At 70.0% G+C, this 56,437-nt stretch carries 54 protein-coding genes and 1 tRNA gene (2 of these 55 cut by a window edge); 40 read left to right on the plus strand and 15 right to left on the minus strand.

Going from position 1 to position 56,437, the window contains the following annotated elements; translation table 11 throughout:
- The 4 genes from galT to AB0M02_RS12540 all read left to right on the plus strand — a co-directional run.
- Positions 1-3,218 carry the 3' portion of a galactose-1-phosphate uridylyltransferase gene (gene galT / locus AB0M02_RS12525; RefSeq protein WP_364225172.1) on the plus strand. 163 nt of this gene lie to the left of the window's left edge, so only the last 3,218 of its 3,381 coding nucleotides appear in the window; the start codon falls outside the window, past its left edge; it ends in the stop codon at positions 3,216-3,218.
- Positions 3,219-3,337: 119 nt separating this feature from the next.
- Positions 3,338-5,386: a TRAP transporter fused permease subunit gene (locus AB0M02_RS12530; RefSeq protein WP_364225175.1), complete on the plus strand. Its 2,049-nt coding sequence runs from the start codon at positions 3,338-3,340 to the stop codon at positions 5,384-5,386.
- Positions 5,383-6,384, plus strand: a complete 1,002-nt coding sequence (locus tag AB0M02_RS12535) for a TAXI family TRAP transporter solute-binding subunit (RefSeq protein WP_364225178.1) — start codon at positions 5,383-5,385, stop codon at positions 6,382-6,384. The genes AB0M02_RS12530 and AB0M02_RS12535 overlap by 4 nt, the downstream gene beginning before the upstream one ends.
- A gap of 98 nt (positions 6,385-6,482) precedes the next feature.
- Positions 6,483-6,566: transfer RNA gene (locus AB0M02_RS12540), tRNA-Tyr, on the plus strand.
- Between the two features lie 2 nt (positions 6,567-6,568).
- Here AB0M02_RS12540 and AB0M02_RS12545 read toward each other — a convergent pair.
- Positions 6,569-7,726, minus strand: coding sequence for a WD40 repeat domain-containing protein (locus AB0M02_RS12545; RefSeq protein WP_364225181.1), 1,158 nt, complete (start codon positions 7,724-7,726; stop codon positions 6,569-6,571).
- A gap of 268 nt (positions 7,727-7,994) precedes the next feature.
- Between AB0M02_RS12545 and AB0M02_RS12550 the strand changes: the two genes are divergently transcribed.
- A complete protein-coding gene (locus AB0M02_RS12550) occupies positions 7,995-9,236 on the plus strand; it encodes a ferredoxin reductase family protein (protein ID WP_364225183.1) in 1,242 nt (413 codons plus the stop codon).
- 176 nt (positions 9,237-9,412) lie between these two features.
- Here the strand turns inward: AB0M02_RS12550 and AB0M02_RS12555 are convergent, their stop codons facing one another.
- The 4 genes from AB0M02_RS12555 to AB0M02_RS12570 are packed head-to-tail and all read right to left on the minus strand — an operon-like array spanning position 9,413 to position 12,222.
- Positions 9,413-9,697, minus strand: coding sequence for a hypothetical protein (locus AB0M02_RS12555; RefSeq protein WP_364225186.1), 285 nt, complete (start codon positions 9,695-9,697; stop codon positions 9,413-9,415).
- A gap of 4 nt (positions 9,698-9,701) precedes the next feature.
- Positions 9,702-10,442 carry an ABC transporter permease gene (locus AB0M02_RS12560; RefSeq protein WP_364225189.1) on the minus strand — a complete coding sequence of 247 codons (741 nt, stop codon included), beginning with the start codon at positions 10,440-10,442 and terminating at the stop codon, positions 9,702-9,704.
- Complete coding sequence (locus tag AB0M02_RS12565) at positions 10,439-11,431, minus strand: aliphatic sulfonate ABC transporter substrate-binding protein (protein WP_364225192.1); 993 nt, start codon at positions 11,429-11,431, stop codon at positions 10,439-10,441. Before AB0M02_RS12565 ends, AB0M02_RS12560 begins: the two co-directional genes overlap by 4 nt.
- A complete protein-coding gene (locus AB0M02_RS12570) occupies positions 11,428-12,222 on the minus strand; it encodes an ABC transporter ATP-binding protein (RefSeq protein WP_364225195.1) in 795 nt (264 codons plus the stop codon). The genes AB0M02_RS12565 and AB0M02_RS12570 overlap by 4 nt, the downstream gene beginning before the upstream one ends.
- An 89-nt stretch (positions 12,223-12,311) precedes the next feature.
- On the opposite strand from AB0M02_RS12570, the gene AB0M02_RS12575 reads away from it, so the two are divergent.
- The 3 genes from AB0M02_RS12575 (at position 12,312) to AB0M02_RS12585 (ending at position 14,153) form a co-directional block, all read left to right on the plus strand.
- Positions 12,312-13,079: a TIGR02452 family protein gene (locus AB0M02_RS12575; RefSeq protein WP_364225198.1), complete on the plus strand. Its 768-nt coding sequence runs from the start codon at positions 12,312-12,314 to the stop codon at positions 13,077-13,079.
- Between the two features lie 30 nt (positions 13,080-13,109).
- Positions 13,110-13,520 (plus strand): hypothetical protein, encoded by a 411-nt coding sequence (locus AB0M02_RS12580; RefSeq protein ID WP_364225201.1) that lies wholly within the window; start codon positions 13,110-13,112, stop codon positions 13,518-13,520.
- A gap of 120 nt (positions 13,521-13,640) precedes the next feature.
- On the plus strand, positions 13,641-14,153 hold the full coding sequence (locus tag AB0M02_RS12585; protein WP_364225203.1) for a GAF domain-containing protein: 513 nt from the start codon (positions 13,641-13,643) through the stop codon (positions 14,151-14,153).
- On the opposite strand, the gene AB0M02_RS12590 is transcribed toward AB0M02_RS12585, so the two are convergent.
- Complete coding sequence (locus tag AB0M02_RS12590; protein WP_364225205.1) at positions 14,141-14,770, minus strand: maleylpyruvate isomerase N-terminal domain-containing protein; 630 nt, start codon at positions 14,768-14,770, stop codon at positions 14,141-14,143. The genes AB0M02_RS12585 and AB0M02_RS12590 overlap by 13 nt on opposite strands.
- A 38-nt stretch (positions 14,771-14,808) precedes the next feature.
- On the opposite strand from AB0M02_RS12590, the gene AB0M02_RS12595 reads away from it, so the two are divergent.
- Genes AB0M02_RS12595 through AB0M02_RS12610 form a run of 4 tightly spaced genes read left to right on the plus strand, consistent with a single transcriptional unit; the run spans position 14,809 to position 18,040 of the window.
- A complete protein-coding gene (locus AB0M02_RS12595) occupies positions 14,809-15,198 on the plus strand; it encodes a hypothetical protein (RefSeq protein ID WP_364225208.1) in 390 nt (129 codons plus the stop codon).
- A 43-nt stretch (positions 15,199-15,241) separates the two neighbouring features.
- Complete coding sequence (locus AB0M02_RS12600; RefSeq protein ID WP_364225211.1) at positions 15,242-16,309, plus strand: PfkB family carbohydrate kinase; 1,068 nt, start codon at positions 15,242-15,244, stop codon at positions 16,307-16,309.
- Between the two features lie 16 nt (positions 16,310-16,325).
- Positions 16,326-17,663: a 6-phospho-beta-glucosidase gene (locus AB0M02_RS12605; protein WP_364225214.1), complete on the plus strand. Its 1,338-nt coding sequence runs from the start codon at positions 16,326-16,328 to the stop codon at positions 17,661-17,663.
- A gap of 56 nt (positions 17,664-17,719) precedes the next feature.
- The gene (locus tag AB0M02_RS12610) at positions 17,720-18,040 is read left to right on the plus strand and encodes a putative quinol monooxygenase (RefSeq protein WP_364225216.1); all 321 of its coding nucleotides are present in this window, start codon (positions 17,720-17,722) and stop codon (positions 18,038-18,040) included.
- 17 nt (positions 18,041-18,057) lie between these two features.
- Here AB0M02_RS12610 and AB0M02_RS12615 read toward each other — a convergent pair whose 3' ends face one another.
- On the minus strand, positions 18,058-19,245 hold the full coding sequence (locus tag AB0M02_RS12615; RefSeq protein WP_364225219.1) for a helix-turn-helix domain-containing protein: 1,188 nt from the start codon (positions 19,243-19,245) through the stop codon (positions 18,058-18,060).
- A 75-nt stretch (positions 19,246-19,320) separates the two neighbouring features.
- Here AB0M02_RS12615 and AB0M02_RS12620 point away from each other — a divergent pair, with 75 nt between their 5' ends.
- The 8 genes from AB0M02_RS12620 (at position 19,321) to AB0M02_RS12655 (ending at position 26,961) form a co-directional block, all read left to right on the plus strand.
- Entirely contained in the window at positions 19,321-20,433 is a 1,113-nt protein-coding gene (locus AB0M02_RS12620) for a ferredoxin reductase (RefSeq protein ID WP_364225222.1), read from the plus strand.
- 42 nt (positions 20,434-20,475) lie between these two features.
- Complete coding sequence (locus AB0M02_RS12625) at positions 20,476-21,657, plus strand: acyl-CoA desaturase (RefSeq protein WP_364225225.1); 1,182 nt, start codon at positions 20,476-20,478, stop codon at positions 21,655-21,657.
- Between the two features lie 147 nt (positions 21,658-21,804).
- Positions 21,805-22,500, plus strand: a complete 696-nt coding sequence (locus AB0M02_RS12630; protein ID WP_364225228.1) for a hypothetical protein — start codon at positions 21,805-21,807, stop codon at positions 22,498-22,500.
- Entirely contained in the window at positions 22,497-23,645 is a 1,149-nt protein-coding gene (locus AB0M02_RS12635) for a histidine kinase (RefSeq protein WP_364225231.1), read from the plus strand. Before AB0M02_RS12630 ends, AB0M02_RS12635 begins: the two co-directional genes overlap by 4 nt.
- Positions 23,633-24,307 carry a response regulator transcription factor gene (locus tag AB0M02_RS12640; RefSeq protein ID WP_364225233.1) on the plus strand — a complete coding sequence of 225 codons (675 nt, stop codon included), beginning with the start codon at positions 23,633-23,635 and terminating at the stop codon, positions 24,305-24,307. Before AB0M02_RS12635 ends, AB0M02_RS12640 begins: the two co-directional genes overlap by 13 nt.
- A 131-nt stretch (positions 24,308-24,438) precedes the next feature.
- The gene (locus AB0M02_RS12645; protein WP_364225236.1) at positions 24,439-25,422 is read left to right on the plus strand and encodes an ATP-binding cassette domain-containing protein; all 984 of its coding nucleotides are present in this window, start codon (positions 24,439-24,441) and stop codon (positions 25,420-25,422) included.
- Positions 25,419-26,075 carry a methionine ABC transporter permease gene (locus AB0M02_RS12650; RefSeq protein ID WP_364225238.1) on the plus strand — a complete coding sequence of 219 codons (657 nt, stop codon included), beginning with the start codon at positions 25,419-25,421 and terminating at the stop codon, positions 26,073-26,075. Before AB0M02_RS12645 ends, AB0M02_RS12650 begins: the two co-directional genes overlap by 4 nt.
- Before the next feature lie 70 nt (positions 26,076-26,145).
- Complete coding sequence (locus AB0M02_RS12655; protein ID WP_364225241.1) at positions 26,146-26,961, plus strand: MetQ/NlpA family ABC transporter substrate-binding protein; 816 nt, start codon at positions 26,146-26,148, stop codon at positions 26,959-26,961.
- Positions 26,962-27,004: 43 nt separating this feature from the next.
- Here AB0M02_RS12655 and AB0M02_RS12660 read toward each other — a convergent pair whose 3' ends face one another.
- Positions 27,005-27,739, minus strand: a complete 735-nt coding sequence (locus AB0M02_RS12660) for a lytic polysaccharide monooxygenase (RefSeq protein WP_364225243.1) — start codon at positions 27,737-27,739, stop codon at positions 27,005-27,007.
- A gap of 220 nt (positions 27,740-27,959) precedes the next feature.
- Here AB0M02_RS12660 and AB0M02_RS12665 point away from each other — a divergent pair, with 220 nt between their 5' ends.
- Together AB0M02_RS12665 and AB0M02_RS12670 are read left to right on the plus strand one after the other, a co-directional pair.
- On the plus strand, positions 27,960-29,519 hold the full coding sequence (locus AB0M02_RS12665) for a beta-1,3-glucanase family protein (protein WP_364226062.1): 1,560 nt from the start codon (positions 27,960-27,962) through the stop codon (positions 29,517-29,519).
- Between the two features lie 57 nt (positions 29,520-29,576).
- Entirely contained in the window at positions 29,577-29,741 is a 165-nt protein-coding gene (locus AB0M02_RS12670; RefSeq protein ID WP_364225246.1) for a hypothetical protein, read from the plus strand.
- 76 nt (positions 29,742-29,817) lie between these two features.
- On the opposite strand, the gene ald is transcribed toward AB0M02_RS12670, so the two are convergent.
- A complete protein-coding gene (gene ald / locus AB0M02_RS12675; protein WP_364225248.1) occupies positions 29,818-30,933 on the minus strand; it encodes an alanine dehydrogenase in 1,116 nt (371 codons plus the stop codon).
- Positions 30,934-31,065: 132 nt separating this feature from the next.
- Here ald and AB0M02_RS12680 point away from each other — a divergent pair, with 132 nt between their 5' ends.
- Positions 31,066-31,533: an Lrp/AsnC family transcriptional regulator gene (locus tag AB0M02_RS12680; protein WP_364225249.1), complete on the plus strand. Its 468-nt coding sequence runs from the start codon at positions 31,066-31,068 to the stop codon at positions 31,531-31,533.
- 74 nt (positions 31,534-31,607) lie between these two features.
- Positions 31,608-32,843 carry an endonuclease/exonuclease/phosphatase family protein gene (locus AB0M02_RS12685; protein ID WP_364225252.1) on the plus strand — a complete coding sequence of 412 codons (1,236 nt, stop codon included), beginning with the start codon at positions 31,608-31,610 and terminating at the stop codon, positions 32,841-32,843.
- A gap of 395 nt (positions 32,844-33,238) precedes the next feature.
- Here AB0M02_RS12685 and AB0M02_RS12690 read toward each other — a convergent pair whose 3' ends face one another.
- The 5 genes from AB0M02_RS12690 to AB0M02_RS12710 are packed head-to-tail and all read right to left on the minus strand — an operon-like array spanning position 33,239 to position 38,025.
- Positions 33,239-33,856, minus strand: a complete 618-nt coding sequence (locus tag AB0M02_RS12690; RefSeq protein ID WP_364225254.1) for a hypothetical protein — start codon at positions 33,854-33,856, stop codon at positions 33,239-33,241.
- A 2-nt stretch (positions 33,857-33,858) separates the two neighbouring features.
- A complete protein-coding gene (locus AB0M02_RS12695) occupies positions 33,859-34,695 on the minus strand; it encodes a carbohydrate ABC transporter permease (RefSeq protein ID WP_364225257.1) in 837 nt (278 codons plus the stop codon).
- Positions 34,695-35,675: a sugar ABC transporter permease gene (locus tag AB0M02_RS12700; RefSeq protein ID WP_364225259.1), complete on the minus strand. Its 981-nt coding sequence runs from the start codon at positions 35,673-35,675 to the stop codon at positions 34,695-34,697. Before AB0M02_RS12700 ends, AB0M02_RS12695 begins: the two co-directional genes overlap by 1 nt.
- A gap of 5 nt (positions 35,676-35,680) precedes the next feature.
- Positions 35,681-36,991: an ABC transporter substrate-binding protein gene (locus tag AB0M02_RS12705; protein ID WP_364225261.1), complete on the minus strand. Its 1,311-nt coding sequence runs from the start codon at positions 36,989-36,991 to the stop codon at positions 35,681-35,683.
- Positions 36,992-36,999: 8 nt separating this feature from the next.
- On the minus strand, positions 37,000-38,025 hold the full coding sequence (locus AB0M02_RS12710; protein WP_364225264.1) for a LacI family DNA-binding transcriptional regulator: 1,026 nt from the start codon (positions 38,023-38,025) through the stop codon (positions 37,000-37,002).
- A gap of 215 nt (positions 38,026-38,240) precedes the next feature.
- On the opposite strand from AB0M02_RS12710, the gene AB0M02_RS12715 reads away from it, so the two are divergent.
- The 15 genes from AB0M02_RS12715 (at position 38,241) to pruA (ending at position 55,438) form a co-directional block, all read left to right on the plus strand.
- The gene (locus AB0M02_RS12715) at positions 38,241-39,575 is read left to right on the plus strand and encodes a Gfo/Idh/MocA family oxidoreductase (RefSeq protein WP_364225267.1); all 1,335 of its coding nucleotides are present in this window, start codon (positions 38,241-38,243) and stop codon (positions 39,573-39,575) included.
- 8 nt (positions 39,576-39,583) lie between these two features.
- A complete protein-coding gene (gene uxaC, locus AB0M02_RS12720; protein ID WP_364225270.1) occupies positions 39,584-41,008 on the plus strand; it encodes a glucuronate isomerase in 1,425 nt (474 codons plus the stop codon).
- On the plus strand, positions 41,005-42,294 hold the full coding sequence (locus AB0M02_RS12725; RefSeq protein ID WP_364225273.1) for an enolase C-terminal domain-like protein: 1,290 nt from the start codon (positions 41,005-41,007) through the stop codon (positions 42,292-42,294). The genes uxaC and AB0M02_RS12725 overlap by 4 nt, the downstream gene beginning before the upstream one ends.
- Positions 42,285-43,745: a mannitol dehydrogenase family protein gene (locus AB0M02_RS12730; protein ID WP_364225276.1), complete on the plus strand. Its 1,461-nt coding sequence runs from the start codon at positions 42,285-42,287 to the stop codon at positions 43,743-43,745. Before AB0M02_RS12725 ends, AB0M02_RS12730 begins: the two co-directional genes overlap by 10 nt.
- A complete protein-coding gene (locus AB0M02_RS12735; RefSeq protein ID WP_364225279.1) occupies positions 43,742-44,905 on the plus strand; it encodes a Gfo/Idh/MocA family oxidoreductase in 1,164 nt (387 codons plus the stop codon). The genes AB0M02_RS12730 and AB0M02_RS12735 overlap by 4 nt, the downstream gene beginning before the upstream one ends.
- Positions 44,893-45,231 (plus strand): cupin domain-containing protein, encoded by a 339-nt coding sequence (locus tag AB0M02_RS12740; protein WP_364225282.1) that lies wholly within the window; start codon positions 44,893-44,895, stop codon positions 45,229-45,231. Before AB0M02_RS12735 ends, AB0M02_RS12740 begins: the two co-directional genes overlap by 13 nt.
- Positions 45,232-45,235: 4 nt before the next feature.
- A complete protein-coding gene (locus AB0M02_RS12745) occupies positions 45,236-46,555 on the plus strand; it encodes a polysaccharide lyase family 1 protein (protein WP_364225284.1) in 1,320 nt (439 codons plus the stop codon).
- A 308-nt stretch (positions 46,556-46,863) separates the two neighbouring features.
- A complete protein-coding gene (locus tag AB0M02_RS12750) occupies positions 46,864-48,006 on the plus strand; it encodes a hypothetical protein (protein WP_364225287.1) in 1,143 nt (380 codons plus the stop codon).
- A 74-nt stretch (positions 48,007-48,080) separates the two neighbouring features.
- Positions 48,081-48,734: a GntR family transcriptional regulator gene (locus AB0M02_RS12755; RefSeq protein WP_364225290.1), complete on the plus strand. Its 654-nt coding sequence runs from the start codon at positions 48,081-48,083 to the stop codon at positions 48,732-48,734.
- Between the two features lie 157 nt (positions 48,735-48,891).
- A complete protein-coding gene (locus tag AB0M02_RS12760) occupies positions 48,892-50,061 on the plus strand; it encodes an ABC transporter substrate-binding protein (protein WP_364225293.1) in 1,170 nt (389 codons plus the stop codon).
- On the plus strand, positions 50,058-51,335 hold the full coding sequence (locus AB0M02_RS12765) for a branched-chain amino acid ABC transporter permease (protein ID WP_364225296.1): 1,278 nt from the start codon (positions 50,058-50,060) through the stop codon (positions 51,333-51,335). Before AB0M02_RS12760 ends, AB0M02_RS12765 begins: the two co-directional genes overlap by 4 nt.
- 3 nt (positions 51,336-51,338) lie before the next feature.
- Positions 51,339-52,310, plus strand: coding sequence for a branched-chain amino acid ABC transporter permease (locus tag AB0M02_RS12770; protein WP_364225299.1), 972 nt, complete (start codon positions 51,339-51,341; stop codon positions 52,308-52,310).
- Complete coding sequence (locus AB0M02_RS12775; protein ID WP_364225302.1) at positions 52,300-53,106, plus strand: ABC transporter ATP-binding protein; 807 nt, start codon at positions 52,300-52,302, stop codon at positions 53,104-53,106. Before AB0M02_RS12770 ends, AB0M02_RS12775 begins: the two co-directional genes overlap by 11 nt.
- Complete coding sequence (locus tag AB0M02_RS12780; protein WP_364225305.1) at positions 53,103-53,828, plus strand: ABC transporter ATP-binding protein; 726 nt, start codon at positions 53,103-53,105, stop codon at positions 53,826-53,828. Before AB0M02_RS12775 ends, AB0M02_RS12780 begins: the two co-directional genes overlap by 4 nt.
- Before the next feature lie 5 nt (positions 53,829-53,833).
- A complete protein-coding gene (pruA, locus tag AB0M02_RS12785; protein ID WP_364225308.1) occupies positions 53,834-55,438 on the plus strand; it encodes an L-glutamate gamma-semialdehyde dehydrogenase in 1,605 nt (534 codons plus the stop codon).
- An 11-nt stretch (positions 55,439-55,449) separates the two neighbouring features.
- Here pruA and AB0M02_RS12790 read toward each other — a convergent pair whose 3' ends face one another.
- Positions 55,450-56,067: a hypothetical protein gene (locus AB0M02_RS12790; protein WP_364225310.1), complete on the minus strand. Its 618-nt coding sequence runs from the start codon at positions 56,065-56,067 to the stop codon at positions 55,450-55,452.
- Positions 56,068-56,270: 203 nt separating this feature from the next.
- On the opposite strand from AB0M02_RS12790, the gene AB0M02_RS12795 reads away from it, so the two are divergent.
- Positions 56,271-56,437, plus strand: partial view of a hypothetical protein gene (locus tag AB0M02_RS12795; RefSeq protein ID WP_364225313.1) — the 5' portion only. 226 nt of this gene lie beyond the right edge of the window; the window shows 167 of its 393 coding nt (coding positions 1-167); its start codon is at positions 56,271-56,273; its stop codon lies off the right edge, out of view.

Raw genomic sequence — 56,437 nt, forward strand, 5'->3', positions numbered from 1 at the left:
TGCCTCGGCACCGGTGGGCGGAGCGCCTGCGGCAGATGAAGGCGGGCGGCGTCACGGTGGTGGCCAGCTACATCTTCTGGCTGCACCACTCGCCGCGCCGGGGCGAGGTGCGCTTCGACGGCAACCTGGACGTGGCCGCGTTCGTCGACCTGGCGGTCGAGACCGGACTCGACGTCGTGCTCCGGATCGGCCCGTGGTGTCACGGGGAGTCCCGCAACGGCGGCTTCCCCGACTGGGTCCAGCAGGCAGAAGTCCGTCACCGCACCGACGACCCGGCGTATCTCGGCCTCGTCGCGGAGTGGTTCCGGCAAATCGGACAAGAGCTGCACAACGTCGACAAGGTCATCGGCATCCAGCTGGAGAACGAACTCTACGACCAGCCCCAGCACCTGGTCACCCTCAAGAAGCTGGCTCGCGAGGCGGGGCTGAATGCACCCCTCTGGACCGCCACCGCCTGGGGCGGCGCCGACCTCCCCGAGGACGAGGTGCTGCCCCTCTACGGCGGTTACGGCGACGGCTTCTGGGTCGACGCCGACGCCCCGTGGGACCCGACCTTCCGCGACCACTACTTCTTCTCGCACGTCTGGGACGACGCGGGCATCGGCGCCGACGTGCGGCGCGCCCAGGCCATCGAGGCGGCGACCGGCGGCCCGCGCACCCCGTCCGAGCTGTTCCCGCCGGCGACGTGCGAGCTGGGCGGGGGCATGGCCACGGCGTACCACCGCCGGCCCCGGCCCGAGGCCCTCGACGTCGCCGCCATCGCCCACTGCAAGATCGGCAACGGGTCGGCCTGGCAGGGCTACTACATGTACACCGGCGGCACCAACCCCGGCCCGGACATGCAGGAGTCACACGCCACCGGCTATCCCAACGACATGCCGCGCCTCGGCTACGACTTCCACGCCCCGATCGGCGAGGCCGGGACCCTGGCGGCGAGTCACGCCGCGCTGCGCCGCCAGCACGCGTTCCTCGCCGCGTTCGGCGACCGGCTCGCCCGGATGCCGTCCAGCCTGCCCGACGTGCGCCCCAGCGGCGTCGAGGACGACACGACCCTTCGGTGGGCGCTGCGCAGCGACGGGGAGAGCGGTTTCGTCTTCCTCTCCTGGCACCAGCCGCATTTCCCGCTCCCGGTCTACCGCGGCGCCCGCTTCCGGGTCACCCTCGGCGACACCGAGATCGAGTTCCCGTCGAAGCCCGTCGACATCCCGCCCGGCACCCTCGCGCGCTGGCCGGTCAACCTCACCGCCGGCGGCGTCCGGATCGCCTGGGCCACCGCCACCGCGCTGACCCTGCTGCCGGGTGCGGTGCCCACGGTGGTGCTGGTCGCCGACGCGGGCATCGCGCCCGAGCTGGCGGTGGTCATCGACGGCGAGATCCAGGCGCAGGAGATCACTCCCGGTCTGACGCCGATCCGGCTGGGCACCGACACGGGCGTCGTCGACGTGCTCGTCCTCCCGGCCGAGGCGGCCGGTTCGGCCTGGGTCGCGGAGGACGGCGGCCGCCGGCTTCTGATCAGCGAGCACGAGCTTCAGTGGGACGCTTCCGGCCAGGTGACGGTCAAGGCCGTTTCAGATGCGAGCGTACGGGCATACGACATCTCCACCAGGTCTTTCCACCCGCTGGCCGTGGCGCCCACGGCTCAGCCGGGGACCGTGACCGTACCCGCCACGCCGGTACGCCCGGCGGCGGTCACGGTCCCCGTCACCTACGGCAAGCACGACGGCCGCCCGTCCGCCCCCGTGCCCGACCTCTTCGACGAACTGGCCGCGGTCTACCGGCTCGACCTGCCCGCCGACGCCGCCGACCCGGACCGCGACCCGCTGCTGCGGATCTTCTGGGCCGGTGACGCCGGCGAGCTGCGCATCGACGGCACCACCGTCACCGACCGGTTCTGGGACGGTTCACGCTGGACGGTCAACCTGATCGACGCGGGCTACCGCCCCGGCGCCGAGGTCACCCTGCACCTGCTGCCGCTGGCCGCGGGCTCCCCGGTCCACCTGCCCCCGGAGGCGCACGAGCGCCTGGCCGCGGTCGACAACCAGCTGCTCGCCGTCGACCGCGTCGAACTGGTGTACCGCGCGATCGCCACCGAACCGCCCCCCGAACACCGGGTCCGCAAGACCGTCCGCACCATGGCCGACGGACGGGAGATCATCTACTTCGACGACACGGAGCCCTACGTCTCCCGCGACGCCGTCGACACCCGCCCCCTCCCGCCCGCCGAGGACGTGCTGCGCGGCGGCGCCCAGGTCCGCTACGACCCGCTGACCGGCGAGTGGATCGCCATGGCCTCGCACCGCAACGACCGCACCTTCCTGCCACCCGCCGACCAGGACCCGCTCGCACCCACCACACCGGGCGGGTTCCCCACCGAGATCGCCGAGGCCGACTACGACGTGGTCGTCTTCGAGAACCGCTTCCCCGCCTTCTCCCCACGCAACGGCGGCGCTGACTCCCTGGTCGACGACGACCCTCTGTGGCCGGCGCGACCCGCCACCGGGCGTACCGAAGTGGTCTGCTTCTCCTCGGCCCCGCAGGGGTCCTTCGGCAGCCTGACCCCCCACCGCGCCCGCACCGTCATCGAAGCCTGGGCCGACCGCACAGCCGAACTGGGCAGACAACCCGGCGTCGAACACGTCTTCATCTTCGAGAACCGGGGCCGCGAGATCGGCGTGACCCTGCCCCACCCGCACGGCCAGATCTACGCCTTCCCGTTCATCCCCCCGAAGACCGCCCGCATGCTGGAGATGGCCCGCCACCACCGGGAGACCACCGGCCGCAACCTGTTCCGCGACATCCTCGAAGCCGAACGCCGAGCCACCACCCGCGTGGTCACCTCCTCCGCACACTGGACCGCCTACGTCCCGGCCGCGGCCCGCTGGCCGGTCGAGGTCCACCTCGCCCCGCACCGCGACGTGGCCGACCTGGCCGAACTGACCGCCCCGGAACGAGACGACCTGGCCCGCGTCTACCTCGACGTCCTGGGCCGCCTGGACCGCTTCTTCCCGGGCCCCGACCCCCTGCCCTACATCGCCGGCGTCCACCAGGCCCCGGTCCACTCCGGCCGCGACCTGTTCCGCCTGCACCTGCAGGTCTTCTCGGTGCTGCGAGCCCCCGGCAAGCTGAAATATCTGGCCGGCGTCGAATCCGCGATGGCCGCCTGGATCAGCGACACCACCCCGGAGAAGACCGCCGCCCGCCTGCGCGACGTCGGCTGAACCCCGTGTGTGGATTTAGGGTGCGCAGCGCACCCCAAATCCACACGCGGGGGTTGGGGCCGTCATCCCTCGGGGCGATGATCGTTAACAGGACGGGGGTGGCATAGTACGGTCGTTTCATGGGTGATGATCGATCTCCTGATGTCGACGACCCACCTCGGGCGTCCACGTTGGATGTGCCTGAGGCGGTGCATTACGACGAGGAGGAGAGGCCTGCTCGGGAGCTTGCCGGGTGGGTCGGGACGTTCGTCGCCGTGGTGGCGTTCGGGGTGGCGCTGCTGGTGTTGTGGCAGGTGTTCCGGCCGCTGGCGCAGGGCAGCCAGTATTACCTGATCATTTTTCTGGCGGGGACACTGCCGCTGTGCTTTCTCGCGTACAAATCAGGGTTTGGGAAAGGCCGGGAAGCGCCTGGCGTGACCGACTGGATCCTGGCCGGTGTCGCTCTGCTGGTTTGCCTGTACCCGGTGAATCCGTTTGCCGGCGGCTACAACGCGTTCCTGGACCGGCAGGGGTTGCTCGAACCGGTTGATGTGGTGTTCGGTGCGGTGCTGCTGGTGCTGGTGATCGAGGCCTGCCGGCGGACGACGGGGTGGGCGCTGCCGGTCGTGTGCCTGCTGTTCCTGGGATATGGCTACTACGGTGGACTGCTGCCGCAGCACTGGCCGGTGGCGCACTCGGGGCTCGACTTCGCGCAGATCGTGGACGCGCTCTACAACTCGGGGAGCGGGTTCTACGGGACGCCGCTGGATGTGGCGGCTACGTACATCGTGCTGTTCACGATCTACGGTGCGGTGCTGGATCTGTCGGGGGCGAGCCGGTTCTTCGTCGACCTCTCGGTCGCCGCGTTTCGCAGGTCGCGGAGTGCGGCGGGGCGCACCGCTGTCGCCGCCGGCTTTCTGCTGGGCACGGTTTCCGGATCGGGTACGGCTACCGCGGTCAGCGTCGGCGCGGTGACGTGGCCGATGCTCAAGAAGGCCGGGTATCCGCGGGAGCAGGCCGGTGGCATGCTGGCCGCGGCCGGTGTCGGCGCGATCCTCTCGCCGCCGACGCTGGGTGCGGCCGCGTTCATCGTCGCGGAGTACCTGAACGTCTCCTACCTGACCGTGCTCGGCTGGGCGATGATTCCGACCGTCCTCTACTACCTGGGCATCCTGCTCGCCGTGGAGATCGACGTCCGGCGGTTCGGGGTACGCGCGATCGAGGCGCCGGCGACCAGCGCGTGGCGGCTGCTGGGCCGGTTCGGGTACCACTTCTCGTCGCTCGTGGTCATCGTCGTGCTGCTGGCGCTGGGGGAGTCGGCCACCCGTTCGGTGGTGTACGCGACGATCCTGGCCGGGGCGCTGTCGTTCCTGGACCGGCGGTCGTGGCTCACCCCGCCGAGGATCTTCGCGGCGCTGTCGGCGGGGGTGCGCGGCGTGCTGCCGGTGGTCGCCGTCTGTACCGCGGCGGGCATCATCACCGCCACCACGACCAAGACGGGCCTCGGCGCGCAGCTCGCGTCGCTGCTGGTCAGCGGGGCACAGGCGATCACCGACAACCCACAGGCGGTGCTGGCGCTGACCGTGGTGCTGGCGGCGTTCGCGCTCGCCCTGCTGGGTCTCGCGGTGCCGGTCACGGCCAGCTTCATCATCGGCTGGGTGATCATCGGGCCGGCACTGCTGACGCTCGGTGTGCCGGCGCCGGCGGCCGCGATGTTCGTCTTCTACTACTCGGTGCTCTCCGAGGTCACGCCGCCGACGGCACTGGCGGCCGTCGGCGCCAGCGCGATCACCGGCGGGCGGGCCATCGCGACGATGTGGCAGGCACTGAAGTACGCGCTGCCGGCGTTCCTGGCACCGATCGCGTTCGTGCTGACCAGCAACGGGGAGTACCTGCTGGCCCGCGGCCCGTTCCTGGACGTCGTGTGGACCACCGCGGTCGCTGCCCTGGCCGTGCTGGGCCTGGCCGTCGCGACCGGGGCGTGGTTCCCGGGTGTCGGCCCGGCCGGTGTCCCGAGCCGGGTGCTCGCCGGCCTGGCCGGGCTGTTGCTGCTCTACCTGGAGCTGCCGGCCGTGATCGCCGGTGTGATCGCCCTCGTCGTGGCCGCCGTGCTGGCGAGGGTCCAACCAAATCGTCCACGGGCTCGTTCGCGGTTTCGTTCACGGTTTCGTTCACGGGAGGAAGCATGAGACGCATACTGGGCATCACCCTGGCCGGTGCGCTGGCGGTGGCCGGCGCGGGCTGCGGCGGCAAACAGGACAGCGCCGCGCAGGACACCGGCGGCGACGTCACCTGCGAGGTCGGTCAGTCGACCCGGATCGGCATCGCGACCGGGAACGCGACCGGTGTGTACTTCGCGCTGGGGAACGCGTACGCCGAGCAGATCAACGCGGTGGGCGGCAACCTGCAGGCCACCGCGTCGGAGACGGGCGCCTCGGTGCAGAACATCCAGCAGCTGGTGGCCGGCACGTACGACGTGGCGTTCTCCCTCGCCGACACCGCGGCCGACGCGGTCAACGGCACCGGCAGCTTCACCGGCAAGCAGCCGGTCGCGGCGCTGGCCCGGATCCACACGAACTACACGCAGGTGATCGTCCGCAAGGCCGCCGGGATCAAGGACGTCGCCGGGATGAAGGGCAAGCGCGTCTCCACCGGCTCGCCGAAGTCCGGCACCGAGGTGATCGCCAACCGGATCCTGACGGCGGCCGGGCTCAAGCCGGAGAGTGACGTCCAGGCGCAGAAGCTGGACCTCACGAAGACCGTCGACGGCATGAAGGACGGCACGATCGACGCGCTGTTCTGGTCCGGCGGCCTGCCCACGCCGGGCATCACCGACCTGCTCACCACGCAGAAGGACCAGGTCGAGTTCCTCGACATCACCCCGCTCCTGCCGGAGATGCAGAAGATCAACGAGGTCTACCAGGAGGGCACGGTCCCGGCCGCGGCGTACGGCACGGCGGCGGACGTGAAGACCATCATCGTACCGAACTTCCTGCTCGTCCGCGACAACCTGGACGCGAACGTGGCGTGCGCGCTGACCAAGACGCTGTTCGACCGCAAGGCGCAGCTGGAGCAGGCGAACGCGGCGGCCAAGGAGATCAGCACGGAGACCGCCCGCAAGACGTCCCCGGTGACCGTGCACCGGGGCGCGGCGAAGGCCCTGGACGACCTGGGGGCGCCACAGTAAATCCGTTGCCGGTCCGGGGTGGGCGGCACTAGTTTTTGCTGCGTAACCCACCGATTCCAACCCGCCCGTCCCCGCTCGGGGACGGGCGGCCGTTGCTTGCGGGCGCGCCGACGACGGAGAGTCGGACCCGGCTGTAAACCGGTTGCCTCAGCGCTGAGCAGGTTCGAATCCTGCCGCCCGCACGTCACTCCGGGGTCCAGACGCGGACCACATGGTCGCTGCAGCCGGCGATGATGGTGTCGCCGGGGCCGAACTCGAGGGCGTCCAGATTGACGTCGCCCAGGTCGAGGGTGTCGAGGACGTGGCCGGACGGCAGGTCCCACACCACGATGCTGTCCTCGCTCTCGACCGCGACGAGGTTCGTGTGCGCGGAGAAGGCAATCTCGCCCTGGGACGCGGGCTGGCCGTCGAGCCGGACCACCTCACCGGTTCGGGTGTCGCGGATGCGCGGGGAGTCCGAGCCGTAACCGCTGATGCCGAAGTACCGCCGATCGGGCGAGGCATGGATCTCCCGGACCACGCCTGTTCCACTGAACAACGTCCTGGTGTACTGCTCGGCGTCGACGTCCCACAGCCGGACCGAACGCAGGTCGGCGACGAGGAGCGTCTCCTCACTGTCGATGAAGGTCATCGACTTCAGTTTTTCGACGTCCTCGACGGTGTCGTACACCGCCCGCGGGCCAACATCGATGATCTTGATCTCGTCGCCGCTGAGAGCGGCGATCGAGTCGCCGTTGCCGGAGTACGTGATCTCCTTCACCGTGGTGCGGAACTCGCTGATGGCTCCCGCCGTCGACCAGTCAGCTGTCGTGTAGAGCCTGATCTTCTTGTCCCAGCCGGCGGCCGCCAGCGTCGTGCCGTCCGGCGTGAAGGTCACGTCCTCGATGTAGTCGGAGTCGGCTCTTATTTCCCGGACGAGGTCGGCGGTGCGCAGGTCGTAGACCCAGACGAAACCGCCGCTGTCGCCGGCCGCCACCAGGCGGCCGTTGGGGGAGAGCGCGAGAGCCGATATCTCGTCAGCCGCGTTCGTCCACAGTTCCGGTGGGTTCCAGCGGAGTTGCCGGGGAGGGGCCGGTGATATGCCGGCGCTTGAGGGCGTTGACTGCGGTCCCGTTTTGTCGGGTGCGGGATCGGCTGCCCAGACCCGGGGGACCACCATGATCGGCGCGGCGACCGCGATGACCGCGAGCAGGACGAACGCCAGGGCGCCGAGCGCGGTGCGCAAGCGCGACGCCGGCTCGTCCTGCGTACCCTTCCGGAGGCCGAACGCGAGGGTCGCACCCAGGGCGGCCATGGAGACTGCGGCGGCGACGATGCTGCTGAGGCGGTCGGCCTCGTCCATGCCCCGGTTGAAGGCGACGGTGATTGCCGTGCTGACGAACGCGATCGGCGTGACCGTTCGGCACGGGTCGGCGGTCTGTCCTTGCGGAGGGTGTGTGTGGTGAACCGGAGCGTGACAATTGTGGTACACCCTGTACACCGTTGCTCAGGCAGGGGAGATCGGGATGACCGCCGTAACCCACCCGCAGGCAATCACCGTCCGACGATCCGCTCAGTTCGTGCGTGTGGCGCTCTGGGCTTTTCTTCTTGTGAACGTTGCTGTTGTACAGGTGTTGTTTCAGCTGGCGGGGCCGCCGGCGCACAACCTGCTCGGGTCGATCGGGCGGATGCTGGGGCTCTATCTCGCCTTCACGATGGTGGTGCAGCTGCTGCTGATCGCCCGGCTGCCGTTGCTCGACCGGGCGTTCGGCATGGATCGGCTGACCAGCTGGCACCGGTGGACCGGGTTCACCGTGTTCTGGCTGGCGGTACTCCACCCGTCGTTTGTGATCACCGGGTTCGCGCAGTACGACGGGGTGCCGGTGCTGAAGACGGCGGTGACGCTGTCGAAGCAGGTTCCGGTGCTGCTCGGGATGATCGCGGTGGGGCTGATCGTGCTGGTGGTGGCGCTCTCCGTACGCATCGCGCGCCGCCGCCTGTCCTACGAGGCCTGGCACGCGGTGCACTTCCTGCTCTACGCCGTCGTGGTCCTCGGTGTGATCCACCAGGTGTACGAGGGAACCGCCTTCGCCATCAACCTCGGCACCAAGATCTATTGGTGGGGTCTCTGGGCGTTCGCCCTGGGTGCGCTGCTCACCGGGCGGGTGATCGTGCCGCTGGTCCGCAACGCGCGGCACCGGTTCCGGGTGGCGGCGGTGGTGCCGGAGTCCGACGACGTGGTCTCGGTGCATGTCACGGGGCGCGATCTGCATCGCCTGCCGGCTCGGGCCGGGCAGTTCTTCCTGTGGCGGTTCCCGGGGCACAACCGGTGGTGGCAGGTGAATCCGTTCTCGCTGTCGGCGGCGCCGAACGGGCGGTCGCTGCGGCTCACCGCCAAGGGGATCGGCACCACCAGCAGAGGGCTGCGAGATCTCAGCGTCGGGTCGCGGGTGTTCGCCGAGGGGCCGTACGGTGCCTTCACCCTGGACCAGCGTTCGCGGGCAGCGACGCTGCTGATCGCGGGGGGTATCGGGATCACGCCGATCCGGTCGCTGCTGGAGGATCCGGAGATCGGCGGGGACGTGGTCGTGCTCTACCGGGTTCGCAACGCCGACGACGCGGTGCTGCTCGGTGAGCTGCGCAACCTGGCCCGGGGCAGGGGCGCGCGGCTGCACGTGATCACCGGGCCGACGGGGCCGTCCAACCAGCCGTTCCGGCCGGAGAACCTGCAGGCGCTGGTGCCGGACGTCGCCGAGCGGGACGTCTTCATCTGCGGGCCGGCGGCGCTGACCGACACCGTGGTGGAGAGCCTGCGGCGACTGCGGGTCCCGTCCCGGCAGGTGCACGCGGAACGGTTCCGCCTGGCCGCGTGAAAGAAGCCGCGTGAAAGAAGACCGGCCGCGTGACAGAGGTCTGATAGCGAATCGAGAGCGGCCGGGAGCAGCATGGGCTGAGCCGGGCGGGGCCTCACGCCCCAAGCAGCAGGTTCCGTCCGGCCCCTGGTTCGGATCGTGGATGGATCGCCGCCCCTACGGGATCGGGACGGCGGCTAGATGTCGCGGACCTCGAGGACCCGAGTGGTGGGTGCGGCTTCGCCCAGAGCGGAGCGCAGCGCCTGCCGCTCCGGGTCCGCCATGAAGGTGCCGAGGCCGGCGCGGCCGGCGAAGCGGATCACGTGGACCTCGGTGCCGCTGTCCTCGCGCAGGCGCCGTTCGAGCTTGCCGCCGTGCCGGCCCAGCAGAGCCAGCACGGCGTCCTCGTAACGGCGGCCGGCCTCGACGTGGCCGTCGGCCATCTCCACCACGGCGACCAGCAGCAGTTCCTCGTGTTCCACAGGGTCAGACCCTAGACCAGGACGCCAGCAGCCGGTGCTCGCCGAGGCCGAGGGCGGTGTCGCTGAGCTTGCCGAGCACCGCCAGCAGGATGATCGCCAGCAGCATGACGTCGGTGCGGCCGGTGTTCTGACTGTCGATCAGCAGGAAGCCCAGGCCCATCGACGAGGCGATCAGCTCCGCCGCGACCAGGAACAGCCAGCCCTGGGCCAGCCCCAGCCGCAGACCGGACAGGATCGCCGGTGTCGCGGCCGGGAACAGGATCGACGCGAGCAGGTGGATGCCGGATCGGCCGTACGCGCGGCCGACCTCCACCAGGTGCGGGTCGATGTGGGACAGCGCAGCCGAGACCGTGGTGTAGACGGGGAAGAACGCCCCGATCGCCACCAGCACGATCTTCGGGGTCTCGCCGATGCCCAGCCAGAGCAGGAGCAGCGGCACCCAGGCGAGCGACGGGACGGCCCGGATCGCCTGGACGGTGGGTGACAGGGCGGCGCTTGCGGTACGCGAGAGCCCCACCAGCCCGCCGAGCGCCAGCCCGAGGGCCGACCCGGCGGCGAAGCCGATCAGCACCCGTTGCGTGCTGATCGCCAGGTGGTGCCAGAGTTCGCCGCGCCGGCCGAGCTCACCGAGGGCCGCGATCACCTCGCTCGGCGGTGGCAGCTGGGCCGAGGCCGACAACTGCCATCCGGCGAGGAGCACCAGCGGCAGGATCAGACCCACCGCCGGCAACCTGCGAAGGGTCACGAAGCGCTCCGCGCGGTCGCGTACCTCGGCTCGAAAAGCGTGTCGATCGCGGCCCTGGCGTCCGCCTCGCTCTTCACGTTGGCGTCGGCGACCAGCACCGGCAGGATCTTCTCGAAGACGGCACGCTGCGCGGCGCCGGGGACCGGGTCGACATCCAGGCGCGTACGCTCGGTGAGCACCGTCTTCGCCACGGCCTCGGTGATCTTGGCCTCCCGCGCATACAGCTTCACCGCCTCGTCCGGGTTGTCCTTGATCCACTGACGGGCGCGCTCGTACGCGTCGACCACGGCCTGGGCCAGGTCCGCGTGCTCGGTCAGGAAGGCCTCACGGGCGTTGAGCACGCCGTACGAGTTGAACGCCACGTTGCGGTAGATCAGCTTGGAGCCGGCGTCCACCTCGGACGTCGCCATCAGTGGGTCGAGCCCGGCCCAGGCGTCGACGTCACCGCGTTCCAGGGCGGTCTTTCCGTCGGCGTGCTGCAGGTTCGTCACCGTGACGTCGCTCGGCTTCAGCCCCGCCTCGTCCAGGGCCTGGAGAAGGAAGAAGTACGGGTCGGTGCCCTTGGTGGCGGCGATCCGCTTGCCCTTGAGCCCGGCCACGTTCGTGATCGCCGAGTCCTTCGGCACCACGATCGCGGCCCACTCCGGCTGGCTGAACACGTCGATCGTCTTGATCGGCGAGCCGTTCGCCCGGGCCACCAGGGCCGCCACTCCGGCCGTGGAGCCGACATCGATCGCCGAGGCGCGCAGGGCCTCGTTCGCCTTGTTGCTGCCGGCCGAGAGCTGCCAGGTGACCGTCACGTTCCGCGCGGCCAGGCCGGTCTCCAGCCACTTCTGCTCGCGGAGCACCAGGCTGGCCGGGTTGTAGTACGCGTAGTCGAGCCGCAGGGTGGCACCGGCCTTCTCGGCGGGCTCGTCCTCCCCCTGGACGCAACCGGTCAGCAGGGCCGCCGAGGCCGCAGCCGCCAGCACCGCGCGCATGATCCTCATATCCGGGTGGTTCCTTCCAGTTCGCGAACGGGATGCACTCCGAGTTCAGAGAGCAGCGAGACCTTGTGGGCGGCCAGCCCGGCGTCGCCCCGGTCGCGCGGCCGCTCGCCGGGGACGTCGAGGGTCAGCCTGATTCCGGCCGGCCCGCCCGGCTCGGTGGCGCCGAGCAGCACGACCCGGTCGGCCAGGTGCAGCGCCTCGTCCACGTCGTGGGTCACCAGCAGCACGGTCGTTCCGGCTTCGCGCTGCACCTCGACCAGCAGGTCCTGCATGCGCAGCCGGGTCAGCGCGTCCAGCGCCGCGAACGGCTCGTCCAGCAGCAGCACGCCGGGCCGCCGGGCGAGAGCGCGGGCCAGGGCGGCCCGCTGCGCCATGCCACCGGAAACCTGGCGGGGGCGGTGCTTGGCGAAGTCGGCGAGCCCGACGACGTCGAGCCAGTGCGCGACCTCGGCCCGGCCCTGCCGGCCCGTGGTGCCGCGCGGGAGTCCGAAGGCGACGTTGCGCTCCAGCGTCCGCCACGGGAGCAGGCGAGGTTCCTGGAACACCACAGCGCACCGGGAGTCGATCCCCGTGACTTCGGTGCCGTTTACGCGTACCTCTCCCGTGGTTGGCTTTTCCAGCCCACCCGCAAGCCGCAGCAATGTCGACTTGCCGCACCCCGACGGACCCAACAGGGCCACAACCTCGCCGGCGGCGACCGAAAGGTCGACGCCGGCGAGCACACCGCGCCGGCGCCCACTCGTGGTGAAGTCCTTGCCGACGCCGGAAAGATCAAGGGGTACGGCGGTCATGGCGCGCAGCTTACCTACATATCCTACATGTTTACTAGGGTGTTCCAAATCGCTGGAACCGCGCGGGCCGATCGCCGATGATCGTGCACATGAGGGAGAGGTTGCGCGAGATCGCCGCGGAGACGATCTCCATCGTGGAACGCGGTGGTTATGACGGTGCCGACATCGCCGAGGCGGTGGCGGCATCGGTTGCCGGGACGCGCCTCTACCAGCCGGCGGACCCGCTGCCCGCGTTCCCGGGCCCGGCGACGGCGATCGTCGAGGTCACCGGGGAGTCCACCCTGGCCGCGGCACGCCGGCTCGGTCCCGGCGCCGCCTCCCTGAACTTCGCCTCCGCCCGCAAGCCCGGCGGCGGCTTCCGCAACGGCGCCCAGGCGCAGGAGGAGAGCCTCGCCCGCAGCTCGGCGCTGTATCCGTCGCTGCTCGCAGCCGGTGACTTCTACGCACATCAGCGCAGCCTGCTGTACACGGACCGGGTCATCTACTCGCCTGGTGTCCCGATCATCCGGGACGACAGCGGGACGCTGCTCCCGGAGCCCTACCTCACCTCGTTCCTCACCGCGGCGGCGCCCAACCGGGCGATGATCGCTCGCAACGAGCCGGCGGCGCTGCCGGAGGTGCCGGCCGTGCTGACCCGCCGCGCGACCCGGGTCCTGGCCGTGGCAGCCGCGCACGGGCATCGCGATCTCGTCCTGGGCGCGTGGGGCTGCGGGGTGTTCGGCAACGACCCGGCGGAGGTGGCGGAGGCGTTCGCCGTGGCACTCCGGGCCGTCCCGCACTTCGACCTGGTGGTCTTCGCGATTTTCGACCGGCGCGATGAGATGCGGGCGGCATTCCGGGCGCGTTTTCGCGGGTAGGCTGAGGCTTTCCCTCGTTGGGAGATTCTCATGACGACGGGCGACGACCTCGTGGTCCGCTTCGGGCGATGGGCCCTGGCGAAAGTCTGGTTCGGCGTCGTCCTGTCCGGCGGTTACGCGCTCGGCCGGCACTTCCACTGGCCGCAGGCGTTCCTCGTCGGGGCCGCGGTGCTGGGTGCGGTGGCGCTGGCGCTCGCCTCGTCGTTCCTGCCGGTCTGGACCCGGGAGCGCCCGAGCGGCATCCCGGTGGCGGACATCGGGTTGCGGGTCATGGTGTGGAGCGGCCTGGCGGGCTCGGTGGTCGCGATGCTGATCGGGATGCCGGCGGTCGGGATGGTCGCGCTGGCGCTGCTGCTGAACACGGCCGCCCGGACGTTCGGGGATCCGTTCCTCCCGTTCCTGCGGCGGCTCCGGATCACTCCGGTGTCCCGGCGCCTCTGATCAGTCGGCGGATTCGCGCTCTTTGTCCCGTTGTCGGATGATGCCTCAGCAGCGCCCATGCCGTGCCGACGGGAGTAGTGCGGGATGCCGGGAGCAAGTCCACCTCGCGGAGGAGCCGACGTGAACACCGATCTGTTCGACCAGCTCGGCGATCCGGCACGCATGCGGGCGGTCGCCGAGTACGACCTGGACAACGCCGATCTGCGTACCAGCCTGGACGCGGTGGCACAGCGCAGCGCCACCCTGCTCGACGCGCCGGTCGCGCTGGTCTCGGTGCTCCTGGACAGCGTTCAGCTGATCCTCGGTTCGTACGGCACGATGGCACTGCAGTGGGTGGCCGAGTCGCGGGGCACGCCTGCGGAGTGGTCGATGTGCGCCCACACGGTGCTGGCCGGTGAGCCGTACTGCGTGACCGACGGCCGGTCGGACCCGCGCCACTCGGGCAACCCGTTCCTGCAGTCGTCGGGGCTGCGGAGCTATCTCGGGGTGCCGCTTCTCGGCCGGGGCGGGGTGACGCTGGGCGCGCACTGCGTGATCGACACCCGTCCCCGGATCTTCACCGATGTGGACCTGGCGGTGCTGGCCGACGGGGCCGAGAAGTCGGCGCGGCTGCTGGCGGCCTATCGGTTCTGAACGCGGGGTTCGCCGTGCCAGCGCCAGGAGGTCAGCCGCGCGTGCCCGGGCAGGTCGCCGCGGCCGGTCGCCCAGAGCAGGGTGGCCCACCGGTCCGTGCCCGCCGGCGCGTGCGGGAACAGTCTCCGCAGGACCCGGTCGCAGAGATCCTCGGGCGGCGTCCAGGGCAGCCTCAGACCGGTGGCGACGTCGTGCGTGTGCGCCAGGACCTCGACGATGCCCATCGCGGCGAAGCCCTCCGGGTCGGAGACGCCCATCGGGTGGTAGGCGCGGCGCTGCGGCGGGCGGATCTCCACGAGGGCGGCGAGCAGGCCACCGGAGGCGTCCAGCACCTGCAGAAGTCCGGCTGCGCCGTCCTTCGGGTCAGCCCGGACGGTCAGTGCCGGGCCGTCGGGGCGCCGGGTCCAGAGAAAGGGGACGTACGCCGAAAGCGGCTCCCTCTCCGGCGAGAGCTGTCCCGCGTACGCGAAAAGGTCGTCGGCCATGTGGTCGACGGTCTCCCGGACTGTCCAGCTCAGGGTGCCCGCGGGCTGCTCCCAGTCGAGCTCGGCGCCCTTCTCCAGGGTGTCCAGTGCGAGGGCGACCGAGGTGCGGATGTCTGCGGCGGTGATCGTCATCTCGTAAAAGTGTCATACCCCGGCGGCATCATCGCGGCATGGGAGAACCAGCAGCGCCGATCCGCCGCCGCATCGAGCTCTCGGTCGCCGAGGCCCGCCTGCGGTTCCAGCAACTCGTCCGGGTGACCGGGCTCACCGGTCAGGTGACGGTCGTGGTCGACGGCGGGCGCCCGATCGCCGCGATCGTGCCGGTCCCCGGCGAGGGTCCCGCGCCGCCCGCGCCGTCCGGGCCTTCCGCTGACGGGTGGATGCGCCGGATCGAGAAAGTGCGGGAGGACGTGCGCCGCCAGCACGCCGGCCGCATCCGTGAGCTGTCGGTGGCCCTCGACGAGGCGTGGCGCCTGATCGATGAGATCCGGCCGCCCGGCACCGACCGGGCCGCCGACACCCTGCGTGCGGCACACGCCGACCTGCGTCACACTCGGTGATCAATCGCTACCTGACCTATGGGGACGGGGGTAAGATCGGCCAATGGCTGGACAGCTCGACCTGTTCGTGCCGGGGGTGGTGTATCTCGACGTCATCTTCACCGGCCTCCGTGAGCTGCCCGAGCCCGGCACCGAGGTGTGGGCGGCGGGGATGGGCTCCTGCCCCGGCGGCGTCGCCAACCTGGCCGTCGCCGCGAGCCGGCTCGGCCTGCACACCGGGCTCGGCACCGCCCTCAGCTCAGACGCCTATGGAGAGTTCTGCCACCGCGTCCTGAGCCGCCAGGAGGGCATCGACCTGTCCGCCTCGCGGCGCGTCGACGACTGGCACTCGCCCGTCACCGTCTCGTTGGCGTACGACCGGGACCGCAGCATGATCACGCACGGGCACCCGCTGCCGACCGACGAGGACGGTCTGGTCAACGGCCTGCCGGCGGCCCGCAGCGCGGCGGTGAGCCTGGCCGGGACCGGCACGGGCTGGGTGCACCGGGCGCGGGCCGAGGGCACACTCGTCTTCGCCGACGTCGGCTGGGACGAGACCGACCAGTGGTCCTGCGACGTGCTCAGCGCCCTGGAGGACTGCCACGCGTTCCTGCCCAACGCGGTCGAGGCGATGCGCTACACCCGGACCGACTCGCCGCAACAGGCACTCGACAAGCTGTCCGGCCTGGTGCCGGTCGTCGTGGTGACGAACGGGCACGACGGCGCGCTCGCGATCGACTCGGGCACGGGTGAGGTGGCGACCGCGCCCGGCGTGCCCGTTGAGGCTCTTGACCCGACCGGCGCCGGCGACGTCTTCACCGCCGGCTTCATCACCGGCACCCTGGGCGGCTGGCCCCTCGCCGACCGGGTCGCGTTCGCCAACCTCGTCGCCTCCCTCTCCGTCCAGCACTTCGGAGGCTCGCTCTCCGCCCCCGGCTGGGGCGACATCGCCGACTGGTGGCAGGCCGTCCGCCAGACCGCCGCCCGCCATCACAGCGAGTCCACCGAAGCCGAGCTGGCCCGCCGCTACGCGTTCCTCGACGACGTCATCCCGCCGGGCCGCCGCAACGCCGTCCACCGGGCCACCGCCACCATCGCCCGCCTGTCCGACGCCCAAGCCGTCGACGTGTGACCCGGAGTGGGATGAGATGCGCCTGACGATCCTCGGCGGCGGCGGTTTCCGGGTGCCGCTGGTCTATCGCGCCCTGCTCGCCGACCGCCGCCGCACCGGCATCACCGAGGTCATGCTCCACGACGTCGACCCCGGCCGCCTCGACGCCATCGGCCGCGTCCTGGCCGCTCAGGCCCGTGATGTGCCCGACGCGCCCGCCGTCGGCACCACCACCGACCTCGACACCGCGGTGACCGGCGCCGCCTTCGTCTTCTGTGCCGTCCGCGTCGGCGGTCTCCGCGGCCGGGTCACCGACGAACGGGTCGCGCTCTCGCTGGGCGTCCTCGGTCAGGAGACCGTGGGGGCGGGCGGCATCTCCTACGGTCTGCGTACTGTGCCGGTCGCCCGCCACATCGCCGCACGCGTCGCCCACCTGGCCCCCGAGGCCTGGACCATCAACTTCACCAACCCGGCCGGCCTGGTCACCGAAGCCATGGCCACCCACCTCGGCGACCGCGTCATCGGCATCTGCGACTCCCCGGCCGGCCTCGTGGACCGCGCCCTCGGAGCACTCGGTGCCGACCGCGCGAGCGTGCACATCGACTATGCGGGGCTCAACCACCTCGGCTGGCTCTACGGGATGCGCCAGCTGTCGGGGCCGGACCTGCTTCCCGGGCTGCTCGCCGACAAGGCGCTCCTGGAGACCCTGGAAGAGGGACGGCTCTTCGGCGCCGCCCACCTCCGCGACCTCGGTGCGATCCCGAATGAGTACCTGCACTATTACTACGACTCGGCCGGCACCCTCGCCGCCGTCCGCGATGCCCCGCAGACTCGTGGCGCCTTCCTTCTCGAGCAGCAGCACCGCTGCTATGCCGAGATCAGCGCCGGCGATCCCCTGGAGGCGTGGCTGGCCGCGTGGCGCGAACGCGAAGCCACCTACATGGCCGAGAACCGCGAACTGGCCGGTGCCGGCGAGCGCGACCACGACGAGTCCCGCCCGGCGGGCTATGAGGGAGTGGCGCTGGCGGTGATGCGCGCGCTCGCCCACGACGAGCCGGCGACGCTGATCCTCAACGTCCGCAACCGGGGCACTCTCGGGATTCTGGACGACGACGCTGTCGTCGAGGTGCCGTGCACGGTGGACGCCCGCGGCGCGGCCCCGCACCGGGTGGCCCCGCTTCCCGGTCACGGTGTGTCCCTGGTCAGAGCCGTCAAGTCAGCCGAACGGGCCGTCCTGGAGGCGGTGGCCACCGGCTCCCGGTCCGCGGCCGTCCGTGCGATGGCCGCTCACCCCCTGATCGCCTCCGAGCCGGTGGCCCGCCGCCTGATCGACGCCTATCGTGCCGAGCTTCCGGGCCTCGCCTACCTCCGTTGACCCGAAAAAGTCGTATCCCTCTGAGAGGGTGAAGCCCTGAACGGGCGCGACGGAGGGTGAGCGTTGTGTATGGATATCTCGGCTCGATGAAGGCCAGGTCCGGGCACCGCGACGAGGTCGTGGAGATCCTGACCGGCGGTGCTGACGGGTTACGGGCCGCGGGCTGCCATCTCTATGTCGTCGGCGTCTCGGAGAGCGACGACCAGACGATCTGGGTCAGCGAGGTGTGGGACAGCAAGGAGCACCACGACGCCTCACTCCAGCTTCCGGAGACCCGAGCGGCGATCGCCAGGGCCATGCCGATGCTGACCGGCGAGTTCGACAGCCACGAGATCGCCGTGGTCGGCGGCCTGGGCGTCCCGGTCGCGAACGACTGAGGGCCCCGGGCCGGTTTTCAGGAATCGGGGAGGGCCAGGGCGATGGTCAGGGCCAGCACCCACTCCGGGTCGCGGAGCCTGTCGCCGTAAAGCTCGCGCAGGCGGGTCATGCGGTAACGGACGGTTTGGGGGTGGACGAAGAGCTCGGTGGCGATGTCCTCGCGGCGGCCGTGGTTGAGCAGCCAGCTGCGGAGGGTTTCGATGAGCTTGGCGGCGGCTGCGCCTCGCTCGCCGGACAGGGGAGCCAGGGCTCGGGCCCGGAGGTCGGCGAGGGCTGACGGGTCGGCGGAGACGACCACGCCGGCCAGGTGGTCCTCGGTGTCCACCACCGTGCCTGACGACGGGGGGCAGAGTTCGTGGACGCGGATGACGCGGTCCACCGAGCTCTTCGCCTCCAGCCAGGGGCGGGCCGGGCCGATCGTGGCGCTGTGGCCGGAGAGGAGCCGGACGAGGTGCGGGCGGCTGGCGCCCTGCGGGTCGGGGACCAGCAGCATCGTCATGCCGGGGAGGTCGGGGACGGCGTCGGCCAGGACGAGCGTGCGCGGGTCCAGGAGGTCGATCACCCAGCGGGCGGAGCGTTCGGGGAGCATCACGGCGGTGAGGGTCTGCGGGGGTGCCCAGTCGGCCTGTTCGGCGGCGGCCGTCACGATGTGCGCGGGTTCGCCGGCGACCAGGACCTGGGCGAGTTCCTGCAGGTGGCGCAGGCGGATGCGGCCGGAGGCGGCGAGTTCGTCGGCGTGTCCTGCGACGCTGGCGGCGGAGAGTTCGTCGATGTAGGCGAAGACGAGTTCGGCGAAGTCGGCGATCGTGGCGGCGGGCTGTCCGGTGCCGACGCTGATCGCGGCGAGTTCGCGCCAGGCGACGCGGGCGCCGACACGGTAGGCGGCGAGCAGGGCGTCCAGGCTGCGGCCCGAGCGGGCCTCGCCCCTGCCCAGGGCGTACGCGGCCTCCAGCGCTGAGGCCAGGGGAGTGCCGGGATCGGCTCCCGGGCGGGACACCAGGTTCAGGAACGTGCCGAGGGCGGCGCGTACCGCTTTCTCGATCTTGTGCCCGAGTTCGCCGGCGAACGCCTCCGCGTAGGCGGGCACCTCCATGGTGATGGCGGCGATGGTCTGTACCGAAACTTCGGGCAGTCCGTGCCGAAGAGGACTGACGACTTCCGCGGGGAGACGGTAGGACCGCACATCGCGGAGGGCTGGTTTCACGCGTACTCCTCATCTTTGGTCCGATTGTTGTCCCCGCCGAACAATTATGCCCGCGCCGATTCACTTCCGCTGGTCATGCTTTCTCCCTTGCGAACCAGCAGGCTTGGTCATGTGCCTGTTACACAGACATTGCGCAACGGAGCCTGGCGCGTCGTCGAGTTGATCACGACGCCGGTGGTTCCTGCCGACTACCTCGACGTGATCGCGCCGCTGCGCAATCCGACCGTGCTGCGCGCCCGGATCGAGGCGGTTCGCGAGGAGACGCCGAACGCCGTGACCCTCGAGCTGCGGCCCGGGCGCAACTGGCAGCCCCACCAGCCGGGGCAGTACGTCCGGCTCGGCGTGGACGTCGACGGGGTGCGGCTGTGGCGGGCCTACTCGGTGTCGAGCGCGGCCGGCCGGTCCGACGGGCGCTTCACGGTCACCGTGAACGCGGTCACGGACGGCGTGGTCAGCGGCTACCTGCGGCGGCACGCGCGGCGCGGCATGATCGTGAACCTGGACCTGCCGGCCGGTGACTTCCTGCTGCCGGCGACCCCTCCGGCGAAGGCGCTGTTCGTGACCGCGGGCAGCGGGATCACGCCGGTCATGGGCATGCTGCGCAGCTCGCTGGACTCGCTGGCGGACGTCGTGGTGGTGCACTCGGCGCGCACCCCCGAGGACGCCGTCTTCGGCGCCGACCTGCGTGCCCTCGCCGCCGACGGCCGGATCCGGCTGATCGAGCGGCACACCGGCGCCGACGGGCGCCTGAAGCCGGACGAGCTGAGCTCGCTGGTGCCCGACCTGTTCGAGCGTGAGACCTGGGCGTGCGGGCCCGGCACGATGCTCGACGACCTGACCGTGCACTGGACCGATGCCGGTTTCGATGACCGGCTGCACGTCGAGCGGTTCCGGCCGACGGTGCTGGTCGCGGGGGAGGGTGGCACTGTCACCTTCGAGCGGACCGGGACGGTTGCCGACGCGCCCGGCGGGACGTCGATCCTGGAGGCAGGGGAGGCCGCCGGGCAGCTCATGGCGTCCGGCTGCCGGATGGGCATCTGCTACAAGTGCGTGCTTCCGATGCGTGAGGGCATTGTGCGCGACCTGCGTGACGGCACGATCACCGCGGTCTCCGAGGTGGACGGCGACAAGGTCCTGATCCAAACCTGCATCAACGCGGCGGCCGCCCCCTGCCGCTTCGACGCCTGACTCTTCCCCTTTTTGCTGATTTATCGCAGATTCGAGGTAACTGTGACGACGCTGCAGCGCAAGGATGTCAACCCGATCGCCCACCTCACGCCCGAGGACATCGAGCAGATCGGGCGCGAACTCGACGCGATCCGCGACGAGTTCCTCGCCGTACGCGGTGAGAAGGACGCCAAGTACATCCGCAAGATGATCGCCGTTCAGCGCCGGATCGAACTGGGCAGCCGCGCCCTGCTGCTCTTCTCGCTCTTCCCGCCGGCCTGGATCCTCGGCACCGCCGGCCTGTCCATCTCCAAGATTCTCGAGAACATGGAGATCGGCCACAACATCCTGCACGGCCAGTACGACTTCATGCGCGACCCGAAGATCCACTCGACGACCTGGGAGTGGGACTCGGTCTCGCCGGCCGACCAGTGGAAGCACTCGCACAACGAGCTGCACCACAAGTACACCAACGTGGTCGGCCGCGACAACGACCTCGGCTACGGCATCATGCGCGTCGACGAGCAGCAGAAGTGGGTGCCGGCGCACCTGGGCCAGCCGCTCTACAACTTCATCAACGCCTGCTTCTTCGAGTACGGGATCGCCGCGTACGACCTGGAGCTGGGCCGCAACCTGCGCACCAAGAAGCGGCGCAACAACCCGGAGTTCCGCCAGCGCGCGAAGGCCGTCCTCCGCAAGATCCGCCGCCAGGTCGCCAAGGACTACGTGATCCACCCCGCCCTGGCCATCCCGGTCGGCTTCCTGATGGGCAACCCGCTCGGCGCGTTCCTCGGCACGCTCGCCGCCAACGCGGTCGCGTCGGTGGTCCGCAACCTGTGGAGCCACTCGGTCATCATGTGCGGCCACTTCCCGAACGGGGTCGAGACGTTCGAGCGCACCTCGATCACGGGTGAGACCCGCGGCGAGTGGTACCTGCGGCAGATGCTCGGGTCGGCCAACATCAGCGGCAGCAAGCTGATGCACATCATGACCGGCAACCTGTCCCACCAGATCGAGCACCACCTCTTCCCGGACCTGCCGGCCAGCCGGTACGCGGAGATCGCCCCCAAGGTGCGGGCGCTGTTCGAGAAGTACGAGCTGAACTACGTGACCGGCCCGATCGTCTTCCAGGTCGCGTCCGCGTGGGCGAAGGTGTTCCGGCTGGCGCTGCCCAACCGCAAGTCCGCCAACGCGATCGACCACACGATCCCGCCCCGCCACCCGGCCGAGGCCGCCGCGGTCTGACGGCTCGCTGTTCCGCGACGGGCGTGGGTCACGGGTAGGCCCGTGGTCCACGCCCATCGGCGTCTCCGTGGGCATATACCAAAGTCAGCAGAGGCAGACTTCCGGCGTCTGGAGGCGGGCCGGGTGCGGCGCCTAGCGTCAACAGGTGTGAAGAACGAGGCGCGCGAATCGGTGGTGCTCAGCCTGTCCGGTGCGGGGCGGGTGCTGGTCATGGCGGGGCCGGTGGCGCTCGGGGTGCTGCTGGCGGTGGTGCTGCCGCCGATCGCGCGCTGGGCCGTGGGTCTGGGGATCGGGCTGCCGTTCGGGCCGGTGTGGCGGGTGGTCGGTTCGATGGACACCTGGTGGAAGGTGGCGATCCAGGTGGCGATCCTGGGGCTGCTGGGTGTGCTGGCGACGATCGAGATCCTGCGCCGCACCGCGCGGGTGACCGTCACGGCCGAGCGGGTGCGGTTCGATGTGGGGGACGAGCATCGGACGCTCGCCCGGTCGGACATCGAGGCGATCTTTCTGGACGGCAGCGTGCTGGTGGTACTGGACCTGGAGTCGAGGCAGGCGTTTCGCGGTGAGCCGCAGGCCGAGGCGGCGACGCTGGAGCGGGTGTTCCGGGAGTTCGGGTACCCGTGGCGCGACGCCGACCCGTTCGCCGGCCTCTACCAGCCGTGGTCCCCGGAGAGCGGGCAGGTCCCGGTGGCGGTCGAGGCGGTCCTGGCGGCGAGGGCGGTGGCGGTGCGCAAGAGGGCCGGCCGGGAGTCCGCCGAACTCCGGGAGGCGCTGCAGAAGCTCGGTTACGAGGTGCGCGACGACGGTGATCGTCAGTCCTGGCGCCCCCTGGTCCGTCCATGATCGCCGGAATTCGCTATCGGGCGGTCGACGTGGCCGCCATCCTCACCTCCTGGTTCTTCTCTCTGGTCCTGATCGGCGAGGCCGAGTCCACCGGCCGCATCAGCGAGCAGGAGACCTTCCCCCTGCTGCTGATCGGCTGGGTGAGTGCGCTGGCGATCTGGTGGCGGCGCAGTCACCCGGTGGCGATGGCGCTGCTGATCGCCCCGGCCGGTCTGGTCACCGACGCCGGGGCGTTCGCCGGCATGGTCTTGCTCTACACGCTGGTCACGCTGCGCCGCGGGCGGGTCATCGTCCTCGTCGTGGCGATCGGCGTGGTCACCGGTCTCAGCTACGCCTATCGGCGGCCGGATCCGACCCTGCCGTTCCTGGGCGAGGTGGTGCTGAGCGGGGCGCTGCTCGCGGTGACGGTCGCGGTCGGCGTCGCCGTGCGGTCGCGGCGGGAGCTCGTCGCCTCGCTGCGGGAGCGGGCGACCCGCGCCGAGGAGGAGGCGAGGCTACGTGCTGACCGGTTGCGATCATTGGAGCGGGAGCGGATCGCCCGGGAGATGCACGACGCGCTGGCTCACCGGATCTCGATGGTGAGCCTGCACGCGGGAGCGCTGCAGATCCGCCCGGACCTGACCCCGGAGGAGGTGGCGAAGGCGGCGGCGACCATCCGGGACAGCGCCCACCAGGCCTTGGAGGACCTGCGGGAGATCCTCGGCGTGCTGCGTGCCGGCACCGCGGGGGACGGCCTGCGGCCGCAACCCGACCTGCGAGGCCTGGGCGATCTTCTCAAGGAGGCGCAGGATGCGGGCGTACGCGTGGACGCGCTCAACCGCATCGAGGACGCCACGATCGCGCCCTCGGCAGCACGCTGTGTCTACCGTCTGGTGCAGGAGGGCCTCACCAACGCGACCAAGCACGCGCCGGGCGTACCCGTACGTCTTCTTCTTGAAAAATCCCCGCAGGGTGAGTTGCACGTGGAGGTCTCCAATCCCCTGCCGGGCACGCCCGCTCCCGGTGTTCCCGGCGCCGGTGCCGGTCTCGTCGGCCTGGCCGAGCGAGTGGAGTTGCTCGGTGGGCGGCTGCGTTCCGGTGTGCGTGCCGACCCGCGCACCGGACTCGGATTCCATCTGGAAGCGTGGCTGCCGTGGCCGAACTGATCCGGGTGCTGATCGCCGACGACGACCCGCTGGTCCGGGTGGGGCTCTCGCTGGTGCTGGGCGCGGGGCCGGACCTGCAGCTGGTGGGTGAGGCGGGCGACGGCGCCGAGGCGGTGGAGGCGTCCCGGCGGCTGCATCCGGACGTGGTGCTGATGGACATCCGGATGCCGAGGATGGACGGCCTGGCCGCCACCGCGGAGCTGCGGCGCGACGGCCCGCGGCCGGCGATCGTGGTGCTGACCACCTTCGACACCGACGAGCACCTGCTCGGCGCGCTGCGGCTGGGCGCGAACGGGTTCCTGCTGAAGGACATTGCGCCGACCGAGATCCTGGACGCGGTGCGGCGCGCGGCGGCGGGGGAGTCGATTCTGTCGCCGTCGGTTGTTCCGCGCCTGATCGGGTACGCGGTGGGCCGTTCCACAGACGACGAGCGCGACGGACGGGCCGCGCGGGCGGCCGCGGTGCTGGACCGGCTGACCGAGCGGGAGCGGGACGTGGCCGGCGCGGTGGCGACCGGCAGGTCCAACGCGGAGATCGGCGCCGAGCTGCACATGAGCGTGCCGACCGTGAAGGCGTACGTGTCCCGCCTCCTGGACAAACTCGGCTGCGCCAACCGGGTGCAGGTGGCGATCCTGGTCCACGACTCCCGGATGGGAAAGTGACGAAAGCCGTGAGGGTCGTTACATCGATTGGCTCCGCAGCGCGCTGGGAGTTACGGTGGGCACGCTGCAAAACCCCACTCACCAAGTAGGGTTTGCGACGCTCGTCACATACGGCTGACCAGGGTGTTCACGTGATCGAAATCAGCGGGCTTCGCAAGACGTACCGCTCCAGGAAGGGTGCCGTCACCGCTGTGGACGGTGTCGACCTGAGCGTCGGCGAGGGCGAGGTCTTCGGCGTCCTGGGCCGCAGCGGCGCGGGCAAGAGCACCCTGCTGCGCTGCGTCAACATGCTGGAGCGGCCGGACGCCGGCACGGTCACCGTGGGCGGTGTCGAGCTGACCGCACTGCGCCGTAAGCCGTTGCGGCTGGCGCGGCACGGGATCGGGATGATCCACCAGCACTTCGCGCTGCTGTCGTCGCGGACGGTCGCGGGCAACGTGGCGTTCGCGCTCGAGGTCACCGGAGTGCCGCGGGCCGAGCGCGGGGCCCGGGTCGAGGAACTGCTCGAGACCGTGGGGCTGACCGATCGCGCTCAGGCGTACCCCGCTCAGCTCTCCGGTGGCCAGAAGCAGCGGGTGGGCATCGCCCGCGCGCTCGCCGCGCGGCCGAAGGTGCTGCTCTCGGACGAGGCGACGTCGGCGCTGGACCCGGAGACGACGGAGTCGATCCTGCGGCTGCTGCTGGACCTGAACAAGCGGCTCGGCCTGACCATCCTGCTGATCACCCACGAGATGACCGTGGTGAAGCGGATCTGCACGTCCGCAGCGGTGATGCGCGACGGCCGGTTCATCGAGGCCGGCCCGGTCGCCGGCCTGCTGCGCGAGCCCGGCTCGGAGCTGGCCCGCGACCTGTTCCCGCTGGACACCGCGGCCGCGCTGCCCGGGTCGACGATCGTGGACCTGACGGTCAGCGGCGACGAGGCGGACCAGTCGATCATCGCGGACCTGGCCCGCCGCTTCGACATCGATGTGCGGATCCTCGGCGGCGCCGTGGAGACCCTCGCGACCACACGTGCCGGGCGGTGGCGGCTCGCGCTGCCCGGCGACCCGGACGACAACCGCAAGGCGCTGGACTACCTGCGCGAGCGTGGTGCACAGGTGGGAGCGGCACAGTGACCTGGCCCGAAGTATTCGAGCTGCTCGGCCCCGGCATCCAGGAGACGCTCTGGATGGTCGGCCTGGCGTCGCTGTTCACCGCGCTCGGCGGCCTGCCGATCGGCGTGCTGTTCGTGCTCACCGAGCGCGGCGGGCTCATGCCGTTCGCGCCGCTCAACCGGGTGCTCGGCCTGATCGTCAACCTCGGGCGCTCGATCCCGTACCTGATCCTGATGGTCGCGATCATCCCGTTCACCCGCCTGGTGGTCGGCACCAGCATCGGCACCGACGCGGCGATCGTCCCGCTGACCGTCGGCGCGATCCCGTTCTTCGCCCGCATCGTCGAGACCGCGCTGCGTGAGGTGCCGTCCGACGTGCTCGGCGCCGCCACCGCGATGGGCGCCTCCCGGCGGCAGATCGTCGGCAAGGTGCTGCTCCGCGAGGCGCTGCCCGGACTGATCTCGGGCTTCACCGTCACGATCATCGCGATCGTCGGGTACTCCGCGATGGCCGGCACGGTCGGCGGCGGTGGCCTCGGCGCCCTGGCGATCATCTACGGATACCAGCGCTTCGAGACCAACGTGATGATCGCGACGGTCGTGGCCCTGGTCCTGCTCGTCCAGCTCGTCCAGATGGTGGGTGACCTGCTCGCCCGGCGGCTCTCGCACCGCTGACGTCCTCCTTTCCTGTGCCTCCCGCTCCGTTTGACCTTATTCCCATCTCTCCCGTCTGAAAGGTTCCATCATGCGCCGCCGTTCGTTCGCCGCCGTTCTGGCCTCAGCCACCCTCGTCCTGGGGCTGGCCGCCTGCGGTTCCTCCGACTCGTCGTCGGCCTCGGACACTCTCAAGGTCGGGGTCAGCCCGGTTCCGCACGGGGAGATCCTCAAGTACGTCTCGGACAACCTCGCCGCGGCCGAGGGCCTCAAGCTGGAGATCGTCGAGTTCGACGACTACATCCAGCCGAACGTGGCTCTGCGGGAGAAGCAGCTCGACGCCAACTACTTCCAGCACATCCCGTACCTGGAGGAGGAGGTCGCGTCCAAGGGCTACAAGTTCACCGCGCTCAAGCCGGTGCACATCGAGCCTTTGGGCGTGTACTCCAAGAAGGTCAAGAGCCTCGCCGAGGTCCCGTCCGGTGGCGTCGTCGGCATCCCGAACGACCCGTCGAACTCGGGCCGGGCGCTCAGCCTGCTCGCCAAGAACGGGCTGATCACGCTCAAGGACGGCGTCGGCGTCAAGGCCACCGTCGCGGACATCGCGGCCAACCCGAAGAACCTCGACATCAAGGCGCTCGACGCCGCGCAGCTGCCGCGCAGCCTCGAGGACACCGCGATCTCGGTGATCAACGGCAACTACGCGATCGAGACGGGCCTCAAGCCGGCCACCGACTCGCTCGCGCTGGAGAGCGGTGCGGACAACCCGTACGCGAACCTGGTCGTGGTCCGCACCGGCGACGAGGGTGACGCCCGTGTCGTCAAGCTGGAGAAGCTGCTGCACTCGCCCGAGGTGAAGAAGTTCATCGAGGACAAGTACCAGGGTTCGGTGCTCGCCGCGTTCTGAGTTGCCGGCGGGGCGCGTCCCGGACGCGCCCCGCCCTCGTTTTTTATGCGGCCTTCGCCGCTAGGACTGCCGCGCTCAGCGTGGCGCAGGCGCCCTGGTCGGCCCAGACGTCGGCGGCGCCGGGGGTCTCGCCCTGCGTCCACCACTTGGCCCGCCAGATCCGGCCGTTGTGCGACACGGTGTTGCCGCCGACGTAGACGGCGCTGCTGCTCCACGCGGCCGACGAGCAGCCGGTGGGCGGCGGGTTGGTCGGGCCGCCACCGCCGCCGGTGCCGCCGATGTTGACGTCGATGCAGGAGTAGAACGCGTTCGCGGTGTCGGAGATGGTCCAGACCGCCAGGATCTTCTGCCGGCCGGAGAAGCCGCCCAGGTTGATCGTGTGCGACAGGGTGGCCGGCGGCTGCTGGTTGTTGCCGCTGAAGTTGCCGACCCGGGTGCCCCCGATGAAGTACTCCCAGCCGGTCGTGGCGTGCCGGGCCGTGTTGATCCAGGTGAGCGTCAGCGAGGTGCCGACGTTCGTGGCCGGCCAGCCCTTGCTGTCGTCGTTGAGCTCGGCGAACTGCGCGTTGTTGCCATGACAGTTCCGCAGGCCCTTGGGGCCCTCGACGCTCTGCGGCTCGTACTTGATCTGGCCGCAGGAGACCCGGTTCTGTGCGCAGAGCGCCTGGCGGCTGGGCGGTGAGGAGACGTATCCGTGTGCTGATGCCGGGGACACCACCAGTAGGGAGCCCGCCGCGCCCAAGAGGGCGACGGACAACAAAGTGATCAACCTGCGCATGCCACTCCTCCAACGATGAACGTCGATAGATGGATGTGACAGGAATATAAAGCAAACCTTCCTAACAGAAAAGCTCTGACCATCGCCTTTCATCTATTGACAAACGTTGTTAACAAGTACCACCGTGTGAGAGCGCTCTCTCGTCCTCGGGGCGCGGAACCCACAGCGGAAGGAGGTATCCCTCGTGCGTAAAGTCCTGCGCACCCTCGCCGCGCTGGCCATGACCATCCCGGTCGCGGCCGCGGTGTCCCCACCGGCGGCGCAAGCCGTCGGACCGGCGATCCTGCCGGTGACCGTCGCGAACAGCACCGGCCGCGGTGAAGCGGTCTACCTGTACGTCATCGGCGTCCAGCTCTCCTCCGGCCGGCTCGGCTACGTCAACCAGGCGGGCACGTTCACCGCCTGGAGCGGCGGCGCTCTCCCGCCGGCACCCGCACCCGACGTGTCCATCGCGGGCGCGGGCAACGGTGGCAGCACCCGGATCAACTTCCCGCGCGGGTTCTCCGGCCGGGTCTACATGTCGCTGGGGGAGAAGCTGAAGTTCTTCCTCACCCCGGACGGCCTCGTCCAGCCCGCGCCGTGGGCGGCCGGTGACGCCAACGCCAACATCCTGTTCGACTGGAGCGAGTTCACCTACAACGACGCCGGTCTGTGGCTGAACAGCTCGCAGGTCGACATGTTCGCGATTCCGCACGCGGTCACGGTCACCGGGGCGAGCGGGCAGACGAAGCGTACGGGTGACGTCGTCGCCAACGGTCGCGACAACGTGATCAACACGCTGCGCAACACGGCCGGCTGGCAGAACACGGTGCGTACCCGCTCCGACGGCACGGTCCTGCGCGTACTGGCGCCGGGCAAGGCCGCCGGGGCCGGTCTGATGAGCGCCAACTACCTCGACTCGTACATCGCGTCGGCGTGGAACGCGTACACGACCAAGACGCTGACCGTGGTGCCGTTCGGCGACCAGCCCAACACCCGCTACTTCGGCCGGACGTCGGGCACGGTCATGAACTTCACCAACTCGGCCGGTACCCGTGTGGCGTCCTTCAACCGGCCGTCGTCGGCGAGCGTGTGGGGCTGCGACGGTGACCTTCCGGCGCCTAACGACCAGGTGGTGGGGCCGATTTCGCGTACGCTGTGCGCCGCTCTCAACCGCGGCACGCTGGGCACCGTCGACACCCAGCCGAGCACGAACGCGGCGGACTTCTACAAGAGCAACCCGACCAACGTCTACGCCAAGGTCATCCACCAGAACATGGCGGACGGCAAGGCGTACGCTTTCGCCTTCGACGACGTCGGCGCGTTCGAGTCGCTGGTCCACGACGGCGATCCGCGCTCGGCCGGCATCATCCTCTCGCCGTTCACCGGCGGCGGCGGGCCCACCAACCCGGGCACCGGCGCGGTCTCGGTGATCAGCAACCTGAACAGCAAATGCATCGACGTGCCGAGCGGTGTCTTCAACGACGGCGTCCAGCTGCAGATGTGGACCTGCAACAACACCAACGCCCAGAAGTGGACCTTCACCGGCGGGACGCTGGTCTCGCAGAACAACAAGTGCATGGACGTGGCGTGGGGCTCCACCGCCAACGGAGCGGCCATCCAGCTCGCCACGTGCAGCGGGAACGCGGCGCAGCAGTTCGTGCTGGAGTCGAACGGCGTGCTGCGCAACCCGCAGTCGAACAGGTGCGTCGACATCGACGCGTGGAACCCGAACGACGGCGCCAAGCTGCTGCAGTGGGACTGCCACGGCGGCGCCAACCAGACCTGGCGCAAGGGCTGAGAGAACGTGCCCGCCGTGGGGCTCCCGCGGCGGGCACGACCGGCGCATACTCAGATCATGACCAAGGACCTGGGCAAGACGCCGGAGGATTTCAAGAAGCTGCCGCCGCGCATCCTGCCGGACGATCACGTCGAGCTGGTGGAGACGCGGCAGGCCGAGGCGCGGCCCTGGCCCGCTCCCAGTGAGGCGCAGGAGCGGGCGGTCTACGGAGCCGGCGGCTGACCCCCGGTCTCCGCGCCGGCCTTCGTCTTGAGGCCGGCCTTCGGCTTTGTGGCCGGCCTTCGGCTTTGTGGCCGGCTCAGGCCAGGATCTCGTCGATCTTCTCGGTGGGGAGCCCGAGGGCTGAGCCGACCAGGTCGTTGGTGAGCGCGCCGGCGTGGGTGTTGAGGCCCAGGGCCAGCGCCGGGTCCGCGCGCAGCGCCTCGCGCCAGCCGAGGTCGGCCAGGCGCAGCACGTACGGCAGGGTGGCGTTGGTGAGCGCGTACGTCGAGGTGTTGGGCACCGCGCCGGGCATGTTCGCGACGCAGTAGAAGACCGAGTCGTGCACCCGGTACACCGGGTCCTGGTGGGTCGTCGGGTGCGAGTCCTCGAAGCAGCCGCCCTGGTCGATGGCGATGTCGACGAGCACCGAGCCCGGCTTCATCCGCTTCACGAGGTCGTTGCTGACCAGTGTCGGCGCCTTCGCGCCGGGCACGAGCACCGCGCCGATGACCATGTCGGCCTCGATGACCGACTGCTCGATCGTGTACGCGTTCGACACCAGCGTCTTGACCCGCCCGCCGAACTGGGCGTCGATCTGCCGCAGCCGGGGCAGGCTCAGGTCGAGGACGGTGACGTCGGCGCCGAGGCCGAGCGCGATCGTCGCGGCGTTGACGCCGGAGACGCCACCGCCGATGACGGTGATCTTGGCGGGTGCCACGCCGGGCACACCGCCGGGCAGGACGCCGCGGCCGCCGCTGTTGCGCATCAGGCTGTACGCGCCGACCTGCGGGGCGAGCCGCCCGGCGACCTCGGACATCGGCGCGAGCAGCGGCAGGGAGCCGTCGGCGAGCTGGACCGTCTCGTACGCGATCGCGGTGGTCCCGCTGTTCAGCAGCGCCTTGGTGCCCTCGGCGTCCGCGGCGAGGTGCAGGTACGTGAAGAGGACCTGGCCGGCGCGGAGGCGGTGGTACTCCTCGGCGATCGGCTCCTTGACCTTGAGAACCATGTCGGCGGCGTCCCACACGGCGTCCGCGTCCGGGAGGATCTCGGCACCGGCCGCGACGAAGTCCTCGTCGGTGATCGCCGATCCGGCACCGGCGCCGGCCTGGATGACGACCTGGTGGCCGTGGCGTACCGCTTCGACCACGCCGGCCGGGGTGATGGCCACCCGGTACTCGTGGTTCTTGACCTCTTTCGGCACGCCGATGCGCATGGGGGACCATTCCTTTCGACCACGTCGTCTTCTGGCATAGGGTGAAACGATGTGCAGCGATCCGGCAAGACGGGCGAACGAGATTCTGTTCGTAACCTCGGTGGCGCAGATTCTGCGATCGGGACCCTCGCAATGACCGACCTGCCGAAGGATGTTCGAGGCCTCGATCACGTCGATCTGGAACTGCTGAGCCTGCTTCGGGCCGACGGCCGGATGCCGAACAACGCCCTCGCCGACCGGGTCGGCATCGCGCCCTCCACCTGCCTGACCCGGGTGCGCCGCCTCCGCGAGATCGGCGCGATCCGCGGCTTCCACGCCGACGTCGACCCGGCGTGGATCGGCCGGCCCATCCAAGCCATGATCGCCGTACGCATCCGCTCCGACGCCCGCGACGCGATCGGCAAGTTCGCCGAGTCCCTGGCCGGCATCCCCGCCGTACGCGACGTCTACTTCGTCTCCGGCTCCTACGACTTCCTGCTGCACGTGGCGGCGGCCGACGTGGACGACCTGCGCTCAGTGATCACCGAGCGCCTGAGCGGCACCCGCCTGATCGCCGGCACCGAGACCTACCTGATCTTCGAACACCGCCGAGGCTCATGAGCGGTGGGTGAAGAGCTGGTGCCGTCTCGATGATCATCGTTGCGTGGGACGCGACCCTCCGATAGGGAGGGAGGATGAGGCGACTACTCGCGGCCGCGACCTGCGCGGCGGCTCTCTTCTCCCTTATCGGTGCGGCGCCGGCGACTGCCGGCGGGCGGCACCACGACGTACGGTTCGCCACGTACAACCTGTCGCTGAACCGGCCGGCGCAGGGTCTGCTGCGTGAGCACCTGGCCGACCCGGCGGTCGACGACGTCTATCGGCGGCAGGCGCGCAACGTGGCCGAGGTGATTCAGCGGGCCGCGCCGGACGTGGTGCTGATCAACGAGTTCGACTACGACCCGGAGGCCGCCCGGCTGTTCGCGGAGAACTTCCTCGCCGTCTCGCAGAACGGCGCGCCCGCGCAGAAGTACCGGTACCGCTACGTGGCGCCGTCCAACACCGGCGTCTCGACCGGCTTCGACCTGAACAACAACGGCGTGATCGACACGACGCCGGGCGATCAGGCGTACGGCGACGACTCCTACGGCTTCGGCTGGTTCCCCGGCCAGTACGGCATGGTCGTGTACTCGAAGTACCCGATCGACCTGTCCGCGATCCGTACCTTCCAGCTGTTCAAGTGGAAGGACATGCCGGGCAACCTGCTGCCAACCGACTTCTACTCCGCCGAGGAGCAGGCCGTCCTGCGCCTGTCCTCGAAGAGCCACTGGGACGTGCCGGTCAAGGTCGGCCGGGAGACCGTGCACTTCCTGGTCTCGCACCCGACCCCGCCGACGTTCGACGGACCCGAGGACCGCAACGGCCGGCGTAACCACGACGAGATCCGGTTCTGGGCCGACTACGTGAACGGTGCCCGCTACATCTACGACGATCGCGGCCGTCGCGGAGGCCTGCACCGGGGTGCCTCGTTCGTGATCGCCGGCGACCAGAACGCCGACCCGTCCGACGGTGACTCCTATGACAGCGCGATCCACCAGCTCACCGAGCACCCGCTGATCAACACGCGGGTGTCGCCGGCGAGCGCGGGTGCTGTGGAGGCGGCCACCCTGCAGGGCGGCGCGAACCTGAACCACAGGGGTGACCCGAGGTTCGACACCGCTGACTTCTCCGACACCGCGCCGGGCAACCTGCGTGCCGACTACGTCCTGCCCCGGCGCAACCTGAAGATCGCCGCGTCCGGGGTGTTCTGGCCGGTGCGATCCGACCCGCTGTTCCGCCTCACCGGCGTCTTCGACCCGGCGTGGTCACCGGTCGGCGGTTTCCCGACCTCCGACCACCGCCTGGTCTGGGCCGACCTCAAACTCCACTGACACCCCGTTTTGTTGCGTGTGGAGTTCGGCCGCTCTGTGCACCCCAACTTCACACGCAATGGTCGTGAGCCTGTTGTGTGTGGAGTTCGGCCGCTCTGTGCACCGCAACTTCACACGCAATGGTCGTGAGCCTGTTGTGTGTGGAGTTCGGCCGTTCTGCGCACCCCAACTTCACACGCAATGGTCGTGAGCCTGTTGTGTGTGGAGTTCGGCCGCTCTGTGCACCGCAACTTCACACGCGGTGGTCGTGAGCTCGTTGTGTGTGGAGTTCGGCCGCTCTGTGCACCGCAACTTCACACGCGGTGGTCGTGAGCCTGTTGTGTGTGGAGTTCGGCCGCTCTGTGCACCGCAACTCCACACGCGGTGGTCGTTAGGTTGTCGTGTGAGGCGCAACTTCACACGGGGGTGGGGGCTAGGCGGTCGGTGATCACGTGCGCGGCGAAGATCTGGAAACCCAGGACCAGGGGGATCGTCGCCGGCACCGACAGGGCCAGGAAGAAGGCGATCACCCCGGCCGCGGCCGGCGCCAGAGCCGTCCACGGCCGGGTGGTCGCCTGCTCCCAGGCCCAGCGTGCCGCCGAGCGGAACGACAGCGAGGTGTCCCGGCCGATCGCCACCACCGCCAGGGTGGCGAAGCCGCCCAGCCAGCCGGCCACCGCGGCGGTCCCGAAGAACAGCACCGGCCCGCCCGGCACCCAGCCGCGGCTGAGCGCCACCAGGTCGGCCAGCAGCACGGCGGCCACCAGGAGTACCGGCAGGCCGGGCAGGATCGCGCGCCGGTAAAGCCGCAGCAGCGGCCGGGCCGGTGGGAGCCCGCCGTCGGTGTACCGGTGCCGGACCGCCGCCGAGCCCGCCGTCACCGCCGCCGGTGCGGTGAGCACCGGCAGCGCGGCGACCGTCACCAGCACACCGATCAGCGCGAGGTCGGTGGCGAGCGCCAGCCGCTCGCGCCAGTCGGGGCGCGCGGCGGGCGCGTCCTGATTCGGCCAGTCCGGAACCGGGTCGGCGGCCACGGTCATCCCTTGAGGCCCGAGGTGTTGATGCCCTCGACGAGCATCCGCTGGAAGGCCACGAAGAAGATGAAGACCGGTGCGAGCGAGAGCACCGACATGGCGAACATCGGGCCCACCGCGGACTGGCCGGACGAGTCGATGAACATGGTCAACGCCACCGGCGCGGTGTACTTCTCCAGGTCGGACAGGAAGATCAGCTGACGGAAGAAGTCGTTCCAGGTCCAGATGAACGAGAAGATCGCGGTGGAGACCAGCGCCGGCCGGCTCAGCGGCAGGATGACGTGCCGGAACACGCCGTACGCCGTACAGCCGTCGATCTTCGCGGCGTCGTCCAGTTCCCGGGGCACGCCCCGCATGAACTGGACCATTAGGAAGACGAAGAACGCCTCGGTGGCCAGGAGTTGCGGCACGATCAGCGGCAGGTACGGGAAGTCGCCGCCGACCCAGCCGAACGTCTTGAACATGACGAACTGCGGCACGATCAGCACGTGGCCGGGGAGCAGCAGCGTCCCGATCATGATGGCGAACCAGAAGCCGCGCAGCTTGAACCTCAGGCGGGCGAAGGCGTACGCCGCGAGCAGGCACGAGATGCAGTTGGCGACCACGGTGAGCCCGGCGACCATCGCGCTGTTGAAGAAGAACCGCCCGAACGCGACGTCGAAGTAGCTCCACCCCTCGGAGTAGTTGCCCGGGGTCCAGATCTCCGGGAACACCGACATGTTGTTCAGGACCTCTTCCGGGGCCTTGAACGAACTACCGAGCATCCAGACCAGCGGGTAGAGGACGATCGCGGTCAGCAGGAGCAGCACGAGCGGCCGCGACAACCTGCGGAGGGTCATCAGTCGTCTCCGTCCGAGTAGTGCACCCAGAACTTGCCGGTACGGAAGATGATCACCGTCAGGATGCCGATGGTGAGCAGGAAGACCCAGGCCATCGCGGAGGCGTAGCCCATCTGGTACTCGGTGAAGCCCTTGATGTAGAGGTGCAGCGTGTACATCAGGGTCGAGTCCACCGGGCCGCCGGTGCCGTTGCTGAGTACGAACGCCGAGGTGAAACCCTGGAACCCGTTGATGGTCTCGAGCACCAGGTTGAAGAAGATGACCGGCGACAGGATCGGCAGCGTGATGGCGAAGAACTTGCGCACCGCGCCGGCGCCGTCCACCGAGGCCGCCTCGTAGAGCTCGAGCGGCACCTGCTTCAGACCGGCCAGGAAGATCACCATGGGTGCGCCGAACTGCCACACCGCGAGCAGGATCAGCGTGCCGAGCGCGTAGTCCGGGTCGTTCACCCAGGCCTTGCCCTCGATGCCGAACCAGCCCAGGAACGAGTTGAACGCGCCGTCCCGGTTGAACATGTTGACCCAGACGATGGCCAGCGCGACGCTGCCGCCCAGCAGTGAGGGCAGGTAGAACAGGCCCCGGAAGATGCCGGCGCCCCGGAACGAGCGGTTCAGCAGCAGCGCCACGCCGAGCGCGGCGGCCAGCTTGAGCGGGGTCGCCACCAGCGCGAACGTGAGGGTGACCCGGACCGCGTGCCAGAAGGACGGGTCCTCGGTGAACATCTGGCGGTAGTTGTCGAACCCGATCCACTCCGTCGACGACCAGTCGCTGAGGACGTCGTAGTTGGTGAAGCTCAGGTAGAGCGACATCAGCATCGGGATCGCGGTGATCGCCGCGAACCCGAGCAGCCAGGGGGAGAGGAAGACGTAACCGGCGGCGCCGTCGCTGTCGCGCCGGGCGGGCCGGCCCCGCCGCCGTGAGGCGGCGGGACCGGCCGGCGGCCGGTGCTGAGCGGGCGGCCGGGTGGTGGATACGGCCACAGGACTCACCGGGCGATCGCGGCCTGGCTGGCTGCGAAGAACTGCTCGGCTGCCTCGGCGGACGTGGCGCGACCGTACTGGGCCTCCTCAGCGGCCTTGATCAGCTCGGAGCGCACCGTGCTGTGGCCCTTCGGCGGCACCGCGGGGGCCGGGCCGAACTTCGACTGCATCTCGTCCTCGAACGCGACCGAGACCTTCATGGCCGGGTTGTCGGTGTTCTCGGTGACGGACTTGCGGATGTCCAGGTTGGACGGCAGGCCCCGGTCGGTGCCGAGGATCTTGCCGGCCTCCGGGTCGTTCGCCAGGAAGTTGAGCACGTCCGCCGCGATGTCCTTGTGCTCGGTGCCACGGAAGACCGAGAAGTACATCGACGCCCGCGGCCACTGCGCGCTCGGGTTGCCCGGGTACGCCACGACGCCCAGCTCGTCCTTGGTGTTCTTCTGCAGCTCGGGCATCTGGTTGGCCCACACCCAGGAGGTGAGCGCCTTGCCGGTCACCACGAGCTGCTTGGTGACGTCGGTGGCGTTGCCCTCGTGGATCACGTCGGCGGTCGGCGTGGCCTTGCCGTCGCGGGCGCCCTTCCAGAGGTCGAACCAGGCGGTCACGTCCTCCTTCGTGAAGCCGAGCTGGCCATCCTTGTACAGGTCCTTGTTGTTCTGCCGCAGCCAGACCCAGAAGGCCTTGTAGTCGGCGCTCGGGTCCTGGGTGCCCGGCACCTTGGTGGCCGCGCCCGAGGTCTTCGCCCAGGCGATGAAGTCCTCCCAGCTCATGCCGGTGGCCGGCAGCGGCTGCTTGGCGGCCTCCAGCTTGGTCTTGTTGAAGACCAGGCCCTGGGTGTTCTCACCCATGGCCATGCCGGCGAGCTTGCCGTCGACGACGCCGTACTTCCACAGGCCCTCGGGGAACTTCGTCAGGTCGAGCTTGCCGGAGTTCTGGTACGAGGTGAGGTCGAGCGTGACGTTGCGGGTCGCGTACTCGGAGAGGAAGTTGTCGTCGATCTGGAAGATGTCCGGCGCGTCGTCGCCGGCGGTCAGCGTCGCGAGCTTGTCGAAGTAGCCCTGGTTGGCCTGCCAGGTCTTCTTGAACGTGACGTTGGGGTGCTTGGAGGTGTAGAGGTCGAGAGCCTTCGTGGTGAGCTCGGCCCGCGCCTCACCACCCCACCAGAAGAAGCTCAGCTCGACCTTGCCGTCGCCGGCGGCGTCGTCGCCGTCACCGCAGGCGCCGAGCGCCAGCGGCAGGGCGAGCATGCCGGCGACGACACCGGCCAGCAGGCGGCGTCGTGTAGGACGGTGGGGGAAGGACATGGGTGCGGTCATGCTTGTCGTCACTCCTTGACGGTTGCGGCTACCTCATGGGTGGTCGCGGCGGCCGGGGTGTACGGCCCGGGGCCGGTGGAGTTGCGAATGATCAAGTCGGTCCGGAGGGTGACCTGGCCGGTGGCTCCGTCGTCGCCCTGCTGCAGCAGCATGTCGACGGCGGCGCGCCCGGCCGCGGCGGTCGGGTTCGCCACGGTGGTGAGTTTCGGGCGGACCAGCCCGCTGTAGGCGATGTCGTCGATGCCGACGACGCTGACCTGGCCGGGCACCGCGACGTCGCGGTCCTGCAGTGCCTGGAGCAGGCCGATCGCCATCAGGTCGTTGTACGCCAGCACCGCGGTGGCGCCGGTGGCGAGAACCGCCTCGGCGGCCGCGGCGCCGGCCTCCTCGACCGGCTGGTGCGGACCGAGGACGGTCAGTTCCGCGCCGGCCGCTCGAGCGGTGGCCCCGGCGGCCCGGCGGATCTCCCGGTTGGTCCAGGAGCCACGCGGGCCACCGAGGTAGACCAGGTGCTGATGGCCCAGGTCGAGCAGGTGCCGAACGGCCTGACGGGCACCGTGTCCCACATCCATGACCACGGCCGGCAGGCCGGTGATCATGCGGTTGATGACGACCAGCGGCACCTCGCGGCGCAGCTGTTCTATCTGGTCGTCGCTCATCCGCGGGCTGCAGAGCAGGATTCCGTCGACCTGCTTGGCCAGGGCCTGAACCAGGTCCGCCTCGACGATGGGGTCCTCGTCGGTGTCGGCGACGAAGACGTGGTAGTCCCGCCGCCGGGCGTGGGTCTCGGCCGCCTTGATCAAGGGCGGGAAGAACGGGTTGGCGATATCGGCCACGATCAGGCCGATGTTGTGCGTGCGTCCGGTGATCAGTGCGCGGGCCGCCCGGTTGGGGCGGTAACCGAGCTGCTCCGCCGTGGCCAGCACCCGCGAACGGGTCTCGGGGTTGACCAGGTGCGGCGCGGAGAAGGTGCGCGACACCGTGGAGATGTGCACTCCGGACGCCCTCGCGACGTCCCGGATCGTCACGGCCACGATGCCTCCAACTGACTGCTGATGTGACCCGGATCTCTCCGGTGGAAGCCATTAATGCAAACGGTTGCTGGCATGTCAACGCCCTTCGATGTCGATCTTGTGGCCGCGCGGTAACTCAGTCGGGATAAAACTGGACATATATGGTCCGTCCATTGACTTGCGTCTCGCTCTGCTCCCTAATCTGTTGCAAACGTTTGCCGAATGGAGGCGACGGAATGTCGTTGTCACCCCGCCGCCGGTATGCCCTCGTGGGCGCCGGCGCCCGGGCCGGTCTCTTTCTCCGGGCTCTCACCACCGACCATGCCGACGTGGCCGAGCTGGTGGCCCTGGCCGACACCAACCCGGCCCGCCCGGCCGTCCACAACAACCGCCTGCGAGCGCTCGGCGCGGCACCCGTCCCGGTCTACGACGCCGGGGACTTCGCCGAGATGCTCAAGCGCGAGCGGGTGGACGTCGCCCTGGTCACGACCGTGGACCGGTACCACGACCACTACGTCGCGACGGCCCTCGAGGCCGGCTGCGACGCCATCACCGAGAAGCCGATGACCGTGGACGTGGCCGGCTGCCGGCGCATCCTGGACGCCGCGCGCCGTGCGCCGGGCCGGTCGGTCCGGGTCACCTTCAACTACCGCTACAACCCGCTGCACGAGGCGGTGAAGCGGATCCTGCTCTCCGGTGAGATCGGCGAGGTCGGCTCGGTCCACTTCGAGTGGCTGCTCGACGTGCGCCACGGCGCCGACTACTTCCGGCGCTGGCACCGCGACAAGGCCAACTCCGGCGGTCTGCTGGTGCACAAGGCGAGCCACCACTTCGACCTGGTCAACTGGTGGCTGGACGACGAGCCTGAGCAGGTCTTCGCGGCCGGGCGGCTCTTCTTCTACGGCGAGCCGGGCCGCCGCCACGGGTACGCCCGCGACTACGAGCGCGCACACGGGGCACCCGGCGCCGAGGGCGACCCGTTCGCGCTGCGGCTCGCCGACGAGCCCGGCCTCCGCGAGCTTTACCTGGACGCCGAGCAGCACGACGGCTACCACCGCGACCAGAACGTGTTCGCCGGCGGCGTGTCCATCGAGGACGACATGGCGGTGCTGGTCCGCTACGCCCGGGGCGCGTCGATGAGCTACCACCTCACCGCGTACGCGCCGTGGGAGGGATATCGGGTCATGTTCAACGGGAGCCGGGGCCGCCTGGAACTCGAGGTGGTGGAGAGCGACCACGTCGCACCGGCCGCCGCGGCCGGGGTCAAGGGCGAGCCCGGGGCGGAGTCGACCGCCGAGAAGGGATTCAAGCGGCTGCTGGTGCGGCCGTACTGGGCGCCGCCACGGGAGGTGGCCGTCGACGGGCTCAGCCGCGCCGGGCACGGCGGCGCCGACGTGCGGATGCTCAGCGATCTCATCCGCCCGGACGCTACGGTCGACCCGTTGGGACGTTCGGCCGGAGCGGTGGACGGTGCCCGAGCACTGCTCACCGGTTTGGCCGGGAACGAGTCCCTGGCCACGGCAGAAGCCGTACGCGTCAAGAACCTCCTCGACCTGACCGAATACCGCTAGGAGCCCCGGTGCCCGAAGAAGATCATCTCTTCCCCGCCGAGACCACCCAGCGGCAGATCGCCCGTGAGCTGTACCGGCACGCCCGCGACCTGCCCCTGATCAGCCCGCACGGCCACGTCGACCCGGCACTGCTCGCCGACGACCAGCCGTTCCCCGACCCGGCCCGGCTCTTCGTGGTGCCCGACCACTACGTGACCCGGATGCTCGCCAGCCAGGGCATCCCACCGGCCCGGCTAGGCGTGCCGAGCATCGACGGTTCCGAGGTGGAGGGCGACGGCCGCGCGATCTGGCGGCTGCTCGCGAGCAACTGGCACCTGTTCCGCGGCACCCCGTCGCGGCTCTGGACCGAGAAGGTGTTCGCCGAGGTCTTCGGCATCGCGAAGCCGCTGAACGCGGGAACCGCCGACGAGATCTACGACGAGCTGTCGGCACGCCTGGCCGAGCCGGAGTACCGCCCGCGGGCGCTGTTCACCCGGTTCAACATCGAGGTGCTGGCGACCACCGAGAGCCCGATCGACGACCTCTCCGCGCACGCGAAGCTGGAGGCCGACGGCTGGGGCGGCCCGGGTGGCCGCGTCGTCACCACGTTCCGCCCGGACAACCTCGTGGACCTGGACTGGGCCGGCTGGCGCGACCGGATCGCCACACTCGGCGAGCTGACCGGCCAGGACGTCGGCACGTTCCCCGGCTTCCTGTCCGCTCTGCGCACCCGCCGCGAGGCGTTCATCGCGGCCGGTGCGACCAGTTCCGATCACGGGCACCCGACCGCGGCGACCGCGGTGCTGACCGACGCGGACGCCGCGGTGCTCTACCGCAAGGCCCTCGGCGGCGGCACCGACGAGCAAGACGCCGAGGTGTTCCGGGCGCACATGCTCGTCGAGTTCGCCCGGATGTCGCTCGACGACGGCCTGGTCATGCAGCTGCACCCGGGTTCGGTGCGCAACCACAACCGGGCGCTGCACGCGCGGCACGGCCGGGACGTGGGCGGCGACATCCCCTCGCCGACCGAGTACGTCCGGGCCCTGCGGCCGCTTCTGGACGCGTACGGCGACGACCCCCGGCTGCGGATCGTGCTCTACACGCTGGACGAGACCACGTTCACCCGTGAGCTGGCGCCCCTGGCCGGCGGTTATCCCGCGCTGTACCTGGGCGCGCCGTGGTGGTTCCTGGACAGCCCCGAGGGCCTGCGCCGGTTCCGTGAGACGGTCACCGAGACGGCCGGGTTCTACAACACCTCGGGCTTCGTGGACGACACCCGCGCGTTCTGCTCCATCCCGGCCCGGCACGACGTGGCCCGCCGGATCGACGCCGGCTTCCTGGCCCGGCTGGTCGCCGAGGGCCGCCTGCCGCTCGACGAGGCCGCCGAGACCATCGCCGATCTGGCGTACCACCTGCCCAAGAAGGTATTCAACCTAGAGGAGAAGAAAGCATGACGGTCCGGATCACCGGGGTCGACGTGCACGACGTGCGGTTCCCCACCGCGGCCGCCGGCGACGGATCGGACGCCATCAACAAGGGTGACTACTCGGCCACCTACGTCGAGGTGACGACCGACGCGGGCGTCACCGGCAGCGGCCTGACCTTCACCAACGGCAGGGGCAACGAGATCACCTGCGCCGCGGTCGAGGCACTCGCGCACCACGTCACCGGCCGCACCGTCGAAGAGATCGCCGCCGACCAGGTCACGTTCTGGCGCTCGATCACCGCGGACGTTCAGCTGCGCTGGCTCGGCCCGGAGAAGGGTGTCATCCACATGGCGGCCGGCGCGCTGGTCAACGCCGTCTGGGACCTGCGGGCCCGGCTCGCGGGCAAGCCGATGTGGCGCTATCTGGCCGAGCTCTCCGCCGACGAGATCGTCGCCTCGATCGACTTCCGGCACATCAGCGACGCGCTCACCCCGGGCGAGGCCCGCGAGCTTCTGGAGAAGAACGCCATCGGGTACGCGGACCGCCTCGCCGAACTGGAGCGCAACGGCTTCCCGGCGTACACCACGAGCGTCGGCTGGCTCGGATACCCCGACGCCAAGGTTCGCGACCTGACCCGTCAGGCGGTCACCGACGGCTGGACGGCGGTGAAGATGAAGGTCGGCGGTCCCCTGGAGGACGACGTCCGCCGGGCCCGCATCATCCGCGAGGAACTGCCGCCCGGTGCCCTGCTCATGATGGACGCGAACCAGGTGTGGGACGTCGACCAGGCGATCGCGGCGATGGAGCGGCTCGCGCCGTACGACCCGTACTGGATCGAGGAGCCGACCCACGCCGACGACGTTCTCGGCCACGCCCGGATCGCCCGCGCGGTGAGCCCGGTCCGGGTCGCCACCGGCGAGGTCGCCGCGAACCGGGTGATCTTCAAGCAGCTCCTGCAGGCCGGCGCTATTCAGGTCTGCCAGGTCGACGCCTGCCGGGTCGGCGGCGTGAACGAGGTCCTCGCCATCCTGCTGCTGGCCGCGAAGTTCGGCGTACCGGTCTGCCCGCACGCCGGCGGTGTCGGCCTCTGCGAGTACGTCCAGCACCTCGCGATCTTCGACTACCTGCGGGCCGGGCGGTCCCTGGAGGGCCGCATGATCGAGTACGTCGATCACCTGCACGAGCACTTCACCGACCCGGTGACGGTCGTCGAGGGCCGCTACCGGTTGCCCGAGAAGCCGGGATACAGCGTCGAGATGAAGCCCGCCTCGATCGCCGAGTTCCGCTTCCCGGACGGCCCGGCATGGCGGTGACCTACCGCCTCGGCCGTCGATCCATCCCCGAGCTGTCACCGCGGAGCCGTCCCGTGGTGCAGCCGGGCGAGGTCCGGCCGGGCATCGTCCACCTGGGACTCGGTGCCTTCCACCGCGCGCACCAGGCCGTCTTCACCGAGGACGCGGTCGCCGCGTCCGGCGGCAACTGGGGGATCATCGGGGTCGCGCCGCGCTCCCGGACGATCCTCGACCAGCTCCGCGAGCAGGACTGCATGTACAGCGTGCTGACCGTCGGCGGACCCGCGGACGAGACGCGGGCGATCGGCATCCTGTCCGGTCTCGGTCATGCGGCGGGCGATCCGTTCGGAGTGGTCGCGGCGATCGCCGACCCGAACATCAAGATCGTGACGATGACGGTCACCGAGAAGGCGTACCGGATGGACCCGGCCGGCAGGCTGCTGCTCGACGAGGACCTGCGAGCACAGTTGACCGGGGTGGCGCCGCCGGTCTCCGTACCCGCTCTGCTTGCTCGTGGTCTGCTCCGGCGGCAGAAAGCCGGCGGCGGGCCGATCACCGTGCTCTGCTGCGACAACCTGATGGGTAACGGCCCGCGCATCGAAGGGCTGGTCACCCAGGCCCTCGCGGTGGCCGGCGCCGCGCTGCCGCCGGACGTCGCGTTCCCGGCCACCATGGTCGACCGGATCGTGCCCGCGACCAGCGCCGATCACCGTCGCCGGGCGGCACTCGCGCTGGGCGCCGACGACGCCGTCCCGGTGGTCGCCGAGCCGTTCAGCCAGTGGGTGATCGAGGACCGCTTCCCCGGCGGGCGCCCGGACTGGGCGGCGGCCGGCGCCATCATGACCGATGACGTGACAGCGTGGGAGATGCTCAAGCTGCGCGCGCTCAACTCGGTGCACTCGGCCTGCGCGTACCTCGGTGCGCTCGCCGGCCGCGAGCTGATCGCCGACTCCCTGCAGATGCCGGGCCTGACCGGCATGCTGCGGCGCTTCATCGCCGAGGACATCGCACCCACGGTGACACCGCCGCCCGGCGTGAGCGTCGTCGAGTACGGGGAGCAGTCCCTGGCCCGCTTCGCCAACCGCGAGCTGGGGCACCGCAACATCCAGGTGGCGATGGACGGCACCCAGAAACTGCCGCACCGCCTGCTCGGCACGGTCGCCGACCGAAGGCGGGCAGGTGCCGTCCCGGCCTGGGGGACATTGGTTCTGGCCGCATGGATGCGCTTCGCGAGTGGGTACGCGGACAGCGGCGCGACCCTGCCCCTCGACGACCCGCTCGCCGACCGGATCCGGGCCGCGCTCGCCGGCGCACCGGACACTCCGGCCGGGACCGTCGGCGCGCTGCTCGGCCTCACCGAGGTGTTCCCGCCGTCGATCGCCGGTGACGAGGAGCTGCGCACCGAGCTGATCCGCTGGTACGGCGACCTCGCCAAGCACGGCGCCGAGGCCACGATCCGCGGGCTGTCGTGAGCACCCGGGTCGCGCTGATCGGTGCGGGCGGGCACGGGCTCTGGCACCGGCGCACCCTGCAGCGCCTCGCCGGCGAGGGCCGGATCACCGTCGCCGGGATCGGTGACCGCCGGCCGGTCGAACCGCATCCCGACGCGCCACTGGACGGCGTGCCGTTCTTCACCGACCACGCCGAGCTGCTGGCGACGGCCGAGCCCGACATCGTCATCGTGTGCACGCCGCCGCACACCCACCTGCCGATCGCCCTCGACGTCCTGGACGCCGGCGCCGACCTGCTGCTGGAGAAGCCGCCGGTGATGTCGGCCGGCGAGCACGACCGGCTGGCGGCGGCCGTCGCCGAGACCGGGCGCCTCTGCCAGGTCGGCTTCCAGGCGCTCGGGTCGGCGGCACTCGCCGAGCTGTGCGTGGCCGCGCCCTCCGGCCCGATCGGGGTGACCGGCGCGTGGTGGCGGCCGGACAGCTACTACCTGCGCGCGCCGTGGGCCGGCCGCCGTACGGTCGCCGGCCGCCCGGTCCTGGACGGCGCGCTGGTCAACCCGTTCGCACACGCGCTGATGCAGTCCCTGGTCATCGCGGACGAGGCCGGCGGCGGGTTCCAGCCGGAGCTGCTCGAACTGGAGCGGTACCGGTCGCGAGAGATCGAGACCGACGACACCACGTTCCTGCGGCTGACCGGTGCGGACGGCCGGCGGATCACCGCGGCGGTGACGCTGGCGTCCGAGGTGTTCATCGCGGGGGAGATCCAGGTCGGTGACGCGGTCCTCGAGTACCCGACGGACCGGCTGCGCCTGCCGGGGGAGTCCGTCGCGCGAGAGGTGCCGGGACGGGCGGGGCTGCTGGAGAACCTTCTCGATCATCGGAGTGATCCCGCCGTACCCCTCATCGCCCCTCTGTCCCGGACCCGGACCTTCACCGCGGTGGCCGAGGCGATCGTGGCCGCCCCGATGCCGGCGGCGATCCCGCAGAGCATGCTCCGCCCGCACCCGGACGGCGGCGGCCTGGTCGTGGACGGCATCGACGAGCTCGTGCGGAAGGTTGCCGCCACCGGCACCCTGCCGTCCGAGAACGACGTCACCTGGGCGGTCGAGCCGCACTGGGTGTCCTTCAAGTCACTCGATCTTCACTCGATCAAGGAAGGAGATGAACCATGCGCAAATTGAGCGTCGCCGAACTCGAAGCCCATCATCGCGGGCCGACGTTCACCAGCGTCCTGCCGGGGCACGTCGTGCAGAAGGGCGGCTTCCGGGTGTACGCGGAACCGAACTTCCGTACCCACGACGGCGAGCCGGGCCGGCACACGCACACCGTTCCGGAGATCTTCGTCATCGTGCAGGGCGACGGTGACGTGGAGGTCGAGGGTGAGGTGGTGGACAAGTTCACCGCCGGCGAGGCCGTGCTCTTCGAGCCGGGCGAGGACCACCACCTGATCAGCCGGGGTTCGCAGCCGCTGGTCTTCGTGTGGATGCACCTGGAACCGGTGTCGTAGAGCCATGCCGTCACGAACCGCTCTCACCGTGACCGCCGGCCTCCTCCTCGCCGGCATCGCCACTGTCCCCGCCTCCGCGGCCGTCGCACCGGCAGTCCCCGCCGGGGCACGCCAGGTGCTCGCCGCGAACGACGGGTGGGCCGCCGCCACCACCGGGACCACCGGTGGCGCCGCTGCCGACGACGCGCACGTCTTCGTCGTGCGCAACCGGGCCGAGCTCGTCACCGCGCTGGCCGGCGGCACCGATCCGACCCCGCGGATCGTCCTGGTCGCGGGCACCATCCGGGCCAACGAGGACGACGCGGGCAACCCGCTGACCTGCGACGACTACGCCGATCCGGCATACACGCTGGACGAGTACCTGGCTGCCTACGACCCGGCGACGTGGGGACGGGCGACCCGGCCCAGCGGACCGCTGGAGGAAGCGCGGGTCCGGTCGCAGCGCAACCAGGGTGCCCGGATCAACCTGCGGGTCGGCGCCAACACCACGATCTACGGCCTGCCGAACGCGCGGATCGTGGGTGGCAACCTGCTGATCCAGAACGTGGACAACGTGATCGTGCGGAACCTGCGCCTGGAGGACGCCGCCGACTGCTTCCCGGCCTGGGACCCGACCGACGGGTCGGCGGGCAACTGGAACTCGGCGTACGACCTGATCACGCTGACCGGGGCGACCCACGTTTGGGCCGACCACAACACGCTCAGCGACGGGAACAATGTCGACTCGGCTCAGCCGCTCTACTTCGGGCGGCCGTACCAGGTGCACGACGGCGCGCTCGACGTGATCCGGGCGTCCGACTGGGTGACGATCTCGTACAACGTGTTCCAGGAGCACGACAAGACGATGCTGATCGGGTCGACCAACACGGTCGGCGCGGATGTCGGCAAGCTGCGGGTCACGGTGCACCACAACCGGTTCGCCAACGTGGGGCAGCGGGTGCCGCGCGTGCGGTTCGGCCAGGTGGACGTGTTCAACAACTACTACTACCTGACCGATGAGGACGCGTACTCGTACTCGTGGGGCGCGGGTGTCTACTCGGCGATATACGCGGAGAACAACTTCCTGCTGCGCAGCGCCGACCTCGCTCTGGAGGACTTCGTCTACGACTGGGGCGGCACGGTGATCACGGAGATCGGCACGCTGGCCCGGGTCGGCACCGGTCCGGTGCAGGCGGTCAACCTGGTGGCGGAGTACAACGCCACGCACGACCCCGACCTCGGCACGGACGCCGGCTGGGTGCCGGTCCTGCGCGCGGGGCCGCTCACCCCGGCGGAGCGGGTGCCGGCCGTGGTCTCGGCTCAGGCGGGCGCCGGCAAGCTGTAGGCGCCACGTCCGAACGGCCCGTCCCGATCCACCCCGGGGCGGGCCGTTCGCCGTTCGCGGTGAAAAAGATTCTTACCTGATCCAGGCTGATCGATGGACCCGTTTTCGCTGCTCAAGCCGGATGGTCCAGGGTGGATTCGCGGCGAGACCTTAAGCGCGCAGCGGGATGATCCTTAAGTTTTCCTTTAGATCGATCCGCCGTGGGAGCGTTCCCGTAAGGACGGGTTGAGAACCCGGTCCAAAAGGAAGGCACGCAGATGAAGCGGTACCGGAGCAACGCGGGGGGATCCAACATTCGGCGCTGGCGCGTGGCTGGAGTGGCCGGTGTCGCGGTGGCGATCGTGGGTGTGGGACTGGGCGTTGCGGCCGCGGCCGAAGGCTCGACCCCGACGGTGAACTGCCCGAGTGTGGCGGACAAGCTTCCGGCCGTGCCGGCCTCGGCGGCGGCGGAGATCCAGCGGAATCTGGCCCTGCTGAACACGCAGATCCAGGAGGCGAACAACCGGCTCGCCACCTCGGCCGGTGAGGGTGGCCCGAACTTCATCCAGAACGCGATCCTCGGCCCGCTGGAGGACAAGCGGTTCGCGACGATCAACCGGATGGAGACCGCGATCGGCCGTGCCGCGGCCAAGCCGGACCTGAACGCCGAGGGGCTGTCGCCCTGCACGCTCAACGAGAACGGCGGCGGCAACGCCGCGCCGGAGCCGACCGAGGTGCCCGCCGGTAACGCCGGTGGCGGCGAGAACGCCGGTGGTGGCGAGAACGCCGGCGGTGGCGACGACGCCGGTGCTCTTCCGACCGTGAACTGCCCGACCGTGGCGGACAAGCTTCCGGCCGTGCCGGCCTCGGCCCAGGCCGAGATCCAGCGGAACCTCGCGCTGCTGAATACGCAGATCGAGGAGGCGAACACCCGGATCCGCAACACCGTCGGCCAGGGTGGCGCGAACTTCATCCAGAACGCGATCCTCGGCCCGCTGGAGGACAAGCGGTTCGCGACGATCAACCGGATGGAGACCGCGATCGGCCGTGCCGCCGCGAAGCCGGACCTGAACGCCGAAGGCCTCGCGCCGTGCTCCCTGAACGAGAACGGCGGCGGCAACGCGGCGCCCGAGCCCACCCAGGTCGCGACCGCCGACCCGGAGGACGTGGCGGCGAACCTGCCGACCGTGAACTGCCCGGCCGTGAACATCGGCGTCGCGATCCCGGCGTCGGCCCAGGCCGAGATCGACCGCAACCTGGCGCTGCTGCAGACGCAGATCCAGGAGGCGAACAACCGGATCCGCAACACCGTCGGCCAGGGCGGCCCGGCCTTCATCCAGAACGCGATCCTCGGCCCGCTGAAGGACAAGCGGTTCGCCACGATCAACCGGATGGAGACCGCCATTGGCCGCACCGCGGCCAAGCCGAACCTGAACGCCGAGGGCCTCTCCACCTGCTCGCTCAACCAGTAACAGGTCCCGCCCGAACAACGACGGCCCGGCTGCCCAGCAGCCGGGCCGTTGATCGTCGCCATACACTTCCGTCCGTGGTCCTCCCGAAGAGCATGCGACCGGACGCCGCCGACGGCGTCCCGTTCGCCGCGGACAAGGCGTACGAGCAGCTGCGCGACGCCATCCTGGACGGCGACATCGCGCCCAACCGCCGGCTCGTCGAGGAGGAACTCGCCGCGCGGCTGGAGGTCAGCCGCACCCCGGTCCGGGAGGCGCTGCTGCGGCTGGCCCAGGAGGGACTCGTCACCCGGGTCCGCGGGTGGGTCGTCCGGGACCACACGCCGGAGGAGGCGCTGCGCATCGTCGAGGCGCGGGCCGCGGTCGAGAGCGCGGCCGCCCGGCTGGCCGCGGAGCACATCACCGAGGCCGATCTCGATCAGTTGGCGACCATCGCCGACGCGATCGACCGGCAGGGCGCCACGGTCAAGGAGCTGAACCGGCTCAACCGGCAGTTCCACGGGCTGATCACCGCGGCCTGTGGCAACCCGTTGCTGGTCCAGTTCGCCCAGCGGACCAACATCAGCCACTGGTCGCTGAGCGCCACCTGGCTCATGTCGCCGCGGGACGCCGCCGAGGCCAACGCCGAGCACCGGCAGATGATCGAGGCCCTCGCGCGGCGTGACGGTGCCGCCGTGGAGGCGCTCGTCCGTACGCATATCGGTCGTACCCAGGCAATTCTCGCCGCCTGATCCCGTCTCGCCGGTCGTTACCTTCTTGTAATCGGCTCTGTATACAAAGACGCATACAAGATCGGCGAGACTTCGGTACACCAAGCGGCATCCCCCTTTGTCTAAGGAAGTGGTACCCATGGCTGCGATCAGTCGTGCGCTCATAACGGGTGTTTGTGTGATCTCCCTGGCGGCGTGTTCGTCCTCCGGCGACGGCGGCGAGGAGCCGGCCGCCACCGGTGGGCCGCTGAGGATCGGCGCGATCCTGCCGCACACCGCCTATGCCGGTGCCGGAGAGGCGCTGGTCAGCGCCGTCGACGTGGCGATCGACGACATCAACGCGGCGGGCGGCGTGCTCGGCGCCAAGGCCGAGCTCAAGCAGGCCGACTCGACCGACAACAACGACACCGCGAGCCAGGCGGTGGACAGCCTGGTCACCTGGGGCGCGGACGTGGTGATCGGCGCGTACGGGTCGGGCATGAGCGGCGCGATTGTCGGCAAGATCACCGAGTCCGGCGCGCTGCAGGTGTCGGGGTCGAACACCTCGTCGTCGCTGACCGGGATCAACCCGCTCTACTTCCGGACCGCGCCGACCGACGCGCTCGAGGCGGCCAAGCTGGCCGACCTGGTGGTGCAGGACGGTCACGCGACGGCGGCGATCATCGCGCAGAACGACGCGTGGGGCCAGGCGTTCCAGGAGTCGATGGTCTCGTCGTTCGAGGCAGCGGGCGTGGAGATCGTGGCGCAGCAGCAGTTCAACACGACCGACACGGACTACAGCGCGCAGATCGACGCGGTGGTGGCGGCCAAGCCGGAGTCGGTGGTGCTGCTGTCGTACGCGTCGTACTCGGGCAGCATGATCGAGTCGCTGGTGGGGACCCACGGGTTCACCGCGAAGAACCTGTATCTGTCGAACTCGACGCTCGGCAAGTACACGATCAAGCCGTCGCTGCTCACCGGCCTCCGGGGCTTCCTCGCCGGACCGGACCCGGCGGTCGAGGCCGAGTTCGAGAAGAAGCTGCTCGCGAAGAACGCGAACCTCAAGTCCTTCGCGTACGCGGCGTCGACCTATGACGCCGTGGTCGTCAGCGCGCTGGCCGCCACCGCCGCCAAGTCGGCCGACGGCAAGGCGATCGGCGCCAAGATGAGCGCGGTCTCCGGCGCCACCGAGGGCGCGACCAAGTGCAAGACCTATCAGGAGTGCGCCGACCTGCTCAAGCAGGACAAGGCCATCGACTACGACGGCCTCAGCGGCGGGCTGAAGTTCGCCACCAACAACGACGTGACCGAGACGGAATACCAGCTCTACGTCTACGACAGTGCCGGCACGTACGCGGTGGCGAAGTGACGCCTGGTAAAACCCGGCTGACGGCCGTGCTGGCCCTGGCGTGCGCACTCCTCGTGCCCGCCGGGCCGGCACTGGCCTTCCAAGCGGACGAGTGGGGCTTCCGTGGCCTGCTCCGGGACGGCGCCAAACAGCCGGTCAGCGGGGCGGTCGTGGAGGTCCGCGACGACGGCGACGACGTCGTCGGCACCGACACCACCGATGCCAAGGGCCGGTGGGAGGTCATCCCGGTCGACGGGCCCGGCACGTACACGATCAGCATCGACACCTCGGACGCCACCGGGCACTTCGCCGGTGACACGTTCGAGGTGGACAAGGAGCTGGTGGAATCGCCGAGCACCCTGCCGGTGCTCAACGTCGTGATCTCCACGACCGAGAGCACCCAGCAGGTCGCGAGCTTCGGTGACCGGTTCGCCCAGCGCGCGGTCTCCGGCTTCAACCTGGGACTGCTGATCGCCATCGCGGCGATCGGGCTCTCCCTGGTCTTCGGCACGTCCCGGTTCACGAACTTCGCGCACGGCGAGAACGTCACGTTCGGTGGGCTGATGGGCTTCGTCCTCGCGTACCTCGCGGGGCTGCCGCTGCTGGTCGCGGCCGGGATCGCCACCGTGCTCGGCGCCGCCTTCGGGTACGCCCAGGACGTCACGCTCTGGCGCCCGCTGCGCCGCCGCGGCGTCTCCCTGGTGACCCTGATGATCGCCAGCATCGGCATCAGCCTGGCGATCCGCAGCCTCTACCAGTTCTTCTTCGGCAACGCCGCGCGCGGCATGACCGCGGAGTCGTGGGGCACCGTGACGCTCGGGCCGGTCGTGCTGCCGGCCACCAGCTACGCGAGCATGGGCATCAGCGTCGTGGTGCTGGTCGCGATCGGGATCTGGCTCAAGTACGGCCGGATCGGCAAGGCCACCCGCGCGATCTCCAACAACTCCGCGCTCGCCGCCACCAGCGGCGTCGACGTCGACCGGGTCACCCGCATCGTCTGGACGCTGTCCGGCGCGCTCGCCGCGCTCTCCGGTGTCCTGCTCGGCGTCTTCAACCAGGTCTCCTTCGACATGGGCTTCAACCTGCTGCTGCTCATGTTCGCCGGGGTCATCCTGGGCGGCCTCGGCACGGCGTTCGGCACCCTTGCCGGCTCGATCGTCGTCGGCGTGTGCACCGAGATCCTGGTGCTCTGGATCCCGGCCGACATGAAGTACGTCGGGGGTCTCGCCGTCCTGGTCGCCGTCCTGCTGGTGCGGCCGCAGGGCATCTTCGGCCGTCGTGAGCGGATCGGTTAGGACATGGACATCCTCTGGAACTCCCTGCGGGAGATCATCACACCGACGACCGCGGCCTACGCGCTCGCGGCGATCGGGCTCAACGTCCACTTCGGCTTCACCGGGCTGCTCAACTTCGGCCAGGCCGGGTTCGTGGCGGTCGGCGCGTACGGGTTCGCGATCTCGGTGATGACGTTCGGCCTCTCGGCGCCACTGGCCGTCGCGGTGACCCTGGTGCTGGCCGTGCTCTACGCGCTGCTGCTCGGCATTCCGACACTGCGACTGCGGGCGGACTACCTGGCGATCGTGACCATCGCGTCCGCCGAGATCATCCGGTTCGCGCTCAACTCCAGCGCCTTCGCGTCGTGGACGGGCGGGGCGAACGGGCTCTACAACGAGTACTCGGGGTGGTTGAAGGGCTCCAACCCGTACCCCTCAGGGGTCTTGACCTTGGGCCCGTGGACCTTCACCAGCAACGATCTGTGGATCGCGACGGTCGACTGGCTGGTCGTGGCGCTGGTCGCGGGCCTGGTGTATCTGCTGGTCAGCAGCCCGTGGGGCCGGGTGCTCAAGGGCATCCGGGAGGACGAGCACGCGATGCTCAGCCTCGGCAAGAACGTCAACCTCTACAAGTTGCAGGCCCTGGTGATCGGCGGTGCGATCGGCGCGCTGGCCGGCATCCTGTACGTCCAGCCGACCTCGGTGCAGCCGTTCGACTTCGGCAGCCGGATGACGTTCAACATGTACACGATGCTGATCCTCGGCGGCGCCGCCACGGTCTTCGGCCCGATCCTCGGCTCGATGATCTTCTGGGTGGTCATGCGCTTCACCGACGAGCTGGTGACCGTCGGCGTGGAGGCCGGCCTGTTCGACAACGTGACCCAGGGCAGCCAGCTGCGGTTCGTGCTGGTCGGCGTGGCGCTGGTGCTGCTCGTCGTGTTCCGCCCGCAGGGCATCCTCGGAAACCGGACGGAGTTGTCGTTCGATGCCAAATGATCCGATTCTGGTGGCGGACGGGGTGCACCGGCACTTCGCCGGCGTGACCGCCGTCGACGTCGAGCACCTCGCCGTCGAGCGCGGGAAGATCACCGCGTTGATCGGGCCCAACGGTGCGGGGAAGACGACGTTCTTCAACCTGCTGACCGGGTTCGACCGGCCTCAGGCGGGGTCGTGGAGCTTCGACGGCAGGCCGGTCGCCGGGCTGGCGCCCTATCGGGTGGCGCGGTTGGGGATGGTGCGTACCTTCCAGCTCACCAAGGTGCTCGGCCGGTTGACGGTGCTGGAGAACATGCTGCTGGGCTCGTCGCGGCAGAGCGGTGAGAAGCTCTCGTACGCAATCCTGCCGTTGATCTGGAAAAGCCGGGACAGAAGCGATGTCGCGCGGGCGATGGAGATCCTGGGCCGTTTCAAGCTCGACGCCAAGGCGGCGGACTACGCGGCCAGCCTCTCCGGAGGGCAGCGCAAGCTGCTCGAGATGGCGCGGGCGATCATGAGCGAGCCCACGATGGTCATGCTCGACGAGCCGATGGCGGGCGTGAACCCGGCGCTCACCCAGTCGCTGCTGCATCACATCAAGGACCTCAAGGAGCAGGGCATGACCGTGCTCTTCGTCGAGCACGACATGCACATGGTCCGCAACGTCGCGGACCGTGTCGTGGTGATGGCCGAAGGAAAGATCATCGCCTCCGGTGCGCCGGACGAGGTGCTGTCGTCCACCGCCGTCGTCGACGCCTACCTCGGCGCTCACCACGACACCGACCTGCGCAAGCTCATTCAGGAGATGGACTCGTGACCGTCGAAGTCAAAGACCTGGTCGGTGGCTATCTGCCCGGCGTGAACATCCTGAACGGATGCGATCTGAACGCCTCGTCCGGTGAGCTCGTCGGGATCGTCGGTCCCAACGGCGCGGGCAAGTCCACGCTGCTCAAGGCCATCTTCGGGATGGTCCGGATCCGCGGCGGCCAGGTCCTGCTCAACGGCGAGGACGTCACCGGGCTGCGCGCCGACAAACTGGTCGCGCGCGGCGTCGGTTTCGTGCCGCAGACGAACAACGTCTTCACCGACCTCACGATCCGGGAGAACCTGGAGATCGGCATCTTCCAGCGGCCGAAGGAGTTCGCGGCACGACTGGAAGCGGTATGCGCCCTGTTCCCGGACCTCACCGGGCGGCTCAGGCAGAAGGCCGGCGCCCTGTCCGGCGGTCAGCGGCAGACCCTGGCCATGGGCCGGGCGCTGATGACCGGGCCGTCGGTGCTGCTGCTCGACGAGCCGTCCGCGGGACTCTCCCCGCAGCGCCAGGACGAGGTCTTCCTCCACGCGCACCGGATCAAGAAGTCCGGCGTCGCGGTGATCATGGTGGAGCAGAACGCGCGGCGCTGCCTGCAGATCTGCGATCGCGCGTACGTGCTCGACCAGGGGCGCAACGCGCACACCGGCACCGGTGCGGAACTCCTGCACGACCCGAAGGTGATCGAGCTGTATCTCGGCACCCTCGCCCAGAACTCGGAGGAATGACAGACATGGACGCCGTGACGACGGTGCCGGCACCGGTCAACGAGCCGGTCCGCTCTTATGCGCCCGGCTCACCGGAGCGCCAGTCCCTGGAGAAGAAGCTGGCCGAACTCGCCGGTTCGCCCGCCGAACTGACCATGGCGATCGGCGGGGAGCGGCGGATGGGCGGGGGTGACGAGACGCGCGTGGTCCAGCCGCACAACCACGCACACGTCCTGGGCGTGACCCGCAACGCCACCCACGCCGACGCCCGGGCGGCGGTCGACGCCACCGCCGCGGCCGCCGCCGGGTGGCGTGAGCTGCCGTTCGAGGAGCGGGCCGCGATCTTCCTGAAGGCGGCCGAACTGGCGGCCGGGCCCTACCGGGACGTCCTGAACGCGGCCACGATGCTCGGGCAGTCGAAGACCGTGCAGCAGGCCGAGATCGACGCGGCCTGCGAACTGGTCGACTTCCTGCGGTTCAACGTGTCGTTCGCCCGCCGGATCCTCGCCTCGCAGCCGGAGTCGTCGCCGGGGGTGTGGAACCGGCTCGACCATCGGCCTCTCGAGGGCTTCGTCTACGCGATCACACCGTTCAATTTCACGGCGATCGCGGCGAATCTGCCGTCGGCTCCGGCATTGATGGGTAACACGGTCATCTGGAAGCCGTCGGTCACCCAGCAGTTCGCGGCGCATCACACGATGGCGCTGTTCGCCGCGGCGGGACTTCCGGCCGGGGTGATCAACATGGTCACCGGGGACGGGCTCGCCGTTTCCGACGTGGCGCTGACCCATCCGGATCTGGCGGGCATCCATTTCACCGGGTCCACCGGGACGTTCCAGAAACTGTGGGCGACGGTGGGTGCGAACATCGCGTCCTACCGTTCGTATCCGCGCCTGGTGGGGGAGACCGGCGGTAAGGACTTCGTTCTCGCGCATCCCTCGGCGTGCGTTTCCTCCCTGGTGACCGCCCTGGTCAGGGGCGCCTTCGAATATCAGGGGCAGAAGTGCTCGGCGGCCTCGCGCGCGTACATTCCGCGGTCGTTGTGGGAGGGCGGTGTGCGGGACCGGCTCGTGGCGGCGGCCGAGTCGCTCTCCTACGGCGATGTCACGGATCCGGCGCAATTCGGCGGGGCGGTCATCGACGGCCGGGCCTTCGCCCGGCACGCCGCGGCGCTCGCGCGCGCGGACGCGACGGATTCATGCCACATTCTCGCCGGCGGCACGTGCGACGACAGCGTGGGTTATTTCGTACGGCCGACGGTCATCGAATGCACTGATCCGTACGACGAGGTGTTCACCACGGAGTACTTCGGCCCCATCCTGGCCGTGTACGTCTACGACTCCCTCGATTCCGTCTTCGAGCTGGTGGACCGAGCCAGCCCGTACGCGCTGACCGGCGCGATATTCGCTCAGGACCGGGCGGCTCTCGTGGCGGCCGGGGACCGGCTGCGGTTCACGGCCGGGAACCTGTACCTCAACGACAAGCCGACCGGCGCGGTGGTGGGGCAGCAGCCGTTCGGTGGTGGCCGCGGGTCGGGCACCAACGACAAGGCGGGCTCCTGGCACAACCTGGTGCGGTGGACGTCGCCGCGGACGGTGAAGGAGACGTTCGTGCCGCCGGTGGCGTTCTAATTCCTCTCGGTCTAGTTCCTCTCGGCGTCGAGCAGGCCGTCCAAGCCGGAGACATCCGCGTCCCGGACGTCCTGCTCGACGATCCGCACCTCCTCGGCCAGGACCTCGGCGGCGACCTCGGCCACGTGGGCCTCCTGCCGGACGCTCGCCGTCTCCGTCACCATCTGCCGGTACTCCTCGCGCGCGGCCCGGACGAACTGGTCGTCGTCCGGCTCGGCCGGATCGCCCTCCCCGCCGGTGTGCTGCCAGATGCCGTTGAGCTGGGCGACAGTGATCTCACCGCGGCGGTACGCGTCCAGCGCCGCCCGCTGCACGAGCCGCTGCGACTCGTCCACAGCGGCGGTCCTGGCCTGCCAGCGGGCCTGGAGATAGCGCTTCTCGGCCTCGTCCCTCCGCCCCACGGTCTGGTCGGCCCGGTCACGTGCCTCGTCGGCGACGGTGGCGGCGCGCTCGGCGGCGGCTCGGACCGCTTCCGCGTCGGCAGCGATCTCCGCAGCCGTGTCCTCGGGTGCCTCTCTCGGCGCGCTGGTGCTGCCTTTCCAGGTCGCGACCACCGCTGCTCCGCCGTACGCCGCGGCCGCCAGCACCGCGAACACCAGGACCCAGCTCGTCCAGCCCGGCACCGTCACGCCTCCCCTGCTCGATCAACATCGATTCCCGACCGTAGGGTGATCGGCTCCGGCGGCGCCACTCGGGGGTGCTGTGCTATCCGTCATCGCTATCCGATAGCGTGTGCCACCGCTTGCGGCACGCTGGCGTGTCTCAACGTCTGTGTCATACGGGCGTGATAGAAAGCTCCGTCCGGTACGTCAGGGTCGAGAGGGAGCCGCCAGTGCCGATCGAGGGTGCCGTCCGATCCGGCAGCAGCGTGGTCGTCTACCTGTCGGTGAGCCTGCGCGCCCGGCTCCGTGCCCGGGCCGCGACGACCGGCCGGTCACACACCCAGCTGGTCTTCGACGCGCTCAACGCCACCCACGACCGGCTCGCCGCGCTGGCCCA

The sequence above is a fragment of the Actinoplanes sp. NPDC051861 genome (assembly GCF_040681145.1).
In the GTDB taxonomy this organism is placed as follows: domain Bacteria; phylum Actinomycetota; class Actinomycetes; order Mycobacteriales; family Micromonosporaceae; genus Actinoplanes.

Bases quoted from the DNA above. Each gene is read 5' to 3' on its own strand.
- AB0M02_RS12530 (WP_364225175.1), top strand. From the start codon at position 3,338: ATGGGTGATGATCGATCTCCTGATGTCGACGACCCACCTCGGGCGTCC.
- AB0M02_RS12535 (WP_364225178.1), top strand. From the start codon at position 5,383: ATGAGACGCATACTGGGCATCACCCTGGCCGGTGCGCTGGCGGTGGCC.
- AB0M02_RS12545 (WP_364225181.1), bottom strand. From the start codon at position 7,726: ATGGACGAGGCCGACCGCCTCAGCAGCATCGTCGCCGCCGCAGTCTCC.
- AB0M02_RS12565 (WP_364225192.1), bottom strand. From the start codon at position 11,431: ATGAGGATCATGCGCGCGGTGCTGGCGGCTGCGGCCTCGGCGGCCCTG.
- AB0M02_RS12570 (WP_364225195.1), bottom strand. From the start codon at position 12,222: ATGACCGCCGTACCCCTTGATCTTTCCGGCGTCGGCAAGGACTTCACC.
- AB0M02_RS12575 (WP_364225198.1), top strand. From the start codon at position 12,312: ATGAGGGAGAGGTTGCGCGAGATCGCCGCGGAGACGATCTCCATCGTG.
- AB0M02_RS12580 (WP_364225201.1), top strand. From the start codon at position 13,110: ATGACGACGGGCGACGACCTCGTGGTCCGCTTCGGGCGATGGGCCCTG.
- AB0M02_RS12590 (WP_364225205.1), bottom strand. From the start codon at position 14,770: ATGACGATCACCGCCGCAGACATCCGCACCTCGGTCGCCCTCGCACTG.
- AB0M02_RS12595 (WP_364225208.1), top strand. From the start codon at position 14,809: ATGGGAGAACCAGCAGCGCCGATCCGCCGCCGCATCGAGCTCTCGGTC.
- AB0M02_RS12600 (WP_364225211.1), top strand. From the start codon at position 15,242: ATGGCTGGACAGCTCGACCTGTTCGTGCCGGGGGTGGTGTATCTCGAC.
- AB0M02_RS12605 (WP_364225214.1), top strand. From the start codon at position 16,326: ATGCGCCTGACGATCCTCGGCGGCGGCGGTTTCCGGGTGCCGCTGGTC.
- AB0M02_RS12620 (WP_364225222.1), top strand. From the start codon at position 19,321: ATGCTTTCTCCCTTGCGAACCAGCAGGCTTGGTCATGTGCCTGTTACA.
- AB0M02_RS12635 (WP_364225231.1), top strand. From the start codon at position 22,497: ATGATCGCCGGAATTCGCTATCGGGCGGTCGACGTGGCCGCCATCCTC.
- AB0M02_RS12655 (WP_364225241.1), top strand. From the start codon at position 26,146: ATGCGCCGCCGTTCGTTCGCCGCCGTTCTGGCCTCAGCCACCCTCGTC.
- AB0M02_RS12660 (WP_364225243.1), bottom strand. From the start codon at position 27,739: ATGCGCAGGTTGATCACTTTGTTGTCCGTCGCCCTCTTGGGCGCGGCG.
- AB0M02_RS12665 (WP_364226062.1), top strand. From the start codon at position 27,960: ATGACCATCCCGGTCGCGGCCGCGGTGTCCCCACCGGCGGCGCAAGCC.
- AB0M02_RS12670 (WP_364225246.1), top strand. From the start codon at position 29,577: ATGACCAAGGACCTGGGCAAGACGCCGGAGGATTTCAAGAAGCTGCCG.
- ald (WP_364225248.1), bottom strand. From the start codon at position 30,933: ATGCGCATCGGCGTGCCGAAAGAGGTCAAGAACCACGAGTACCGGGTG.
- AB0M02_RS12680 (WP_364225249.1), top strand. From the start codon at position 31,066: ATGACCGACCTGCCGAAGGATGTTCGAGGCCTCGATCACGTCGATCTG.
- AB0M02_RS12685 (WP_364225252.1), top strand. From the start codon at position 31,608: ATGAGGCGACTACTCGCGGCCGCGACCTGCGCGGCGGCTCTCTTCTCC.
- AB0M02_RS12695 (WP_364225257.1), bottom strand. From the start codon at position 34,695: ATGACCCTCCGCAGGTTGTCGCGGCCGCTCGTGCTGCTCCTGCTGACC.
- AB0M02_RS12705 (WP_364225261.1), bottom strand. From the start codon at position 36,991: ATGACCGCACCCATGTCCTTCCCCCACCGTCCTACACGACGCCGCCTG.
- AB0M02_RS12715 (WP_364225267.1), top strand. From the start codon at position 38,241: ATGTCGTTGTCACCCCGCCGCCGGTATGCCCTCGTGGGCGCCGGCGCC.
- AB0M02_RS12725 (WP_364225273.1), top strand. From the start codon at position 41,005: ATGACGGTCCGGATCACCGGGGTCGACGTGCACGACGTGCGGTTCCCC.
- AB0M02_RS12730 (WP_364225276.1), top strand. From the start codon at position 42,285: ATGGCGGTGACCTACCGCCTCGGCCGTCGATCCATCCCCGAGCTGTCA.
- AB0M02_RS12740 (WP_364225282.1), top strand. From the start codon at position 44,893: ATGCGCAAATTGAGCGTCGCCGAACTCGAAGCCCATCATCGCGGGCCG.
- AB0M02_RS12745 (WP_364225284.1), top strand. From the start codon at position 45,236: ATGCCGTCACGAACCGCTCTCACCGTGACCGCCGGCCTCCTCCTCGCC.
- AB0M02_RS12770 (WP_364225299.1), top strand. From the start codon at position 51,339: ATGGACATCCTCTGGAACTCCCTGCGGGAGATCATCACACCGACGACC.
- AB0M02_RS12775 (WP_364225302.1), top strand. From the start codon at position 52,300: ATGCCAAATGATCCGATTCTGGTGGCGGACGGGGTGCACCGGCACTTC.
- pruA (WP_364225308.1), top strand. From the start codon at position 53,834: ATGGACGCCGTGACGACGGTGCCGGCACCGGTCAACGAGCCGGTCCGC.